This is a genomic window from Microvirga flavescens (assembly GCF_003290125.1).
In the GTDB taxonomy this organism is placed as follows: domain Bacteria; phylum Pseudomonadota; class Alphaproteobacteria; order Rhizobiales; family Beijerinckiaceae; genus Microvirga; species Microvirga flavescens.
Genome location: NZ_QMKH01000003.1, coordinates 340594 through 395925, shown reverse-complemented (window position 1 = coordinate 395925; position 55332 = coordinate 340594). Strand labels below are relative to the sequence as shown.

Sequence of the window (55332 nt, the reverse complement as noted above, 5' to 3'; positions counted from 1 at the left end):
TCATCATCGAACCGACGTTGAAATATATCGGCTCGCTGGTCTACCTCGCCATCGGCGCGTCGGTTCTCGCCTTTGCGAGCTATCTCACATTGCTGCGCCGCCTCGGCGCGGCGCGCGCGGGCTATGCGACGGTTCTGTTCCCGATCATCGCGCTTGCTGTCTCGACCGCGCTCGAAGGCTATGTCTGGACACTCGCCGCATTCGTGGGCGTCGTTCTGGCGCTGGCCGGAAACGTCCTCGTCCTGACGCGTCCCGCTAGAGCTTGATCAGAATAAGTGGAAACCGGTTGTTCGCCGGATCATGCAACAAATAAAGGAGAGTCTGATCGTGTTTCAAAGAGACACGATCAGACTCTAAGGCTTAAGCCTTCGCGCCAAGCTCATTCCGCGGCGGGCAGGTAGGCCGTGCGCGCGGAGCCGAGATTGTCGAGCGATTGCTTGATGTGGAAGCCGAGCGCATCGGCAAGCGGATTGGGCTCCGACCGCGCACGGATCAGGCCGATCTTGCACGAGGGCAGGGCGGGGAACCCGTCGGACGGGCCGAGAACGCGCATGCCCGGACGCACGGCGCTCTCCGGCAGAACGGAAACAGCGAGGCCCGCCTGCACCACCGCGCCGACGGCGGTGGAGTTCCAGCTCACGTAGAGAATGCGGAAGGCGCGATCCGCGCTTTCCAGCGCCTGCGTCGCCGAGTGCCGCCAGTCACAATTGGGCCGGCCTAATGCCAGCGGCAGCACCGCTTCCTCATGCACGGCGTGGCGGGAGGACGTGATCCAGAGGAGCTGCTCGATCCGCACGATCTCCGAAGGCCCGCGCCGGTCCACATGGGTGATGATCGCCATGTCGAGATCGCCGTTGTGCACCCGGTCGATCAGGTGATGCGTGGGCTCGCACATCACCGCTACCTCCGCGCGCGGGTTCGAGCGGGAGAAGCGGGCGAGAATCTCGGGCAGGTAGCGGTCGGCATAATCGTCCGGCAGGCCGAGGCGGACGCGGCCGACAAGCTCGTTGTCGTTGAAGGAGGCCATGCACTCGGTGTTGAGGCGCACGATCCGGCGGGCATAGTCGAGCAGCCGCTCGCCCTCGTCCGTCAGCTTGGAGAGGCGCCCGTCACGCTCGAAGAGTGCGCGCCCGACGCGGTCTTCCAGACGCTTCATCTGCATGGAAACCGCGCTCTGGGTCTTGTGCACGATTTCGGCCGCGCGGGTGAAGGAACCCGTGTCGGCAATGGCGACGAATGTCCGGAGCTGGTCGATATCGAGAAGGTGCATGGCGGGCCTCATCATCAATATCGTTGATGTAACACATGACAAACAATCGCTTCAAGTGATGAAAAAAATGAGGCTTAGTCTGTCCCAGATCCTTTGAAATTCAAGGATTCGGCAATGGCTGGACCCGCGCGGGGCATGTGTTTCGCGTGATGGACCTGTCATGCTTTTTTAGCAGCGAGCCCGAGAAGGTTACTTCCATGACCCATTCGTCCACTTCCCTTGTGTCCCCGGTCGGGTCGACGCTGGTCGGCCGTGTGATCCGGGTTTCCCTCGCGCAAGCCGCTGTGTTCCTGCGAGCCCTCAAGCATCGCCGTGAGGTTCGCGCTCTCGCCGAGTTCGATGAGCGCATGCTGAAAGACATCGGCCTGACCCGCAGCGATGTGGACAGCGCGCTCGACGAGTCGGTGTTCAACAACCCGTCCGTCCTTTTGGTTCGATCGGTCGAACGGCGCGCGCGGGTTCAGCGATCTCCTGTGGCAAAGAAGACTGAGCGACCCGTGGTTTCGCTGGTAAAGACCGCCGGCTGAAAACGCCCAGACTTTGATCGTTTCAAATGGCACGGCCATGCTGCGGCGTGGCCGTGCTCTTCAGCGCGTCTTCTTTTGCGGCGACCAGACATTTTCCATGATCGATTGGAGAGACGCGAAATATTGTTTTTGCATCTCCGCTCCCGCTCCGAGCATCTCGCCCCAAAGGTCGGCGGGCTGCGTGGGCTGAGCTTTCGGGGTGCCAAGTGAACCGCCCATAAAGGGCGCCATCACGGCCTCTAAAGGAGTGGTGGGAGGTTTCTGCTTTCCCGTCGATTTTCCTTGCAGCGAGCTTGTCCAGAAATCCATCCACGCCTGCATGGGGTTGGGCTCGGGCTCCGGCGCCTTGCGTGCGGGCATTGCGCCCATATGCTCCGAATGCGTCATCCAATGGCAGACGCTGCCCGCGAAAATTCCGGCCATCAGAGGCAGGATCTGCTGCATGACCTCGACCCCGACGCCGGTGACCGTGGCGGCCTGTTGCGCCACCTGGCGGGCGGCTTCATCGGAACCGAAAAGCTGGTCGAGGATCCTTTTGCCGACCTCGGCGGCCTGAGGCGTGAACGCCCTGGCCGTCGATTTCCACATGTCCGCAAAGGGGCTGTCGGCGATGCCGGGAAAAAGCCGTGAAGGGTCACCGGAATTCGCGAGGGCGTGCTGAAGCCCCAGGGCGAAAGCCGGCATGAGCGCGACCATTGCGCGCTGCGTCTGTGCTGATGAGACATTGAATTGCCTCATCATGCCATCAAAGCCCGCATTGCCTTGCGCTTGGCGCATCAGATCGAACCAGGTCTGCATCGCGGGCTCCTCGAAAGGGCGGCCATTCAGGCTCCCGCCAGATTATGGATCAGGCGGGCGATCTTGCCATAGCTTGCCGCTCAAGACGCCGGATTGTCCAGAAGGCCGTGAAAATCGCCGCAACGCCAAACGCCACGGAACCGCAGCCGACGCCGATCAAGGCTCCCTTCGGTCCGCCGATCACCGCGCCGTAATAGGCGAAGGGGATCATGCCGAGCGTGGTGCGGCCCCAGTTGAAAAAGGTCGAGAGCAGCGGAAAGCCAAGATTGTTGAACGAGGCGTTCGCTACGAAAATCAGGCCGATGAAGAGCCAGACAAGGCCGCTGATCTGGCAGAAGAACCGCACGAGTTCCTCCGTCAGTCCATGCGCGTTGAAGGCGTGGACGATAGGCCCCTGCAGCAGGAACAGGGCAAGCCAGACGACACCTACATAGATGATGGTGAAAGTAAGCGAATCCTTGATCGTCTGCCGCATGCGGTCGAACCGGTTCGCGCCCCAGTTCTGGCCGAGCACGGGGCCGACAGCACCGGCCAGGGCGAACAGGCCGGCAAACGAAACGGGCGTCAGCCGGTCAATGATGGCGGAGGCCGCGATGGCTTCGTCCCCGAAGCGGGACATGATGCTCGTGAAGAAGCCGTTGGCGACGGGCGCCGCGATGTTCGTGAGAATGGCCGGAATCGCGATGGCGAAGAACGGGCGCGCATAGCGTCTTAGATCCGCAAGGTTCACGCTTGCGAGAAGATTGTGGTGCCGCTTGAGATAAACATAGCTCACATAGACATAGGCCACGCGGGCGATGTCGATGGTGATTGCCGCGCCGTTCGATTTCAGGCCGAGGCCGAAGATGAAGAGCGGGTCGAGCACAACCGTCACGATGGCGACGGACAAGGTCGCGTACATGCTGCGCTTGGCGTCCCCCGCCGCGCGCAGGACGCTGGAAAAGGCCATGCCAAGGGCCATGAGCCCATGCGTGGGCAGCGCGATCCAAAGGAAGCTCTCCGCAACGCGGAATGCATCGCCGCTCGCGCCGAGAAGGCGCAGGATCTGCGGGATGAAGGGAAGGGCGATCACGCTCACGCCGGTTGCGAGAAGCGTCATCCAGAAACAGCCCGATGTCGCGAGCCGCTTCGCCTTGTCGAATTCACGCGCACCGAGCGCGCGCGAGACGAGCGCGGCGATGGGGATCATCAGGCCGACATTGATCGACACCGTGAAGAACATCACGACGGTCGCAAGGCCGACGCCTGCGGTGAGGCTCGGGTCCCTGAGCCATGAGATGTAGAGAAGGGAGATGAGATCGACGATGAAAATCGCGATCAGCCCCGCCGTCGCCGTTCCCGTCATCACGAGAACGTGGCGCATGGTGGAGCCGGTGACAAAGCGCGGCGTCTCGGCTCGCTGCGCGGCGAGCTCCGATGCGGGGGGCGTTTCCATCAAAGAGCCCCTTCGCCAAGAATGTCACGCGTCTCTGCGTTGAGGGCGCGCGCTTTTCCGCTCGGCGTCACGAGAGGTTCGGGCTCGATCTTCGCGCCCACCAGCAATTCCGCGCCGCCCATGAAGCCGCTCGTCTTCTGCAGCATCATGCGGGCGATGTCGCGTTTGCGCACGTCGTCCGCCGTGGCCGCCGCCGTATCCGGATCGACGCCAAGCTCTTCGAGGGCGGCGCGGGAGAGCGCGATGGCGGATTCGAAGCTTTCGCGGAGCTGATAATCGACGCCGAGATTCATGAGATTGATAGCCTGGATGCGGTCATAGGCGCGCACGAAGCTGAAGGCGTTGGGGAAGTTCTCATGCACGATCTCGACGATCTTGAGCGTCGCTTCGGGATTGTCGGTGCAGATGCAGATCATCTCCGCCTTTTCCGCGCCCGCCGCGCGCAGCACATCAAGGCGCGTGCCGTCGCCGTAATAGACCTGAAGGCCGAAGCGCGCCGCATCGCGAATGCGCTCCACGTCGCGGTCGATCACCGTCGCGTCGATGCCCTGCGCCAACAGCACCTGATTCACGATCTGGCCGAAACGCCCGAACCCGATGACGAGAACGCGGCTCGAGAGCTCTTCCGCATTGTTGATGTCGGCGTGCGTTTCCGGCTCCGCATCGTTGGGGCGGCGCTTCAGCCATTGCTCCAGCACCGTCGCCGCGATGGGGCCGAACAGCATCGTGATCGCAGCGAGTGCTGTCATCAATTGCGCGGTGGAGCCCGTCATCAGCTTGAGGCCCGTGGCGACGGGCAGCAGCACGAAGGCGAATTCGCCCGCCGGGCACAACAGCACGCCGGAGCGCAGGCCATCCTGCCACGTCGCGCCGAAGAGCTTTGACAGAACGGCGACGACAAATGTCTTGCCGATGATGACGACGGGCGTTGCCAGCGCGATGATGAGCCAGTTCTCACGCACCAGCGACACGTCGATGGACATGCCCACGCTGATGAAGAAAAGCCCGAGCAACATGCCGCGGAAAGGCTCGATATCGGCTTCGAGCTGATGGCGGAAGTTCGATTCCGCGAGCAGGAGGCCTGCGAGGAACGCGCCCATCGCCATCGAGAGGCCGACCTCGTTCATCAGCATCGCGGCGCCCAGCACCACGAGAAGGGCGCTCGCCGTCATCACCTCGCGCGCACCGCTGCGGGCGAGAATGCGGAAGAAGGGGTTGAGGCCATAGCGGCCGACGAGGATCACCGCGACGATGGCGGCGAGCGCCTTGCCGACAGTGAGAAGTTTGCCCACGTCCCATCCGCTGTCGGCCATGCCGGTGCCCGTCGCGAGCAGCGGCAGCAGCGCGAGGATCGGGACGATGGAGATGTCCTGGAACAGGAGGATCGCGAAGGAGCGCTGGCCGTACGGCGTCTGGAGATCGTTGCGCTCGTTCAGCATCTGCAGGGCGATGGCGGTGGCTGAAAGGGCAAGCGCGATTCCAATCACGACGGAGGTCGTGACGGAAAATCCGGCAGCAACCGCTCCGCCGCCGAGAACGACCCCGGTGATCGCAAGCTGCAGCGTGCCGAGCCCGAAAATGTCACGCTTCATGTCCCAAAGGTGGGAGATCTTCAATTCGAGCCCGATGATGAAGAGCAGCAGCACCACCCCGAGCTCGGCCACGGTCGCAATCGATTCCGGGTCCCCGATGAGGCCGAGGCCGGAAGGGCCGATGATGACGCCGGCGGCCAGATAGCCGAGAACGGCGCTGAGCCCGGCCAGGCGGAACAACGGCACCGCGACGACCGCCGCGCCGCAGAAGGTCAGGATGGGGGGCAAAAAGCTGACGTGGGAAGCGGCGTTCGCCATGCTCGTTCTGAATCGGAAGTTGAAGGGACCTTGTCGGTTCTAGAGGGTCTGGAGCGTGAGGGCGAGACTTTCTTGCGGCGGAATGACATCAAAGGCGTTCCGGAGCCCCCCAACCCGCGAATAAGCGTCGCCCCGGCTTGACATTGGGGGGCGGCTCTCGCCACATCGCCGCAATATGACCAAACCGCCTCTCGATATCCTGCTCTGTGCGCCGCGCGGCTTTTGCGCGGGCGTCGTCCGCGCCATCGATGCCGTCGAGCAGGCGCTCGCCCTGCATGGCGCGCCGGTTTATGTGCGCCACGAGATCGTTCACAACAAATACGTGGTGGAGGGCCTCAAGAAGAAAGGGGCGATCTTCGTCCGCGAGCTCGATGAGGTTCCCGACGGCACCGCCCCGGTGATCTTCTCCGCCCACGGAGTGCCGAAAGCGGTGCCTGAGGCCGCCGCCACGCGCAATCTTTTTGCCATCGACGCCACATGCCCGCTGGTGACCAAGGTGCACCGGGAGGCGCAGGTGCATCACAAGCGTGGCCGCCACATCGTCCTCATCGGCCATGAGGGCCATCCCGAGGTCGTCGGTACGATGGGGCAGTTGCCGGCTGGCGCTGTTACGCTGGTGGAGACCGTCGAGGACGTGGCGCACCTTGCGCCTGCCGATGTGGACAATCTCGCCTTCGTCACGCAGACCACGCTCTCCGTGGACGACACGCGCGAGGTGATCGAGGCGCTGCAGACGCGCTTCCCCTCGATTGTGAGTCCGCACAAGGAAGACATCTGCTACGCCACCACGAACCGCCAGGGCGCGGTCAAGCGCGTCGCGCCGCAGGTGGATGCGATGATCGTGGTGGGCTCGCCCAATTCGTCGAACTCCCAGCGCCTGCGCGAAGTCGCGGAGCGGGAAGGGTGCCCTCTCGTGCGCTTGATCCTGCGCGCCGAGGATATCGATTGGTCGCTGTTCGGTTCGATCCGGCGGCTGGGCATCACGGCGGGGGCCTCCGCGCCGGAGATTCTGGTGGAGGAAATCATCGACGCCTTCGCCGAGCGCTTCGAGGTCGATGTTGAGAATGTCTCGACGGCGGATGAGAGCGTGTTCTTTCCGCTCCCCCGCGAATTGCGCGGCGATCAGGCGGCGGAGTAATTTTCTTGGCGGTCTATACGGAAGTTTCTGACGAGGAACTGGCCTCTTTCCTCGCCACCTACGACATCGGCACGGTGCTCTCCTACAAGGGCATCGCGGAGGGCGTGGAGAACACCAACTATTTCCTCCACACCACGGCCGGCACCTACATCATGACGCTCTACGAGAAGCGCGTGAAGGAGAGCGATCTGCCGTTCTTCATCGCTCTCATGCAGCATCTCGCCGAGCGCGGCCTCAATTGCCCACTGCCGGTGAGCAACCGCCAGGGCGAGGCGCTGGGGTGGCTCGCCGGGCGGCCCGCCGCCATCTGCACCTTTCTCGACGGCATCGCCGTACGCCGTCCGAGCGCTTCGCATTGCGGCGCTCTGGGGCAGGCGCTCGCGAAGCTTCATCTGGCCGGGCAGGATTTCGCGATGGCGCGGCCGAACGCCCTGTCCCTCGATGGCTGGCCGCAGCTTTTCGCGCAGGCCGAGGCTCAGGCCGACAGCGTGTCTGCGGGCCTTGCCGAGCGCACCCGGCAGGAACTTGCCTTCCTGAAAGAAGCCTGGCCGAGCGGCCTGCCGACGGGCGTGATCCATGCGGATCTTTTCACGGACAACGTGTTCTTCATCGGCCCCGAGGTGTCGGGGCTCATCGACTTTTATTTCGCCTGCACGGATGCGCTCGCCTACGATGTCGCGATCTGCCTCAATGCCTGGTGCTTCGAGGCCGATGGCTCGTTCAACCTGACGAAGGGGCGCGCCCTGCTCGCGGGCTATCAGGCGCTTCGCCCGCTCTCGGCGGACGAGATCGAAGCCTTGCCGATCTTCTGCCGCGGCTCGGCCATGCGCTTCATGCTGACGCGCCTCGTCGATTGGCTGAACGTGCCTCCCGGTGCATTGGTGAAGCCGAAGGACCCGCTGGAATACGACCGCAAGCTTGGCTTTCACCGTCATGTCCGCCATGCGCGCGAATACGGGCTTGTCGCATGAGCGAGACCGAACGCGTCACGATCTATACGGACGGTGCCTGCTCGGGAAATCCCGGCCCAGGCGGCTGGGCGGCGATCCTGTCCTTCAAGGGCAAGGAGCGCGAATTGTCCGGCGGCGAGGCGCACACCACCAACAACCGCATGGAACTGCGCGGCGCCATCGAGGGCCTCAACGCCCTCACGCGTCCCTGCACGGTCGATCTCTATACGGACTCACAATATGTCCGGCAGGGCATCACGTCCTGGCTCGCCAACTGGAAACGGCGCGGCTGGCGCACGGCGGACAACAAGCCGGTGAAGAACGACGATCTCTGGCGCGAGCTCGATGAGGCGGCGTCCCGCCACAAGGTCAGCTGGCACTGGGTGAAGGGCCACGCGGACGACCCGATGAACATCCGGGTCGATGAGCTGGCGGTCGCGGCGCTCCAGCCCTTCAAAAACGGAAAGGCGCGGCCAGCTTCCGCGCCTTGATGGCCGAATTTTCTCCGACCTCATCCTGAAAGCCATTCCGTGAGGAATGGCGTCTCGAAGGATTTCCGAGACCTCCCGAGCATCCTTCGAGACGCCGCTTTCGCGGCTCCTCAGGATGAGGGCTGTTCCTCCGCAGGCGTCTCAGAGCGCCTTCAGCAGATTGTCGACGCCCGATGCATTGGCCTGGGAAGGCGTATCCTCGACGTTGAGCGTGGTCACGACGCCGTTGTCCACCACCATCGAATAACGCTTGGAGCGCGTGCCGAGGCCGAAACCCGTGCCGTCCATCGCAAGGCCGAGCGCCTTGGCGAAATCGCCGTTGCCGTCGGCGAGGAATTCCACGCCTTCGCCGTTGGAGGCCTTCGCCCACGCATCCATGACGAACACGTCGTTGACGGAGGTCACTGCAATCGCATCGACGCCTCTGGCCTTCACCTCAGCCGCCTTCTCCACATAGCCGGGGAGGTGGTTGCGATGGCAGGTCGGCGTGAAAGCGCCGGGAACGCCGATCAGCACGACCTTGCGGCCCTTGAAGATGTCGTCCGTCGTCTTCGCGGCGGGGCCTTCCGCCGTCATGATGCGGAACGTGACTTGAGGCAGTCGCTCGCCAACCTGGATCGTCATGAACTTCTCCGAATGCGGGATGTGATGATTCCACGCCACGGTCTAGCGTGGCCGCTCGCCGGCGTCGAGACGCAGTTCCGTTTCGATGGCGCGTCCATTCGCGGTCAATGTGAAGAGGAACGGCTGCACCGTAGGAGCGCCCTTCGGGCTTTCCTCGACCGTGACGAGGAAAGCGCCCGACGCATCCGCCTTCGCGGTCGAAAGATACCAGTTCTCCGGCCCTTCCGCGAAAAGCTGCGGCTGGGTATTTGCCGGGGCGCGGGTCTCGACGAGGAAGGCGGGGCGGTCGCCCTTATGGGGTGTGACCGCAAGGATGGAGAGGTCTCCCGGCGCTCCGAGCGGCTGGGACTTCGGCAGACCGGCAAGGGCGGCGGCAATGGCGGCCCGCTCGCCATCCCCCGCGAGATCGAGGTTCAATTCGGCGTGGGCCGGAATGCAGATATCCTTGCAGACGCCGTATTCGATCGAGAGTGAGAGATGCGAGGGTTTCGCCGGGTCGGCGGCGCGCAGCAAAATGGGCAGCACGACCCGGTGGGAATAGACGTATGTGACGCCCCCGGCATCCTCGAGCCTTGAAGGCGCGGGCCAGCGGATGTCGATGTCCGAGACGTTGCGGGAGCCGTTCCAGTCAAACCGCGGCGGCAGGCCGGAATCCCCCGGGGTGCGCCAGTAGGTCTTGAAGCCGTCGTCCAGCTCGACCTCGACGCCAGCCAGAAGCCGTTCGCCCTCGCGCCCGCCGGAGAGAAGGCGCACGCGCGAATGAAACCCCTGCGTCCACGGCGAGGCGCTCTCGGCCCAGGCGGGAGAGGAACAAAAAAGCAGCAACAAAGTAGTAATGGCGGCATGCCGCACAAATGACATGGAACCTAGGCCTTCTTGTCGTTCTTCCCTTTATGGGATTCCCTAGAGCATGATCAGAACAAGTGGAAACCGGTTGTTCGCCCGGATCATGCAACAAATAAAGGAATCTTGCGGGGCGCCTATCCACGTTCCCGTGATCGGGAATAGGATCATTCAAGCTGGATGCAAGTTATGGCCTTCGTGCGTAAGAGCAATATCGGAAACGATGCGGGCACCCTGGAGGGGCAGTTTCTCGTCGCCATGCCGAGCGTCGTCGGCGAGCCGTTTTCGCGCTCGGTCGTCTATGTCTGCGCGCATTCCGACGAGGGGGCGATGGGCATCGTGCTCAACCGGCCCGCGCCGAACATGAAGATTCCCGATCTTCTGGTCCAGCTCGAGATCATCCCCGAAGCCGAGCGGATACGCCTGCCCCGAAAGGTTACGCAGATCCCCGTTCTCATCGGCGGCCCGGTCGAGACGAGCCGCGGTTTCGTGCTGCATTCGCCGGATTTCTACATGGCGCAATCGACGCTTCCCATCGATGACAGCGTGTGCCTGACGGCGACGGTCGACATTCTGCGGGCCATCGCCAAGGGGGCGGGGCCTGAGCGCGCCGTACTCGCTCTGGGCTATGCGGGCTGGCAGCCGGGGCAGCTCGAATCCGAAATCCAGGCCAATGGGTGGCTCACGTGCGAGGCGGATGCCGAGCTGATTTTCAATACGCCGCTTGAGGCACGCTACGATCTCGCCCTGCGCCAGATCGGTATCGATCCTGCCATGCTCTCCTTGGAGCCGGGGCACGCCTGAGAGCGGTCTTATGCCGCCCGCGGCGCGGCTCCGACCAGTTGCCGTGCCTGGTGCATCGACATCGGCTCGCCGAAAACGGGGCCTTGCGCGTATTCGCAGCCGAGCTGGTAGAGTTCGATCGCCTCCGACTCCGACTCCGCGCCTTCCGCCACGATCTCCATGCCGAGCTCGTGCGCCATCTTGATAATGGAGCGCAGGATCACCGGCTTGCCGTGCGCCATTTGCCGCACGAAGGACTGATCGACCTTGATCGTGTCGAAGGGGAACCGCTCCAGATAGGAGAGGGCGGAATAGCCCGTTCCGAAATCGTCGAGCGAAAGACCCGCGCCGAGGTCGCGCAGCCGCGTCAGCATCTGCGCCGAATATTCCGGGTTCTCCATCACGAGGCTTTCGGTCATCTCGAGCTTGAGGGAGCCCGGAAGAACGCCGGTGCGGGCGATGACTGCCTTCACGTCCTGCAACAGGTCATGCCGCAGGAGGTGATGGCTCGACATGTTGATGCTGGCGAAGATCGGCGGATCGACTTCCAGCGCATCCTGCCACGCCGCCAGCTCGCGCCCGGTCTGCTCCAGAAGGAAGACGCTCAGGTTGACGATGATGCCGGTTTCCTCGGCGAGCGGCATGAAGTCCTCGGGCCCCAGGCGGCCGAGGCGGGAATGGTCCCACCGCAGCATGGATTCAAAGCCCGCGATGGTACGGTCTTCCAGCCGCACGATAGGCTTGAACAGCACCTTCATCTCGCCGCGCTCGATGGCTTGACGCAGGTCCGCTTCAAGCGTGAAACGGTCGCTACGGTCGGAGCGCATCGTCGGACGGAACGCCTCGATCCGGTCGCCGCCCTGACGTTTGGCGTGAGCCACGGCGATTTCCGCGTTGCGGATCACCTCTTCGCGGCGCGCGGCGATCTGCGGATCGTGCAGCACGAGGCCGATGGAGGCGGTGAGGAAGATCTCCCGCTCCGCATAGGTGATCGGCGTGGTGAGTGCGCGCCGGACCATGTCGGCAAAGGCGATGATGCGATCGGGCTCGCGCTCCGAGAGCAGGATGATCGCGAATTCGTCGCCGGAGACGCGTGCCAGCGTATCCTGCGGGCGCAACAGGCGGCCAAGGCGGCGTGAAAGCGTCAGCAGGATCGAGTCGCCCGCAGAATAACCGACGGATTCGTTGATCTGCTTGAACTTGTCGAGGTCGATGACGAGCACGGTCGGGCGCAGCGATCCGTCCTGGCTCGCGAAGATCAGCGCGGCCTCGAGGCGGTCGTAGAGCAATTGCCGGTTCGGCAGGCTCGTCAGGTTGTCGTGCACCGCATCGTACAACAGCCGCTCTTCGGCCGTGCGGGCGTCCGTGACGTCGGTCAGCGTGCCGACGATGCGGATGACCTCGCCGTCCGAGCCCACGATGGGGCGAGCCTTGAGGCGATACCAGATATGCGGGCCGGAGGACGAGCGCAGGCGGAAGTCCTGGCTCAGCCGTCCCCGGCGCTGCTCGATGAGGGCATCGAGCGCCGCGCGGTAGCGATCCCGGTCGAAGGGGTGGACGAGGTCGAGCCAGGCCGAAGCGGGGCCGTTGAGGGCGCCGCTCTTGAGGCCGAGCTGATGCTCCATCTCGGGGCTTACGAAGATCTTGTCGGAGACGACGTCCCAATCGAACACCACGTCGCCAGCGCCCGCGAGCGCCAGCGCCCGGCGCTCGGTGTCGTTCACCAGGCCGTGGGCGAAAGCGCCACCGGAAAAGGCGTGCTGCATCACCGTGAAGCCGATCAACATGACGATGAGCACGAGCCCGCCGATGAGGGCCGGGGGCACGAGATCCGCCGTCAGGGTACCCATGACGGTAAAGCCCGCCGCTGCCACCCAGGCGATCAGGAGAAGCCACGTCGGCACCAGCATGATGGCGCGGTCGTAGCCGTGGGTCGCGAGGTGGATGACGAGCACGAAGCCGATGCCCGCCACGGCCACGATGGAAATGCGCGCAACACCCGAGGCAACCGGCGGATCGAAGATCGCAAGGCCGATCAGCGCGCCGAGGAAGGTCAGCCAGAAGGCCGTGACGTGGCTGTAGCGCACATGCCAGCGATTGAGGTTGAGATAGGCGAAGAGGAACACGAGCAGGGTCGCGGCGAGCACGGCTTCCGCGCCTGCGCGATAGATCCGCTCCACGGATTCGGTGATCGGGAAAATGCGCTGGAAGAACCCGAAATCGATGCACGAATAGGCCAGAACCGCCCAGGCCAGCGCGGCGGCGGCGGGGAAGATCAGCGCGCCCTTGACGACGAAGACGATGGTCAGGAACAGAGCGAGAAGGCCGGCGATGCCGATGATGATGCCCTTGTAGAGCGTCAGGCCGTTGACCCGCTCCTTGTAGGCGTCGGCGTCCCAGAGCTGGAGCTGGGGCAATTCGTTGGTGTTGAGCTCGGCGACGAAGGTAACCGTGGTGCCGGGATCGAGGGTGATGAGGAACACGTCCGCATCCTTGCTCTCGTCCCGCTCCGGGCGAATGCCCTGGCTCGCGGTGATGGCGGCGATGCGGGTCGCGCCGAGGTCAGGCCAGATCACGCCCGAATTGGTGAGCCGGAAATGCGGCGCGACGAGGAGCCGGTCCAGCTGCTCGTCGGAATCGTTGGTGAGCGCGAAGACGATCCAGTCCGGCCGCGTGCCGGCCTCACGGGCCTTGACCGCGATGCGGCGGACGATGCCATCCCGCCCCGGAGCCGTCGAAATGCGGATTTCGTCGCCGTCCGAGCGATAGCGCTCGACCATCGGCGTAAGGTCGATAGCCTTGGCGTCCTGGTCCACCCGCACGGATTCCACCGCCCAGCCGGCGGAGGGCGCGAACAGGGACAGGAAGGTCGCCAGAAGGAGGGTTATGGCGAAAGAGGCGATCCGCAACGCTTCGGTCTTCCGTCCGTTTCGTACCAATGGAGCCAGGATTGGTATCGGCCTGAGGGCCTGAGGGCAAGGCGCGGGTGACATTTGAACCAACTTGTCCGCAGGACTCACAGGGGGATTTGAGGCGAGCTATGCCGCATGGGCCCTCTTTGCGGCGGGATTAGGGAAGGAGAGGCGTTTTCCCCTCAAGGCCGCGTTTCCCTTGTCACCAAAGGATATCGTCGAGCCAGCCGGGGGTGTTTCAACCCCTCAACCCCGCCTCGATCGCCTCCAGGGACGGCAGGCCCTTGATCGGGCCGATGGCCGAGAGGGTTGGCGTGCCTTGCAGCAGGCGGTGCCCCGCCTCGCGGACCTGATCGACGGTGATGGCGTCGACCTTGGTGATGATGTCGTTGCTGGGGATGATCCGCCCCCAGGAGAGCAACTGGCGCGCCACCCGCTCGATGCGCCCGCCGGGGCTTTCGAGCGCGGCCAAAAGCGCCACCTTCATCTGCGCCTTGGCGCGGGCAAGCTCCACCTCGTTGATCTCGCCGGCGGCCTCGCGGGTGCAGGCGAGCGTGACGTCGATGAGGTTAGCCACGTCCGATCCCCCCGTGCCGGCTCCGATGCCGAACAGGCCGCAATCGGAGAAGGGCCAGTGGAAGGCGTCGATGGAATAGGCAAGGCCCCGCGTCTCGCGTACTTCGTGCCAGAGGCGGGAGGTGAGCCCGCCGCCGAGGATGTGCGCGAAGAGGTGAGTGGCGTAGTAGCTCGGATCCCGGACCGAGAGGCCGGGCAGGCCGAGAACGATGTTGGCTTGTTCGAGCTTGCGCGCGATCCGCCGCTCGCCGCCGGTGTAGGAGCCTGCCTCCGGTCCACGGGTCTCGACGGCGGGCATGGAGCCGAAGAACTTTTGCGCCGCGTCCACGATCTGGGCGTGGTTCACGTCGCCCGCCGCCGCCAGCACCATCTTGCCAGGCGTGTATTCCCGCGCCAGGAAATCGCGGATCGTCGCCTCGTCGAAGCTCCTGATGGTGTCCGGCGTGCCGAGGATCGGGCGGCCCATCGGCTGGCGCGCGTAGGCCGTTTCCATAAAGGCGTCATAGACGAGATCGTCCGGCGTATCCTCGACGGCGGCGTGCTCCTGCAGGATCACACCCTTTTCGCGCGCGAGTTCCGCCGCATCGAACACGGACTGGCTGAGGATGTCGCCGATCACGTCGAGCGCGACATCGATGTTCTCGCCCAGCACGCGCGCGGTATAGCTCGTGTATTCGATACTGGTCGCGGCATTGATGTCGCCGCCGACATTCTCGATGTCCTCGGCGATCTGCCGCGCCGAGCGGCGCGCCGTGCCCTTGAAGGCCATGTGCTCGATGAAGTGCGACAGGCCGTGCTCGTGCGCCTGCTCGTGACGCGAGCCGGTGGCGACCCAGATGCCGAGCGTCGCAGTGGCGATCTCCGGCATCCGCTCGGTGGCGACGGTGAAGCCGTTATCGAGCCGCGTGATGTCGATCTGTTTTTCGCGTACGAAATGTTCGTTCATACGGCAGCGCCCCGCACGACGCGCGCGCGGTCCCGAATGAAACGCTCCACCGCGCCCTGGTCGTTGGGGAGAATGGAGAAGCGCTCGTCCCGTTCCATCAGGTCCGCAAGGTGCGGCGGCAGCGCAGGCCGCACGCCCGTCGCCCGCTCCACGGCCTCCGGGAACTTGGCCGGGTGAGCGGTGGAAAGCGCCACCACGGGCACGTCGGAACGCTCGCTCAACAAAGCCCGCGCCGCTCGGGTGCCGACGGCGGTGTGCGGATCGAGCACATAGCCCGTCTCGCGATAGGTCTTCGTCATCTCGTCCGCGACCGTCGGCTCGTTGACGGCGATAGCCGAGAATTCGCCTTGGATGCGCGCAAGCGCCTCGGGCGCGATGGTGAAGGAGCGGGACTGGGCGAGATTGGCCATGAGATGGCGGATCGTCACCGGATCGCGGCCATAAGCCTCGAACAGCAGGCGCTCGAAATTCGAGGAGATCTGAATGTCCATCGATGGGGATGCGGTGGGCTGCACGCCCTTGATCTCATATGTGCCGGAATGCAGCGCACGGGCCAGAATGTCGTTGGCGTTGGTGCCGATCATCAGCCGCTCGATGGGCAGGCCCATGTGCTTTGCGGCCCAGCCTGCGAGAATGTCGCCGAAGTTGCCTGTCGGCACGGAGAAGGACACCTTGCGGTGCGGCGAGCCGAGGCTCACGGCGGCGGTGAAGTAATACACCGCCTGCGCCGCCACGCGCGCCCAGTTGATGGAATTGACGCCAGAGAGCTGCAGCTCATTCCGGAAGCGGGCATTGCCGAACATGCCCTTCACCATGTTCTGGCAATCGTCGAAATTGCCTTCCACCGCGAGCGCATGAACGTTGGGCGAGTTCACCGTCGTCATCTGCCGGCGCTGCACGTCGGACACGCGGCCATGCGGATAGAGAATGAAGATGTCGACCTGATCGAGCCCCTTGAAGGCCTCGACCGCCGCGCTGCCCGTATCGCCCGAGGTCGCGCCGACGATGGTCGCGCGCGCGCCGCGCGCTTTCAGCACATGGTCCATCAGCCGCCCAAGAAGCTGCATCGCCACGTCCTTAAAGGCGAGGGTCGGGCCGTGGAAAAGTTCGAGCACGAAGAGATTGTCGCCAATCTGCGTCAGAGGGCACACGGCGGCATGGCGGAAGGAGGCATAGGCTCCCTCGATCATGGCGTTCAGGGCGCCCTGCGGAACCTCCCCATCGACCAGCGGGCTCAGGACCGCCTTCGCGACCTCGGCATAGGGTTTGCCGGAGAAGCCCTGGATCGTCTCGTGCGTCAGCCTCGGCCAGCTTTGCGGCACGTAGAGGCCGCCATCGTGGGCAAGCCCGGTGAGCAGGGCATCGGCAAAGCCAAGGGCAGGGGCTTCCCCGCGGGTCGAGATGTGGAGCAAGGTCGGTCTCCTGAGATCCATCGTTGCGAAAGGCTTTAGAGCATTTTCAGCAGAAGTGGATACCCGGTTCTGCGTCAGAACAGGCGAAAATAGGAGCGACCGGCCACGGCAAGCCGCAACCGGTCGCGGAATGTCGCCATCATGCGGCGAGCCGCGCCATCGCATGGGCATCGACATAGCGGCCGTCGCGGAAGGCAAAGCTCCGGTGCGTGCCTTCGACCTCGAACCCGTTATGCTTGTAGAGGGCGATGGCGGGGGCGTTGTCGGTGTAGACCGTCAGTTCGACCCGCCTCACCCCGAGCCAGTTGTCGGCGACGGTGAGCAGCTCCTTGAGCAGCTTCGAGCCGATGCCCTGACCAACATAATCGTCGTGCACGCCCATGCCGAGGGTGGCTACGTGGCCGCGTCGGCCCTGAAGCAGTCTCAGGCCGCCGGACGCGACGACGCGGCCTGCCTTGACGGCAACGAGGGCGAAGTCATCCGATGTGAAACCCTCGAGCCACTTACGGATCGCCTCCGGCGACCGATGCGGCAGGCGCAGAGTACCGAAGCGAAAGCCGGGCAGGTTGGAAAGCGCCGCGATGTCATCGCAATCGGCAGGGCGTGCCGCGCGCAAGATCACGTCATCGGAAGCGAGTATTTTCTGTGAAGGTGGTTCCATCGTGGTTCTCCGGATTGTGCGGAGGCGAACGGAACCGAAATAGCCCTGCTCGTCTCCGGCAGGGCTTTGGGGAAAATGTCGGTGCTTCTCTTAAGCCAACACGTCTCCGCCACGCCCTGCAAGGCGCGTCATGAGATGGGTCGCGGTCGTAAGAAGCTTCGACATGGGAAGCATGATAGAATGGTTGCGAGGCAAAGCCAAGCTTCCGGATCAAGAGGGGTCTATGCGGATGACCAGGATCGACTGGCTGCTCTTGCCGCTGCTCACCGGCGTGCTGTTCGGGGTCGTCTGCATCGTCTTCGCCCTCGTCGGTTATCTCGGTCTTGGTGTCCTCGGCCTTCTGATCGGTTTCGTGGCGCAACGGATCGAAATCGAGAAGGAAGGGGCGGTTGGTCATCCGATGGTGACGTCGCTCTACGCGCAACAGGCTGAGGCCCGGCAGCGGATGACCCGGGCGGAGCGGGCAGAACATCGGGCCGAGATGAAAAGCCTCGTGAAACCGCTCTTCGTGGCCAAGGTCGTCAGCGCCGGGCTGATTATCCTCGGCTTCGGCTTCTTCTTCCTGTTTCAGCTTCCCTGAGGACCGTTCACTCGCCGCCATGCGAACACACCGAAGACCCCGATCAGGGTCAGCGCGATGCCGAACCAGGTGAAGGCGTATTTCAGGTGGTCGTTCGGCAGGTTGAGCCGCGTTTGCCCGCCTTTGGGCCAGCCGCCGGGATTGGGCGTGGCATCGGCATCGATCAGGAACGGCGCGACGCGGGTGAGCCCGTGCGCCTTGGCGATGGCCTGCGGGTCGCGGGCATACCAGGCGTTCTTCGCCGGATCGTCGGCGGGCGTGAAGAAGTTGCGGGCCTCCGGCGCGCGTACGAGGCCGGTGACGGTGACCTCGCCTTGCAGCGGGCTCTCGGGACGGGTTTTCGGATCGCGCAGTTCCGTCGGCACGAAGCCGCGGTTGACCATGACGATGGCGCCATCGCCAAGGCGCAGCGGCGTCATCAGGTAGAACCCTTGCAGGGGCGAGCCGCGCTGCGCGGGAGCAAGGCCGTAGACCGGCGTTTCGAATTGGTTGAGGAACGTGCCGGTTAGGCGAACCTGCCGGAACTCGTCCTCTCTAGCCTGCCACGAATCCCACCGCGCCTCGGGGAGAATGGCTCCCGCGTCACCGTGGGAGCGCGCTTCGATCTGCGCGATGAGCCCTTCCTTCCAGCTTTTCCGCTGAAGCTGCCACGTCCCTAGAGTGACGAGGATCGCGAGCGCCACAAGCGTCGCGATCCCCGGCGCGATGAGGGAGCGCCAGCGTGGAAGGGCTGCGGCGGACGTCACTTCTGCAAACGCCCTTCTTCGGCCTTGTTGTGGTACTGCAGCGCCACGAGAACGCCCTTCAACGGACGCACGAGGGCGAGGCTCATGATGGCGGTGAGCGAGAACCAGAGCACGAGATGCAGCCATAGCGGGGGCTCGAACGCGAACTCGACCCACAGCGCCAGCGCCACCACCACGATGCCGACGATCGACATGACGAAAAAGGCGGGGCCATCCCCTGAATCGGCGAAGGCGAAGTCGAGACCGCAGGCTTCACATTTCGGCTGAATGGTCAGGAAGCCCTTGAACAGATGTCCCTTGCCGCAACGGGGACAAAGCCCTTTTAGCCCGGCGATGATCGGGGAGGGGACCTGGGAATGGTTCTGGGTCAAGATGGTTCTCCGGGAACACTGGAGCAGGATCGGGACAAGCTGTTCGTCCTGATCGTGCGGCAACCTCCAAGGGGTTGCGCGAGGTGTTTACGCGAGGTGCGTGACAGATGGAATGGAAGGTTGGAAAAACGAAGGGCGGCTTAAAGCCGCCCTTGTTGCAATCTCGCGATGAGCGGCGTCAGTGGCCGGCCCCGTGGCCCCACACGTAGATGGCCGCGAAAAGGAACAGCCATACCACGTCGACGAAGTGCCAGTACCAGGCGGCGAACTCGAAGCCGAGGTGCTGCTTGGGCGTGAAGTCGCCGCGATAGGTGCGCAGCAAGCAGACGGCCAGGAAGATCGTGCCGATGATGACGTGCGCGCCGTGGAAGCCGGTCGCCATGAAGAAGGTGGCGCCGTAGATGTTGCCCTTGAAGCCGAAATGGGCGTGCGTGTACTCGTAGGCCTGCAGCGTCGTGAAGATCAGGCCGAGGATGACGGTGAGCCAGAGGCCGGCCTTGAGGCCCGAACGGTCGTTCTGGAGCAGCGCGTAGTGCGCCCAGGTGACCGTGGTGCCGGAGGTCAAGAGGATCAGGGTGTTGAGCAGCGGCAGGTGCCAGGGATCGAAGGTCTCGATGCCCTTCGGGGGCCACACGCCGCCGAGCGCTTCGACGCGCAGATACTGCATCGGGTCGCCTGCATAGAGCGCCACGTCGAAGTAAGCCCAGAACCAGGCGACGAAGAACATCACCTCGGAGGCGATGAACATGATCATGCCGTAGCGGTGATGGAGCTGAACCACGCGGGTGTGGAACTTGCCGCTGTTGGCCTCGCGGATCACGTCCGACCACCAGCTCAGCATGGTGTAGAGAACGCCGATGATGCCCGCGCCGAACATGTAGGCGCCCGGATGCGTGCCGGCGATCTCGATGCTCTTCCACCAGGTCACGAAGCCGGAGGCCATGAGGAAGGCGCTGAGCGAGCCGATGAGCGGCCACGGGCTCGGGTCGACAAGGTGGTAATCGTGATGTTTGGCGTGAGCCTCGGCCATTCTTATCTCCGTGCCTCGAAGGTGCTCTGCTTTAAGCCGTTTCTGTTCAGCTTGTCACGTTCGTTATTGGACGATGGGTTTCGGGGTTGATTTCGCGGCTTCCGCCACCGGCTTACCCCCCTTGGAGGGGAAGTAGGTGTAGGAGAGCGTGATGGAACTCAGGTTATGGATGTCGCTGTCCGTGACGAGACGGGGGTCGACATAAAAAACGACAGCCGATTCAAGGGTTTCACCGGGCTTGATGGTCTGCTCGGTAAAGCAGAAGCATTCGAGCTTGGTGAAGTAGGTCCCCGCGAGATCCGGCTGGACGTTGTAAGTGGCAATGCCGGTCGTCGGTTTATCGCCGGTGTTCGTGACCTTGTAGAGAACGGTCGTGGTCTCGCCGAGCTTGACCTTCACCTCGGGCGTCTCCGGCGAGAATCGCCAGTTCAGCCCCGGCGCGACATTGGCGTCGAATCGCACGGCGATGGTCCGGTCCAGCGCCTTGGAGGCGTTGCTGGAGGCAACCGTCGGGGTGCCGTCGAAGCCGGTGACCTTGCAGAACAGGTCGTAGAGCGGAACGGAGGCGTAAGCGAGGCCGACCATGCCCGCGACAAGGGCCGCGCAGCCGATGACGGTGCGGCGGACATTGCGTTGAAGGCGGGGCGTTTCGCTCATCTTCACCTCACAGGGGTCGCTTCAGGACCTGGGGGCCGAGCTTTGCGAGCGTGACCACGAAGATCAGCAGGACGAACGCTCCGAGCGTCAGGGCAAGGGCGAGGGAACGCCGGCGGCGGCGCTTCATTTCCTCGGGGGTCAGTTGGGGCACCGGTGCTTGCATCGTTCACCCCAGAACCGGACGGAAGAAGCCGAAACCATGCTCCGCGAGAAGGGTCGCAAAGAGCAGGAAGAGATAGAGAATCGAAAAGCCGAAGAGCTGCTGCGCCACCCGCATGGCCGCCTCGCCCTCACGCAGGCGATAGACCTGAACGGCAAGGGCCAGCATGCCGAGGCCGCCGAGGGTGCCGATGACCGCATAGGCAAGGCCGCCGAAGCCGAAGGCGACGGGCGCGAGCCCGAGGGGCGCGAGAACCAGCGTGTAAAGCAGGATCTGACGGCGCGTTGAATCGGGGCCCGCCACGTTCGGCATCATCGGAATGCCCGCGCGGGCGTAATCGCCCGACTTCACGAGAGCCAGCGCCCAGAAATGAGGCGGCGTCCAGATGAAGATGATGGCGAAGAGAATGATGCTCTCGATACCCACATGCCCGCTCACCGCCGCCTGGGCCACGATGGGGGGAAGGGCGCCCGCCGCGCCGCCGATGACGATGTTCTGCGGCGTCGAGCGCTTGAGCCACATGGAATAGACGACGGCGTAGAAGAAGATCGTGAAGGCCAGAAGCCCCGCCGCGAGCCAGTTGCTCACGAGGCCGAGCATGAGGACCGAGCCGGTGGAGAGCGTCAGGCCGAAGGCCAGCGCCTCGCCGGGGGTGATCTTGCCTGCCGGGATCGGGCGCTTGGCGGTGCGCACCATCACGGCGTCGATATCCGCGTCCCACCACATGTTGAGGCAGCCGGACGCGCCGCCGCCGATGGCGATCATCAGGAGTGAGGCGAAGGCGATGACGGGATTCACATTGGGGTGGACGACGACCATGCCGACGAGCGCCGTGAACACGACAAGGAACATCACGCGCGGCTTCAGGAGCGCGAAGTAATCGGACACGTCGCCCTGCGAGAGCCCCGCGGTGACGAGGGTTTCGCTGCGATTGTCGGTCAGGCTGTTCGATGCGCTGGTCATGGCCTTGATCTTGCGGGGCGGGAGCTTTCGCTTAAGGCCCCTCGGTCTCAACCCCTCCCCGGAAAGCTCCAACGTGTGAGCTTTCGGGGGAAGAGTGGGCGGTCCGGTTAAGGACCGCCCTTCTCGATTAGTGGTGATCCGTGTCCGCGATGCGCGGCAGGGTCTCGAACTGGTGGAACGGCGGCGGGGAGGGAAGGGTCCATTCCAGCGTCGTCGCGCCTTCGCCCCACGGGTTGCCTTCAGCCTTCTGCTTGCGGACGAGCGCGTAGATCACGCCGAGGAAGAAGACGAGGACGCCGACGGCGAAGATGTAGGAGCCGATGGAGGACACCTTGTTCCAGCCCGCGAACGCATCCGGATAGTCCGCATAGCGGCGCGGCATGCCCTGGAGACCGAGGAAGTGCATCGGGAAGAACAGCAGGTTGGAGCCGATGAAGGCGATCCAGAAGTGCAGCTTGCCGATCCATTCCGGCATCATGTAGCCGGTGATCTTCGGGAACCAGTAGTAAATGCCCGCGAAGATCACGAACACCGCGCCGAGCGACAGCACGTAGTGGAAGTGAGCCACCACGTAGTAGGTGTCGTGCATGTAGCGGTCGACGCCCGCATTCGCGAGAACGACGCCGGTGACGCCGCCCACCGTGAACAGGAACACGAAGCCGACGGCCCAGTGCATGGCGGCGGTGAAGCGGATCGAGCCGCCCCACATGGTCGCGATCCACGAGAAGATCTTCACGCCCGTCGGCACCGCGATCACCATCGTGGCGAACACGAAGTAGGCCTGCGTCTGGAGCGAGAGGCCGACCGTGTACATGTGGTGCGCCCACACGACGAAGCCGACGACGCCGATGGCCACCATCGCGTAAGCCATGCCGAGATAACCGAAGATCGGCTTTTTCGAGAAGGTCGAGATGATGTGGCTGACGATGCCGAAGGCCGGCAGGATCATGATGTACACTTCGGGGTGGCCGAAGAACCAGAACAGGTGCTGGTAGAGGACCGGATCGCCACCGCCCGACGGGTCGAAGAAGGTGGTGCCGAAGTTACGATCCGTCAGCAGCATGGTGATCGCGCCCGCGAGAACCGGCAGCGAGAGCAGCAGCAGGAACGCGGTGACGAGCATCGCCCAGGCAAACAGCGGCATCTTGTGCAGCGTCATGCCCGGAGCGCGCATGTTGAGGATCGTGGTGATGAAGTTGATCGCGCCGAGGATCGAGGCCGCACCGGCAAGATGCAGGGCCAGGATGCCGAAATCGAGCGCCGGGCCCGGATGGCCTGTCGTCGAGAGCGGCGGATAGACCGTCCAGCCGCCGCCGAAGCCGAGCGAGCCGGGTGCGCCTTCCACGAAGAGCGAGCAGACCAGCAGCGAGAAGGCTGAAACGGTGAGCCAGAACGAGATGTTGTTCATGCGCGGGAACGCCATGTCCGGCGCGCCGATCATGAGCGGAACGAACCAGTTGCCGAAGCCGCCGATGAGGGTCGGCATCACCATGAAGAACACCATGATGAGGCCGTGGCCGGTCACGAAAACGTTGAAAGCCTGCGGATTCGAGAAATACTGCAGCCCGGGCTCCTGAAGCTCGAGGCGCATGCCGATCGAAAGCGCGCCGCCGACGCAGCCGGCGATGAAGCCGAACAGCATGTAGAGCGTGCCGATGTCCTTGTGGTTCGTGGAATAGAACCAACGCCGCCAGAAGGTCGGATGGTCGTGGTGATCCGCGTGAGCGGCGTCAACTGCATTTGCCATGATGGAGACCTCTCAGGTCCTGTTCTCGAAATTACTGGGCGTTGGCGAGCTGGATCGGGCCATCGACGGAAGCGTACTTCTTCTTCGCGTCCTGGAGCCAGGCGGCATATTGCTGCTCGCTGACCACATGGATCTCGATCGGCATGTAGGGGTGCCCGTTACCGCAGAGCTCGGAGCACTGGCCGTAATAGACGCCTTCCTTCTCGGCCTTGAACCAGGATTCGTTCAGGCGGCCGGGGATCGCGTCGATCTTCACGCCGAAGGACGGCATGGCGAAGGAGTGGATCACGTCGGCGGCGGTCACCTGGACCTTCACGACCTTGTTGACCGGCACGTACATGGCGTTGTCGACGGACAACAGCCTCGTCTGGCCAGGCTTCAGATCCTTGGCCTCGAGCATGTTGGAGTCGAACTTGAAGCCGCCGCCCTGGTCGGCCGGGTACTCATAGCCCCAGTACCAGGCATAGCCCGTGACCTTCACCACCACATCGGCCGGAGGCGTGATGAGCTGGAGGCGCAGGAGGCGGAAGGAGGGGATGGCGATGGCCACCAGGATCAGCACCGGAACGACGGTCCAGACGACCTCGAGCAGGGTGTTGTGGGTGGTCTTGGAGGCGACCGGGTTCCGCTTCTCGCTGAAGCGGAAGACGATCGTCAGGATCAGGCCTAGGACGAACACGGACACCGCCGTGATGATCCACACGAGGTAGGTATGGAAGGTGGACAGGTTCTGCCCGACCTCCGTCACCATGCCCTGCATGCCGAGTTCCCACGGGGAAGGGCGCCCAGCTTCGGCAAATGCCTCACTTCCGCCCAACACAAGTGCGACCGCCGCTGCCGTCAGGGTGGTCGCCGATCGAAGTCCTGAGGTCTCGATCCGCATCGGTGTTCCAAAGCTCCTACTTAGAAGTGATGGCCACTTGTCCGCGACAGAAACCGGGCACGAAGATATCGAGCCCGGCCAGCGCCACCACCGAATGACCTGTGTCTATGACCACAGGATTGCCCCAAGCGCAACGGTGGAAGCGTCGCAATTTCGTGCGTCATAACGGCTAAAAGCGCCTTATTCGGTCACTATACCGCCTCTTCGCTTGACATTTAAGCCTCGGGCATGATCCCAACAGGTCCGATAACCAGAGCGAAGCGGTCGGTATTTCTGCCGTTTCGAAGGATTCAAAACGGAGATGCCGGTGAACCTGTCACGGTGGATTCGCTGCGGAGCGGCCGCGTCGTTCGGGCTGGCCCTGTTGTCCACAGCTGATGTGGCCAACGCGCAGGGTATGGTTAAAAACACCTACGGCGACTGGCAAATGCGTTGCGAAACGCCCGCCGGAGCGAGCGCCGAGCAATGCGCCCTCGTTCAGAACGTGGCGGCGGAAGACCGGCCCAACGTTTCGCTCGTCATCATCGTCCTCAAGACGGCGGACGGGAAGGGGCGCCTGCTACGGGTCGTATCCCAGCTCGGCGTGCTGCTGCCCTCGGGCCTCGGCCTCAAGATCGATCAGGCCGATATCGGCCGCGCCGGCTTCGTGCGCTGCCTCGCGACGGGTTGCGTTGCGGAGGTCGTGATGGAAGATAACCTCATTACACAGCTCAAATCCGGGCAGACGGCCACGTTCATCGTGTTCCAGACACCGGAGGAGGGGATCGGCATCCCCGTTTCCCTCAACGGATTCGCGGCTGGATACGACGCTCTGCCCTAGCGGCAGAGAGAGAAAAGAGACCTTGCGGGGGCAAGAAATGATGGGACTTGGCAGAAAAGCCTCGGTTGGCGCGGTGGCGCTTGCAATGGCGGCCCTTGGCGGCTGCGGCGCGCCGGGTGAGGGCGGTTCGACCCTCGGCAACATGGTGCTGTTCGCGGGAACGACCGTTCCCGAACCGTTGCCGCCGACGATCGAGGACGTCTATTGCCCGCCGGTCAGCGTGATCGAGGGCGGTTCCGCCCTCCAGGCCTACACCGGCGGCCGTGTGGGCGACGCCTCCGGCCTGCGCAGCCAGATCTCGCTCAGCCAGATGGCCCGTGAATGCGCCGGCCGTCCCGACGGCTCTACCGTGGTCAAGATCGGCGCCCAGGGCCGCGCACTTCTCGGCGCGGGCGGCGGATCGGGCGGGCGGTTCGACGTGCCGCTGCGCATCATCGTAAAGAGCGGCTCCAGCGTCTTCGCGGATCGCGTCGTGCGCGGCACGGCCACGATCCCGGCGGGCGACACCCTCGGAACCTTCACCATCATCGAGGACGGTATTGTCGTTCCCGCCGCAAGCGCGCACGACTTCACCATTGATATCGGCTTGGGCAGCGCCGGTTCTGCAAGGCCCGCCCGGCGCGGTTAAGCGCAAAGCCTATCAATCGATGACTGAATGAGAAGGCGCACCCGGCGGCGCGCCTTTTTTCATGCCGCAGGCAGTCCTTCGCCGGCCCTCTTCAGCAAGGACACAGCCAGCACCTTGTCGATCCGACGGCCGTCGAGGTCGACAACCTCGAAGCGCCAGTCGAAGGCATCCACATATTCGCCCGTGGCGGGCAGGTGCTGCAGGAACGAGATCACGAGCCCGCCCACCGTGTGGTAGCCGCGCCCTTCGGGCAGGGTCACGCCCAGCGTTTCCGCCATCTCGTCCACGGGCATGGAGCCGGCGAACAGCCAGGAGCCGTCATCGCGGCGCACGGCATCCGGCTCCTCCGTCTCCACATCGGAGCGGAAGGCGCCGGCGATGGCCTCCAGCGCGTCGGCCGGGGTCACGACGCCTTCGAAATGGCCGTACTCGTCATGGACGAGGGCCATCGGCACCTCCGAGTCGCGCAACAGCGTGAGCGCGTCGAGCGCATAGAGCGTGTCCGGGATCACGGGGGCGGTGCGCAGGTGCTTGCGCACGTCGAGCGCCTCTCCGGCGAGGAGTGCGGCCAGAAGCTCTCGGGATTGCACCACGCCGATCATGTTGTCGGAACTGCCCTCGCTCACCGGAAGGCGCGAATGCGAGGTCTCAATCAGGATCTGGCGGATCTTTTCCGGGTCGTCCTCATCGAGGTCGATCCAGTCCACGTCGGTGCGTGGGGTCATGAGGCCGCGCACCTGCCGGTCGCCGAGGCGCAGGACGCCGGAAATCATGCGCCGCTCCTCCTCCTCGATCACGCCTGCACTCTCGGCCTCGCCGACGAGCATCTTGAGTTCTTCTTCCGTTACCGTCGAATCGCTGTCCGAGGTGGCGCCGAACAGGCGGAAGATCAGCCGGGTCGAGGCGTTGAGCAGCCAGACCGCGGGGGCCGCGATCTTCGACAGGAACATCATGATCGGCGCGACGAGGCAGGCTACGGGCTCCGGGTCCCTCAGCGCGAATTGCTTGGGCACCAGCTCGCCGACGACGATGGAGAGATAGGTGATCAGGCCGATCACGATGCCGTAGCCCAGGGGCTCCGCGCCGCCGCGTGGCACGCCGGCATCGATGAGAATCAGCGTCAGCTTCTCGCCGAGGGCCGCGCCGGAAAACGCGCCCGCGAGAATGCCGACGAGAGTGATGCCGATTTGAACGGTGGAGAGAAAACGCCCGGAATCCTCAAGCACCGCGAGGGCGGTGGCGGCTCCGGAGCGGCCTTGCTCGGCCATGGCCTTCAGGCGCGGACGCCGGGAGGAGACGAGGGCGAGTTCGGAAAGGGCGAAGACGCCGTTGAGGGCGACGAGAACAAGAGCGATGGCCAGTTCGAGCAACGAAATTAGGAGCTATCGACCGGTCAGGCCGCATGTCTCCCCTTCTGTGAAAAGATACCCGTATAAATGGGGCTTTGCGGCGCTGCCGTCAATTAAGGCGTGAAGAGGGGGGTCGCGACCGCCTGTTTGATTGACAGGAAGGCGATTAATCGCCACAGGTTTCAGCAGCCGATGATCCCCGCGGAAGAGACCGGCCCGAAAGGGACCCGGCGCCGAAGGCGCAACCGCCCCGGAAACGCTCAGGCCAAAGGACCGCGTGGGAGCTGGCACTCTGGAAAGCGGCGACGTCGCAAGGCGTCGCCCACCGACGGGCGTAACCTTCGCCTCAAGGCGTTAAGGGAAATCTCTCAGGTCTCGGGACAGAGGGGGCGTGAAACGGGCCACAAGGCCCGATGAAACACGCGCTTTTGAGGGACCCGATGGCCGACCATGCCCACTCCGACGAGCCTCTTCTCGTCACTCCGCTTCATGCCGAACATGTGGCGCTCGGCGCCCGCATGGTGCCCTTCGCCGGCTACGACATGCCGGTGCAATACCCTGCCGGCATTCTTACCGAGCACAACTGGACCCGCGAACATGCGGGCCTGTTCGACGTCTCGCACATGGGGCAGGCGCTCCTCGTCGGCCCCAACCACGAGACCACGGCGAAGGCTCTGGAAGCCCTTATTCCTGCCGACATCGTCAATCTCAAGCCCGGTCAGCAGCGCTATTCGCAGCTCCTCAGCGACGAGGGCGGCATTCTCGACGATCTCATGGTCACCCGCCCGGTCGATCCGGCGAAGGACGGTACGCTGCTGCTCGTCGTCAACGCCTCCATGAAGGAGGCCGATTATGCCCACATGCAGGCGCGCCTGCCCGCCGACGTGAAGCTCGTTCGCGCGGACGACCGTGCGCTGCTCGCGATCCAAGGTCCCAAGGCTGCCGAAATCGTGGCGCGCCTTGCGCCCGACACCGCCGACATGGCCTTCATGGCCGCCAAGGCGACGAAGCTCGCGGGCCTCGACGTGCACCTCTCCCGCTCCGGCTACACCGGCGAGGATGGCTACGAGATTTCGGTCGCGGCCAAGGACGCGGTCGCGCTCTGGAAGGCGCTGCTCGCCGATCCGGAAGTGAAGCCCATTGGCCTCGGTGCGCGCGACTCGCTGCGCCTCGAGGCGGGCCTTTGCCTCTATGGCCACGACATCGACACTACGACTTCGCCCATCGAGGGCGGGCTGATCTGGTCGATCCAGAAGCGCCGCCGCGAGGAAGGGGGCTTCCCCGGTGCGGCGCGCATCCAGAGCGAGATCAAGGACGGCGCGAGGCGCGTTCGCGTTGGCCTCAAGCCCGAAGGGCGCGCCCCGGCGCGCGAGGGCACCATCATCACCACGCCCGATGGCCGCGAAGTCGGCATCGTGACCTCCGGCGGCTTCGGCCCCACGGTCAACGGCCCCGTGGCGATGGGCTATGTTTCAAAGGACGTTTCGGCAGTCGGAACGGACCTTCATCTCGTGGTTCGCGGCAAGCCGATTGCGGCCAAGGTCGCTGCCATGCCGTTTGCACCGCATCGCTACAAGCGTTGATCATCCAAGGGGGATATTAAAATGACCACGCGCTACACCAAGGATCACGAATACGTCCGCGTCGAAGGCGATGCCGGCATCGTCGGCATTTCCGACTACGCCCAGAGCCAGCTCGGCGACGTCGTGTTCGTCGAACTGCCTGCCCTCGGCAAGACCCTCGCCAAGGGCGCCGAAGCTGCCGTCGTCGAGAGCGTGAAGGCCGCGAGCGAAGTCTATGCGCCGGTCTCCGGCGAAGTGCTCGAGGTCAACAGCCTGCTCGAGGACGCTCCCGGCACGGTCAACGAGGACCCGGCGGGCCGCGGCTGGTTCCTCAAGCTGCGCATCACGAACCCGAGCGAGCTCGACGGCCTGTTGACCGAAGAGCAGTACAACGAGTTCGTGAAGTCGATCTCGTAAGGCACACGAAAGCATGTCGCACAAATACGAAGCAACGGTGGTCTGGACACGCGAGGGAAGAGTCTTCGCGGGCGGCGATTACAGCCGTGGCCATCATTGGCGTTTCGATTGCGGCATCGAAGTTCCGGCATCGGCATCACCCTCAGTGGTGCCGCTGCCGCTCTCGCGTGAAGACGCCATCGATCCGGAAGAGGCGTTCATCGCCGCCGTTTCGAGCTGCCATATGCTGACCTTCCTCGGCATCGCCGCAAAGAAACGCTACGTGATCGACCACTATGAGGATCGCGCTGTTGGCGTGATGACGCCGAACGCGAAGGGCAAGCTCTTCGTCTCCAAAGTCACCCTCGATCCGATCATCGAATTCTCCGGCGAGAAGCGCCCGACACCCGAGCAGATCGCCGAACTTCACCACCTCTCTCACCAGGAATGCTTCATCGCGAATTCCGTTCTCACGGAAGTCGTGGTCGCGGGCATTGAACACTAACGCAGAAGGTTATTGCTGATGCGCTATCTTCCCCTCTCCGAAACCGATCGCGGCGAGATGCTCGCGCGGGTCGGGGTCAAGTCGGTGGACGATCTGTTCGCCGACATCCCGAAGGACAAGCTCCTCAAGGCGCCTGTCGATCTGCCGCGCCGCAAGGGCGAACTGGAAGTCGAGCGCATCCTGTCGCGCATGTCGTCGAAGAACATCTCCGCCTCGAGCGTGCCGTTCTTCGTCGGCGCGGGCGCTTACAAGCACCATGTTCCCGCGACCGTCGATCACCTGATCCAGCGTTCCGAGTTCCTGACGAGCTACACGCCCTACCAGCCGGAAATCGCGCAAGGAACGCTGCAATATCTCTTCGAGTTCCAGACTCAAGTTGCCGCGCTCACCGGCATGGAAGTGGCGAACGCCTCCATGTATGACGGCTCGACCGGCACGGGCGAAGCGGTGCTCATGGCGCACCGCGTCACCAAGCGCCGCAAGGCGGTCCTCTCCGGTGGCCTGCATCCGCATTATATCGATGTGGTGCAGACGCTGTCGAAGATGGCGAGCGACGAAGTCGCCGCGCTGAAGGCTGACGTTTCCGGCACCGAGGACATTCTCTCGCAGATCGACGACAGCGTATCGTGCGTCGTCGTGCAGTCGCCGGACGTGTTCGGCAACGTGCGCGATCTCAAGCCCATTGCCGAGAAGGCGCACAAGCACGGCGCGCTGCTGATTGCGGTGTTCACGGAAGTCGTGTCGCTCGGCCTGCTGCAATCCCCCGGCAGCCAGGATGCGGACATCGTCGTCGGCGAAGGCCAGTCCATCGGCAACGCGCTGAACTTCGGCGGACCCTATGTCGGCCTCTTCGCGGCGAAGTCGAAGTACATCCGCCAGATGCCGGGCCGCCTCTGCGGCGAGACGGTGGATGCCGACGGCAATCGCGGTTTCGTGCTCACGCTCTCTACCCGCGAGCAGCATATCCGCCGCGACAAGGCGACCTCGAACATCTGCACGAATTCGGGTCTGTGCTGCCTTGCCTTCACCATTCACATGACGCTGCTCGGCGAGACCGGCCTCAAGCGGCTCGCCCGCATCAATCATGCGAATGCGGTCAAGCTGGCGGATGCGCTCTCCGGCGTGAAGGGCGTCGAAGTGCTCAACAAGACGTTCTTCAACGAGTTCACCGTGAAGCTTGCAAAGCCCGCGGCGGAAGTCGTCGAGCGTCTTGCCGAGAAGGGCATTCTCGCGGGCGTGCCGGTGTCGCGTCTCCTGCCGAAGAGCGGGCTCGACAACCTGCTTCTCGTCGCCTCGACCGAAGTGAACACCGATGAAGACCGCGCGGCCTTTGTTGCCGCCTTGAAGGAGGTTCTGTGATGTTGAACCGTCAGGGACGCCCCACCGCCGCCGGTGACGCCGGCTCCAACGAGCATCCGACCTTCACCGGCAACAAGGCGCTGGCGCAGGTCGAGCCCTTGATCTTCGAAATCGGCCGCACGGACGTGACCGGCGTCGATCTCGACGAGCCCGCTTCCTTCACGCCGCGCCTCGGCGGGCAGGAGCGCAAGGACGCTATCAACCTTCCCGGTCTCTCCGAGCCGGAGGCCATGCGCCATTACGTGCGCCTGAGCCAGATGAACTACGGCATCGACACGGGTCTCTTCCCGCTCGGTTCCTGCACCATGAAGCACAATGCGCGTCTCAACGAGCGCATGGCCCGCCTGCCGGGCTTCTCCGACGCGCATCCGCTGCAGCCGGTTTCGACCGCGCAGGGCGCGCTGGAACTCATGAAGGAACTCGCGCACTACCTGATGACGCTTACCGGCACGAAGGCGGTTTCGCTGTCGCCGAAGGCGGGCGCGCATGGCGAGCTTTGCGGCATGATGGCAATCAAGGCCGCTATCGAAGCCAAGGGCGAGGGCAAGACCCGCAACGTCGTGCTCGTGCCCGAATCCGCGCACGGCACCAACCCGGCGACCGCCGCGCTCATCGGCTTCGTCGTGAAGCCGGTTCCCGCGCGCGATGACGGCTGGGTGCATGTGGACGACGTGAAGAAGCTCCTCGGCCCCGACGTTGCCGCCATCATGCTGACGAACCCGAACACCTGCGGCCTCTTCGAGCCGCAAGTGGTCGAGATCGCCAAGGCGCTGCACGATGCGGGCGCGTATTTCTACTGCGACGGCGCGAACTTCAACGCCATCGTCGGCAAGGCGAAGCCGGGCGATCTCGGCATCGACGCCATGCACATCAACCTGCACAAGACCTTCTCGACGCCGCACGGCGGTGGCGGCCCGGGTGCGGGTCCGGTGGTACTGTCCGAGCGTCTCTCGCCGTTCGCGCCCGTACCGTTCGTGCGTGAGAGCAAGAGCGGTCTCGAGCTCGTGGAGCACGAGAGCGACGCGGCGGAGAAGCCCTTTGGCCGCATGACAGCGTTCCACGGCCAGATGGGCATGTATGTGCGCGCTCTCGCCTACATGCTCTCGCACGGCGCGGACGGCATGAAGCAGGCATCCGAAGATGCGGTGCTGAACGCCAATTACATCCGCGCCGGTTTGTCGGATCTCCTTTCGCTGCCCTTCGGCGACAAGCCGTGCATGCACGAAGTGCTGTTCGATGATGCGTGGCTGAAGGATACGGGCGTCACCACGCTCGATTTCGCGAAGGCGATGATCGACGAGGGCTATCACCCGATGACCATGTACTTCCCGCTGGTGGTGCATGGCGCGATGCTGATCGAGCCGACGGAATCGGAATCGAAGTCGTCGCTCGACCTCTTCATCGCCACCCTGCGCGATCTCGCGTTGGCCGCGACTTCCAGCAGCAACGACAAGAGCCGCTTCACCGGCGCGCCCTATCATTCGCCGCGCCGACGTCTCGATGAAACCCGCGCCGCCCGCGCGCCGGTTCTCAAGTGGACGCCGCCCGCGCCGATTGCCGACGCGGCTGAGTAAGAGGCAAGTAAAATGCGAAATGGCCGGGCATGACCCGGCCATTTTCATTTTGGAGCACCATCCATCCGCTTCGTGATCCCGGACGCCGAAGGCGATCCGGGACCGCAAGACGAAACGAGCACATCACGCGGCGTCATTTTGGGTTCCGCCGAGCGCCCGTGATTTCTTACGTCCGCGAGGGTCTGCCCACCGCATCCGTCAAATCGCGCATGTGCCCGATGACGTCATGGGCGCCCGCGCCGAGAAGACGCTCCGCGTGTCCCTCTCCGCAATGGCCACCGCCGATGAAGCCGATGACGCGCATTCCTGCGGCAACGGCTCCCGTCACACCCGCAGGCGAATCTTCGACCACGATGCAATCGCGCGGATGCGCATTCATCCGCTCGGCGGCCAACAGAAAGAGATCCGGCGCGGGTTTGCCGCGTTGCACTTGCGTTGCGCTGAAAACATCGCCGAAAAGATCCTCGAGGCCTGTGACCTTGAGCGAGAGAGCGATCCGTTCAGGCGTTGAAGAGGATGCGACACAGCGCGGATGGGGCAGGGCGAGAATCGCCTCACGGATGCTTGGTATCGCTTGCAGATCCGTTTCGAAGCGCTGGAACAGGGCCTCATTGATCTGCGCGCCGAAATCGGCGGGCAGGGCGCGCCCGTGCTCCTCTTCGATGCGCGCGATCATGTCCTTCATGCTCTTGCCGACGAAATCACGCAGGATGTCGTTGAGCGTATAGGGAAAGCCGAGCGCGGTGAGAAAATCGGCATCGACTTCGCACGCAAGGAGTTCCGAATCGACGAGAACCCCGTCGCAGTCGAAGATGAGTAGCATGCCCCATCACTAGCTCATTGCTCAGGGCGTTTGAAGCGCTCTCGTGCTGGCCTGACTCCGCAAGCCACGGCTGTCGTGCCGGGATGAGGTTGAGCGTATGCGCAAGGGTAAAAACGAAAACGGCCGCCCGAAGGCGGCCGTTGTTCGATTGGTTTTTGCTCAGCTTACTGAAGCTTGGCGCGGACGTCCTTGAGGCTTTCCGACACCAGGGAGGCGGCGGAAGCGCCGGTCAGTTCGCTGCGCAGGACCGTCTCGGATGCCTTCACGGCGGCGTCCACGGCGGCAGCGCGGACCTCGGCCGAAGCCTGGGCCTCGGCTTGGGAGATCTTCGCCTCAGCGGATGCGGTGCGGCGCTTCACGAAATCGGCGAGCTTCTCTTCCGTCTCGCGGGCGAGGCGCTCGGCCTCTTCCTTCGCGGTGGAAACGATCTCGGCGGCTTCTCGCTCGGCGGCGACGCGCTTGGCTTCGAATTCCTTGAGCAGCTTCTGCGCGTCTTCACGCAGGCGCTTGGCCTCGGCCAGCTCGTCGGCAATGCGCTTGCCGCGGCTGTCGAGACCGCCGAGAAGTTTGCCCGGCACACCGTAGTAGAACAGGATGCCCCAGAAGATGAAGAAGGCGACGGCGACCCAGAAGGTAGGATTAGCCAGCATGGGATGTCTCCTTTAAGCCTTCGCGTTGTCGAGGGCAGCCTCGATGGCGGCAGGCGCTGGGGCCTTGCCCGTCAGCTTCTCGACGATGGAGGACGCCGTGTCAGCGGCGATGCCGCGCACGTTCGACATGGCCTTCGCCTTGGTGGCGGCGATAGCCGTCTCGGCATCGGCCAGACGCTTGGCGAGGTCTGCTTCCAGCGTCTTGCGCTTCGCGTCGGTCTCGGCGGAAAGCTTGGCGCGAGTTTCCTGGGCAAGCGCCTGGGCGCGGCCACGAGCCTCGGCGAGAGCCTTTTCATAAGCGGCGCCCGCTTCCTCGGCCTGGGTCTTCAACGCGGCGGCCTCGTCGAGATCGTTCGCGATGAGCGAACGGCGGTTCTCGATGATGCCCGTCAGCCGCGGAAGCACGACCTTCGAAAGCAGGGTGTAGAGAATCACGAACGTGATGGTGAGCCAGAGGAGCTGGCCCGGGAAGGTCTCCGTCGCGAAGGGCGGAAAGCCGACGTCGTGCGCGCCGCCGTGAGCTTCCGTACCAGCCTGGTGGGTCTGAGCCTGTGCCATCGGGAATGGTCCTGGAGTGACGGATAATCCTGAAATGCGGAAGTGACGGCGGCAAAGACCGCCGTCACCGATTAGACGCAAGGCGCGGAGAGCGCCTTGCTCTCCCGATCACCGAGTCGAAAGGATCAGGTGAACAGCAGAAGAAGAGCGACGACGAGGCAGAAGATGCCGAGGCCTTCCGCGAGCGCCGCGCCGATGAACGCGCGAGCGAACTGGCCGTCAGCAGCCGAAGGGTTGCGCAGGGCGCCCGAGAGGAAGTTGCCGAAGATGTTGCCGACGCCGAGAGCGGCGAGGCCCATTCCGAAGCAGGCAAGGCCCGCGCCGAGGTATTTGAAAGCGATAGGATCCATCGTGATCTCCTAGGGGGTGATGATCGGGAGAGGGAAAGGGACGACGCCGGGCCTTAGTGTCCCGGATGCACGGCGTCGTTGAGGTAGATGCAGGTCAAGACCGTGAAGACATAGGCCTGCAGACCGGCGACGAGGAACTCGAGCGCCGTAAGACCAACCGCCATGACAAGCGGAAGAGGGGAGAGAAGCGCGATGCCGATGCCGGCGGTGCCGAGCGAGACCACGAAGCCGCCGAAGACCTTCAGCGCGATGTGACCCGCGAGCATGTTCGCGAAAAGACGCAAGGAAAGCGAAATCGGGCGCGACAGGAACGAGATGATCTCGATCACCGTGATGAAGGGCAGAAGCCAGCCCGGCACGCCCGACGGCGCGAAGAGCCCGAGGAAATGGAAACCGTGCGCCACGAAACCGTAGACGATCACCGTGCCGATCACGAGGATGGCGAGAGCGAAGGTCACGACGATCTGGCTGGTGATGGTGAAGAAGCCCGGGATCATGCCGAGCAGGTTCGCCGTGAGCACGAACATGAAGAGGGAGAACACGAACGGGAAGAACTTCATTCCCTCGCGTCCCGTGGCGTCCGTCAGCGTGGAGGCCACGAAGTCGTGCAGCATTTCGGCGACGGACTGGGCGCGGCCCGGAACCAGGGCCCGCTTACGCGCGGCGAAGAGCAGGCCGACGACGATGACGGCGGCAGTGCCGAGCATGAAAAGGGAGGAATTCGTGAAGCCGATGGCGGGAATGATGGGCTTGACCTGGAATTGCTCGATCGGGCTAGCCATGATCCGTCACTCTCGGTGTTTCTCTGTCGTCGTCTTCAGTTGTCGTCCTTCGGGGCTTTCTGCCTTTGCTCGTATCGGGCCGGCTTCGCCAAGCCCGCCGCTCTGAGCAAATTGAGCATTCCCGCGCAGAAGCCGAGAATGATGCAGACAACCAACCCCCAAGGGGACGTCGCAAACAGCCGGTCGACGATGTAGCCGATAATCCCGCCCGCGATGACGCCGGAAACGAACTCAGCGGAAAGCCTGAAGGCCTGCCCCATAGCGCTCGCGTCCGAGGACGAACGGGTCCGCGATTCCTGAATTTCACCGTGCTGCGCGGACGCTTTTTCGATCCGCGCATCGAGCGATTTCAGTCTCGCTGAAAGATCGGCATCGCCGGAGCTGGTCGACTCGCGACCGTTTTCATCGTTCCGCTTGGTGGGATCCGCCATGGCGTTTTCCTCCTCAAAGCGGCGCGGGAAAAGGTCTTCAAGCCCGGCTCCGAAAGCCGCGCGCAACATATGGGGGAGGGTCCCCCCTGTCAAGGACTGCTCGACAAGTGTTAAGTCTTTGAAATTTAATAAATAAACGTGAATTGAGCGTGGCTTGACCGCCTCAGCGCCCACCTTTTTAAGGCTGAACTGTGGCGCGGCAGAAAGCCTTAGGCCACTTCAAGAATGCGCTCGGCGGCCTGAAGATCCACGGAGACGAGCTGCGAGACGCCCCGTTCTGCCATCGTGACGCCGAACAGGCGACTCATCCGCGCCATCGTGATCGGGTTGTGGGTAATCACGACGAAGCGGGTTTCTGTCTGCTTCGCCATGTCTTCCAACAGGTCGCAGTAGCGTTCGACGTTGGCGTCGTCGAGCGGCGCGTCCACCTCGTCCAGCACGCAGATCGGCGAGGGGTTGGTGAGGAATACCGCGAAGATCAGCGCGGTTGCCGTCAGGGCCTGCTCGCCACCCGAGAGCAGGGTCATGCTCTGCGGCTTCTTGCCCGGCGGGCGTGCGAGGATTTCGAGACCGGCTTCCAGCGGATCGTCCGAATCGACCAGGGTCAGTTCCGCCGTGCCACCGCCGAAGAGGGTGGTGAACAGGCGCTGGAAGTGGGCGTTCACCACGTCGAAGGCGGCGAGAAGGCGCTCACGGCCTTCCCGGTTGAGGCTGCCGATGGCTCCGCGCAGGCGCTTGATCGCCTCGACGAGATCGTCCCGCTCGGCGGCAAGGCTCGAATGCTTCGTTTCGAGCTCGACCAGCTCCTCGTCGGCGCGCAGATTCACCGCGCCGAGGCGCTCGCGATCGCCCTTAAGGGAGTGCAGACGGCTTTCGATCTCGCTCTGGTGGGGCAGGTCCGCCCCTTCCTTCAAGCCGGCGAGTTCGATCAGGCCTGCAGGCGTCGTCTCCAGGTTTTCCGCGATGGCACGGGTCACCTCGGCGAGACGCTGGACGGCCGCCTCGTGGCGGGCCTGCGAACCCGCGCGGGCCTCGCGGGCGGAGGACATGGTTTCCAGCGCTGCGCGGGCGGCGCGGTCGGCTTCGGCCAGGGCGGCCTCGCCGTCGGCGAGGCGGTCGGAGGCCTCTTTACGCTTTTCCTCCGCGGCTTCGATTTCCGAAAGCAGGGCGCGGCGGCGCGTCAGATAGGTGTCTGGGGCTTCGAGCAACGCCTCGAATTCGCCCTGGGCGCGCTCCAGGCGCTCGCCGAGATCGACGGAAGCGCGGGAAGCGCGCTCGGCGCGCTCGGCCCAGGAGCGGATGTCGGAGGCGATGGCCTCGCGCCGACGGCGGTGCATGTCCGCCTCATGGACGAGGGCCTGAAGGGCGGCGCGGGCTTCCGAGGCGGCGGCGCGCTGCTCGGCGACGCGGGTGCGCTCTTCCAGAAGCCGGCTTTCAAGATCCGGGCCGGGGGCGAGGTCTTCGAGGGCTTCTTGCGCGTCGCGAACGCGCTCCTGCGCCTCGCTCTCGCTGGCGGTCAGGCGGGTAAGGCCTTCCTGCAGGGCGGAACGGCGCTGGCCGAGCTCGGCTTCCCGACGCTCGGCGGTAGCGAGGCGCTGGCGCGTACCGTCAAGCGCCTGCCGGGCCTGCCGGGCAGCCTCGATGGCCTGCATTTCGTGGGAGGCGGCGGTGCGGACGGTGGCCAGAGCGTCCTCGGCCTGCAGGCGAAAATGCTCGGCGGCCTCGCGCGCCTCGGCGGCTTCGCGCTCAAGATCGCCCAAGCGATTCTTCTCCGCCAGACGGCGGGCGGCGGCGGAGGGCGCTTCGGCGGCGGTGGTGAACCCGTCCCACCGCCATAAGTCACCCTCGCGGGAGACGAGGCGCTGGCCCGGCTTCAACTCGCCGCGCAGGCGAAGGCCATCGATTCGCTCCGCCACGCCGATCTGCTTCAGGCGGCGCTGGAGAGCTGCCGGAGCCTTGGCGACATCGGCGAGGGATTGCACGCCGGCGGGCAGGGCCGGATCGCTCTCGCCCAGGCCCGTATTGGCCCAATGAGACGGTGCTGAGGGGTTCGTCGAGGCATCGAGATCCTCGCCGAGTGCTGCGCCGAGTGCCGCCTCGAAGCCCTTCTGGACGCTGATCTGGTCCAAGGCCGGGGGCCACATCTCGCTCGATTCGGTGGCGAAAAGCTTGGCGAGGGTCAGCGCCTCGGTTTCCAAACGCTGCGCGTTGCGCTCGGCCTCCTGCAAGGGCTGGCGCAGGCGGTTCTCGGTCTCGCGGGCGGAGGCAAGGGCCTCGCGCGCGGTGATGACCGATTCTTCCGCTTCCTGAGCAATTTCCTCGGCGATAGCGACTTCTTCGCGCAGGGATTCGGCGGAAGGCCCTTCATCGCCGGTGGAGGCCATGAGGGCCTCAATGTCGCGCTCGAGGCGCTCTCTTTCGGCGGCGAAGCGGCTTGCGCGCTCCATCTCCTCGCGCACGGCACGCTCGAGGGCGGCGCGGCGGGCGTTGAGGTCGGACACCTGGGACTGGAGGGCGGCAAGCGTATTTTCCGCCTCTGCCAGTTCCTCCTCGACGTTGCGCAGGCGCTCCTCGGCCTCGGCCCGGGCCTCGCCCGCGCCGTCGGTCGATTGGGTGAGTTCCGCTTCCTCCGCCCTCAGGCGCTCGATGGTCGCCTGCGCGTCTCCGTGCAGGGCAGCCTCGCGGGCGGTGTCGCGGTTGAGGTCGGCGATATGCCGCTCGAGTTCGGTCACGCGGTCCTTCGACCGGCGCTCCTCGTTGTCGAGGTCGTTGCGAGCGAGAGTCAGCCGCTGCAGGGCCGCTGCGGCGACGGCTTCCGCCTCGCGCAGCGCCGGGATCGCGTGGGCCGCGATGGCCTGTGCGGTGGCGGTGCGGGTCTGTTCCTCGGTCGCATCCGCGACGGCCTTGAGGTTGTCGCCCGCCTGCTGCTCGGAAAGCTGCGCCTGCTCGCGCGCATCGGCGAAGGCGATGGCGTATTGCAGCGCCTCGAGGCGACGGATTTCCGCCGAGAGGTTTTTATAGCGCGAGGCCTGCCGGCCCTGGCGCTTGAGGTTTTCGATCTGCGATTCAAGCTCGCGCAGCACGTCTTCCACGCGCACGAGGTTGTCTTCCGCCGCTTTGAGGCGCAGTTCCGCCTCGTGGCGGCGGGCATGGAGGCCCGCGATGCCGGCGGCGTCTTCCAGAATGCGGCGGCGGGCCTGGGGCTTTGCCGAAATGATCTCGCTGATCTGGCCCTGCCGCACGAGGGCGGGCGAGCGCGCGCCGGTGGCGGCGTCCGCGAACAGGATCTGCACGTCTCGGGCGCGCACTTCCTTGGCGTTGATCTTGTAGGTCGAGCCTTCCTCGCGCTCGATCTTGCGCGAGATTTCCAGGATGTCCGTATCGTTGAAGGCGGCGGGCGCGGTGCGCTCGGCATTGTCGATGGTGAGCGTCACTTCCGCCGAATTGCGCGCGGGGCGGGAGCCCGAACCGGAAAAGATGACATCATCCATTCCGGTGGCGCGCATATTCTTGTGGGAATTCTCGCCCATGACCCAGCGCAGCGCCTCGACGAGGTTCGATTTGCCGCAACCGTTCGGCCCGACCACGCCGGTCAAACCCGGCTCGATCAGGAACTCCATCGGCTCGACGAAGGTCTTGAAACCCGCGATGCGGAGGCGCGTCAGTTTCATGGGCGCGCCTCACCGTTCCGCCTCAAAAGGGCGGTTCTCGGGGAGTTACTCTCCCAAAAGCGGCTTGATGATCTTCTCAAGCTCATCGATCGACATGCTTCCGGCTTGACGCTGGCCATTGATGAAGAAGGTCGGGGTGGAGTCGACCTTGAAGGTCTCGATACCCCGGTTCTTCACCGCGTTCACCGCGTCATAAAGTTTTTGGTCCCGCAAGCAAGCGTCGAATTTCTCTTGTGAAAAACCTGCCTGCCGCAGCAATTGCCGCAGGGCGTCGAGGGGCTTGTCCGTGAAAGCCCAGTTTTTCTGCTGGTCGAACAGCATGTCGCTGACCGGGTAATATTTCGCGTCGCCGTCGCAGCGGGCGAGCATGAAACCGGCCGTGGCCAAGGGATCGAGCGGGAATTCACGCAAGACGAAGCGCACCTTGCCGGTGTCGATATAGCGCTTCTTCAACTCGGGGTAGGTCGTGGCGTGGAAGTTCGCGCAGTGGGAGCAGGTCAGCGAGGCGTACTCGATGATGGTCACCTTCGCGTTTTCCGGGCCGAGCACCACGTCGCCGAGCGGGCCCTGAACCGCAAGGTCCGCCACGGACGCGTTTTGCGCGAGGGCCGGAAGGCTGGAGACGAGAGCGGCCGAGCCGGCCACGGTTCCGAGAAGGTGAAGCGCTTGGCGCCGGGTGATCATCTGAAAAAGGCTCCGTAAGAAGTCATCCATGCGGTAGAACGGGACGAGGCCCGAGGCAAGCGCCTCACTCCTCACGCTTTCGTGGGCGGGCGGCCTTTGCCGTTCCGACGACCGCGGTGCCGAGGCGCTCCAGCGCGGCCTTCAGGCCCTCCTCCTCGATGGGACCGACGGCATTGCCGATGCGTTGGCGATCCTCATCACCGACGACGGGCATGGGGGGCTTCTGCGGTTTGACCCGCCGCACCGGCCCTTGTTTCAGGACGATCTTGCCGATGCAGCGCCAGCCGTAATGGGCGTTGACGCGCTCGATGACGATCGGGCTCAGGTGCTGGAGTTCGAGGGCGAAAGCGCTTTCCACACGCACGATGAGGGTCGCAGGCTCCGGGCGCGCCTCGGGATCGGCGTTCGGCCCCTTCCGCTTCCACTCGATCTTCAGGGGCTGCGTGAATTCCGCCAGGCGCTCACCCACGATCTCGGGCCACGCCACGAGCACGTCCGACGTGGCAAAGCCCTGCGCGGCAAGGCTCGGGCCGAGGCACACGTCGATGAAATCGGCGAGCGGTTTCGAGAAGGGTTTTCGCCGGGGGCTCGGCTTTCGCATTGTGGCTATCTGAAACTGCGCCAAAAGCGGCGCTGGAATATTCCGTCAGGATCGGTATTGCAGATCGCATGTCAACGCCCGCGGCGCGAGTCGCCAAGCCCCGCGCATCCGATCTTCTCGACTGGTACGACCGTCACCGGCGCGACCTACCCTGGCGCGCGAAGCCGGGCGAGACGGCCGATCCCTATCGCGTCTGGCTGTCGGAGATCATGCTGCAGCAGACCACGGTGGTCGCGGTCAAACCCTTCTATCTCAAGTTTCTCGAACGCTTCCCAACGGTTCAGGCGCTGGCTCAGGCTCAGGAAGAGGCGGTGATGCAGGCCTGGGCCGGGCTCGGCTATTATTCCCGCGCCCGCAATCTCCACGCCTGTGCCAAGGTGGTGGTGGCGCGCTATGGCGGGCGCTTTCCCGCGACCGAATCGGAATTGCTCAACCTGCCCGGCATCGGGGCCTACACGGCGGCGGCGGTGGCGGCGATCGCGTTCGATGAGCCCGCCGCGGCAGTGGACGGCAACGTGGAGCGGGTTCTCTCCCGCATCCATATGCTCGATGAGTCGTTGCCGAAGGCAAAGCCCGCCATCAAGGCGCTGACGGAAGAGCTGGTGCCGGCGAGCCGCCCGGGTGATTTCGCACAAGCCCTGATGGATCTCGGTGCGACCATCTGCACACCGAAGCGCCCGGCCTGCGCGCTCTGCCCCTGGATGGCGCCCTGTCAGGCGCGGGAGCAGGGCTTGCAGGAAACCTATCCCCGCAAGGAAAAGAAGGTGGAGGGCCAGCTCAGACGCGGCGCGGCCTTCGTCGTGCTACGGGCCGACGACACCATTCTCCTGCGCACCCGCCCGCCCAAGGGTCTTCTCGGCAGCATGGCCGAGCCGCCGACCAGTGAATGGGACCCCACCTACGAACCCTCTCGCGCCGTGCTCGATGCTCCCATCGAGGCCCGCTGGCAGCGCCTGCCCGGCTCGGTGCGCCACGTCTTCACCCATTTCCCGCTGGAGCTGACGGTGCTCTTCGCGAAGGTGCCGCGCGGAACGCCCGCCCCGCACGACATGCGCTGGACACCCCGGCTGAAGCTTTACGAGGAAGCGCTCCCCGGCGTGATGAAGAAAGCCCTCGTCCACGCCCTCGGCGACCTGCCGGGAGAGCTCGCGAAGGTGAAGAAGGTTTAGAGACTCCGATCCGAGGATAGCGTCTCCGATGCTTGCTGGATCCTCCTTCGAGACGCCGTGTTTGACGGCTCCTCAGGATGAGGTTCAGTGGGTGACGCCGGAGCAGCGGGCGGTCCGCACTCTCCCCGTAAGCCTCGTCCTGAGGAGGTGCGTTGGCACCGTCTCGAAGGACGAGACGTCTCCAGCGCGCTGGAAGCGCGTCACGCCGAGGCCAGCGCCATACTGCCTCTTTCCCCGCTCAGCACCGCCGCCTCACTCCTGAACAGTGCCGCGATGGCATTGCTCACGCGCTTCACGTTGGCGCGGTTGCGGCTGCGCTGGTGGGTGAGGAGAAACACGTCCTCGATCAGGTCCTCGCGCGGTTCGGCGACGCGCACGAGCCCGGGATCGGCATCGCCGAGCCAGCACGGCAGCATCGCCGCACCAAGGCCCGCCTTCGCCGCCTGATAGCGGATCGGCATGTCGCCGATGCGGGCGGCGATGGGAATGTGGCGCTCCTCAGCAAAATCGGTGGTGAAGGCCGCCTGCCGGGAAAGCGACGGATCCTCCGTCGGCGCGATCACGGCCTGCGGCTGAGGGGAGGAGGCGTAGATCGCAAAAGCGATGACGCCGACCTTGCGGACGAGAAGGTTGTCATCGGGCTCCGGCAGGCGGCGCATTCTGAGCGCGATGTCGGCCTCGCCCGCCGCAAGATCGAGGCGGCGGCGCGTCGGGATGTAGGTGATCTCGCAGGGCGCGGCGGCGCGCGCCAGTGCCGCGGCGTGGGAGGAGAGAAACATGGTGGCCGACGCTGTCGCGGTGACGCGCACCGGCGCGTCAGGGTCGGGGCGGTAGGCGGCGGCGGTCTTCGGCACGGCGCTCGCGGCTTCCGCCATCGGGGAGGCGGCCTCCAGCACCGCCTTGCCCGCCTCCGTCAGGTCGAGCCGGTTCGGGCCGCGCTGGAACAGCACGACGCCGAGCGCCTCTTCCAGCATGCGGATACGCCGGGCGATGGTCGGCTGGCTCTGGCCGAGCGCCTTGCCCGCGCCGTTCATCGATCCATGAGCCACCACGGCCAGAAAGATCTTGAGGTCATCCCAGGAGGGCTCGGCGGCGCTGAGCCAGGATGCGTCGATAACAGAAGAAGCCATGAGACGATGCTAAAGCGCTTCGGGCGGTTCGGCATAGGGGTAACTTTTGCATGAGGGGCCGATGATGAGTCCGATCCTCATGCAATGTGCCGACCGGCACAGCCTGCCAGTCTCGCGCGGCTACCCCACGCCGATGTGGGTGTTCCGGATTGTTGCCACGGCGTTGGCGGCCCGTTCACGTTGCTTACGTTACGTCATATGTCGGGTCGGGCCGCCCCTCTGATACAAAAACGGCCGCGACGGGTGCGTCGCGGCCGGAAATTAGCGCTTGAGAAAGCGGGCGATCAGGCCGCCATCTCCGCACGGACCTTCGCCCGGAAATCGTCGATGCAGACGAGTTTGCCGTCGCGCTTTACATGCCAGAAGGTCCAGCCGTTGCAGGCGGGAAGGCCCTGCACCAGCGAGCCGATCTTGTGGATGGAGCCGACGATGCTATCGAGGGCAAGCGTTCCGTCCGCGCGGACAGTAGCCGTGTAGCGGCGGCGCTCGTCCACCAGCGTTTCGCCGGGCTTCACATGCCCCCCTTCGATGAGGGCGAGGAAGGGCACGCGCACTTCCGCGCGCTTTTCCGGCGGCGCGGCGATGGAGACGCCGGAGAGCTGTTCGGCGGCATCGATGCGCGCCCGCGCCGCCTTGGCATAGGCCGGATCGCGCTCGAGGCCGATGAAGTGGCGGCCGAGTTTCTTGGCCACCGCACCCGTGGTGCCGCTGCCGAAGAACGGGTCGAGCACCACGTCGCCGGGATTGGAGGAGGAGAGGAGAATGCGCGCGAGCAGGGCTTCCGGCTTCTGGGTCGGATGGACCTTGCGGCCATCTTCGCCCTTCAGGCGTTCTTCGCCCGTGCAGATCGGCAAGTGCCAATCGGAGCGCATCTGAACGTCGTCGTTGCCGGCCTTCAGCGCTTCGTAATGGAAGGTGTAATTCTTGGCGTCCGCGCTCTTCGAGGCCCAGATCATGGTCTCGTGCGCGTTGGTGAAGCGGCGGCCCCGGAAGTTCGGCATCGGGTTGGCCTTGCGCCACACGATGTCGTTGAGCAGCCAGAAATTCAGATCCTGCAACGCCGCACCGACGCGGAAGATGTTGTGGTAGGAGCCGATGACCCACAACGTCGCGTTCTTCTTCATCACGCGGCGCACGCCGAGCAACCAGGCGCGGGTAAAGGCATCGTAATCGGCAAAGCTCGCGAACTTGTCCCAATCGTCATCGACCGCATCCACAAGGCTGTGGTCCGGGCGCGTCAGGGATTGTTCGAGCTGGAGATTGTAGGGCGGGTCGGCAAAGACCACGTCCACGCTCTCGGCCGGAAGCTTCTCCAGATTGGCGATGCAGTCGCCCAGGAGAATCTGGTCGAGGGGAAGGGAGGGCGAGACGGAAGGGGGGCTCTTGAGCCCCGTCCGAGGCGCCGGCGCGGTCCGCCCGGTACGCGAGACACTGATCCGGGAGGCGGCGCCGGCAGCCCCGGTACGCGAGGTACCCATGGGTGATCACCGGTTACGCAACTGACAATCCGGATCATGGCTCGTTAGGGTAAAGACGAAGTTTCCAAGTGAGAAAAAATACATCTTATTTTGGGTCGGCAAATCTTTCCTACCCATTGTTTTTATTGAGTTTTTCTCTTAACGGGCGTTAAGGTCGGTTACAGATCCAGTAACCCTTGGCGCAAAGGCGAGAAACTTAGGCGATGGAACGGGCACGGACCCTCGCTCGCAATCGCCGAAAGATGCGCCTTGGTGCTGTAGCCCGCATTGGTGGCGAATCCGTAGACCGGATAAATCGCGCCGAGGCGCACCATCAGCCGGTCACGCACCACTTTCGCGATGATGGAGGCGGCGGCGATGGAGGCGATCAGCGCGTCCCCGCCGATGAAGGTTTCGACCTTGCAGGGGAGCTTCGGCGGATCGTTGCCGTCCACAAGGGCGAGATCCGGCTTGCAGGGCAGGGCCGCTAAGGCCCGGCGCATGGCGAGCAGGGACGCCTGCCGGATATTGATGGTGTCGATCTCGCCGTGGGAAATCGAGGCGATGCCGACTTCCGCCGTCGCCACGATCTCCTCGAAAAGCTCTTCCCGCCGGGCCGCCGTCAGCACCTTCGAATCATCGAGCCCCTTCGGCACGGCCTTGGGGTCGAGCACCACGGCGGCTGAAACCACCGGCCCCGCCAGCGGCCCGCGCCCGACCTCGTCGAGCCCCGCGATGCAGCGATAGCCCGCCGCATGGAACGAGCGCTCGTGCTTGAAGCGCAGGCCGGGCTTCTGACTTTGGCGAATCGGGGCGGTCATGTCCCAACAGAAACGCCAAAGCGGGACACTTGTCACCTCCGCGCCATCGTCGCGGATGGGTGCCCACACAGCCTCACCCTGTAGGAGCGGAGCGTCTCGAAGGGCGAGGCGTTTCCAGTACGCGCTGGATCCTCCTTCGAGACGCGGCTTTCGCCGCTCCTCAGGGTGAGGGTGGGGGTCGGAACAAGATCCTCAAAACAGCGACAGCTGCCCCGCATCCTTCGACGGCGCGCGGAAGAGGTCCGTGCGCAGTCGCGAGCGGCTCTTGTTGAAGCCGAGGCGCTCGGTCGCGGCCTCGAAGCGGCGGCCGACGATCCAGGCGAAGGGGCCGACGCCCTTTTGCCGCACGCTCCACTCGGCATCGTAATCCTTGCCGCCGCGCGCGTCCTGCAGAAGCGAAAAGACGTGCTTCAGCTTGTCGGGATAGTGCTCCACGAGCCAGTCGCGCATCAGGTCCTTGAGGTCATAAGGCAGGCGCAGCAGCACATAGCCCGCCTCCCGCGCCCCGGCCTGCCAGGCGGCCTTGAGGATCGCTTCGATCTCGTGATCGTTGATCGCCGGAATGATCGGCGCGACGAGCACGCCCACCGGAATGCCCGCCTCAGCGAGCTTGCGCACTGTCTCGAGGCGCTTGGCGGGCGAGGCGGCGCGGGGCTCCATCTTGCGGGCGAGCGTCGGATCGAGCGTCGTGATCGAGACCGCGACCTTGACGAGCTGCCGGTCCGCCATCCGGCTCAGGATGTCGATGTCGCGGGTTACGAGCGCTGATTTCGTGACGATGCCGACGGGGTGGTTGGCCTTGTCGAGCACCTCCAGAATGCCGCGTGTAATGCGAAGCTTGCGTTCCAGCGGTTGGTAAGGATCGGTGTTCGCGCCCATCGCGATGACTTTGGGCACGTAGTTCCTGGCGCAAAGCTCCTTCTGCAGAAGATCGGGCGCGGTGGGCTTGGCGAAGATCTTGGTCTCGAAGTCGAGCCCCGAAGACAGGCCCTGGAACGCGTGGGTCGGCCGCGCATAGCAATAGACGCAGCCATGCTCGCAGCCGCGATAGGGATTGATCGACTGGTCGAAGCCGATATCCGGCGAATCGTTCCTCGCGATGATGGTGCGCGGCTTCTCGACGATGACTTCCGTCGCAATCGAGGAAATCTCCTCCTTGAGATCCCAGCCGTCCTCGAAAGTTTCGCGTTCCGCCGTCTCGTAACGGCCAGTCGGGTTCGCGGTTGCGCCGCGCCCGCGCCGCTTTTCGTTGTCGACCCGGTAGGCCGGGTCCACGGCCCGCCGGTGCGCGGCCTCCACGGCTTCCGTCTTGTCACGGGTGCGGATGCGATCGAGGGCCGCTTCGTTCTTGTAGCCGGGGCGGAAGCGTCCGGGTTTGTCCGGTTTCGGAGCCGGCTTGGAAACCGCCTTGGGCTCGACCTCCAATCGGAAGCCCGAAGGAACGATGGGCCGAGGGGCCGGAACGGGCGCAGCCATGAGAGCCTCCTGTGAACTTGGTTCTGGATTAAGGGTATGAATTGAGAACAAATCAAGAACAAAATCAAGACGGCTTCAAGGCGGCGAAATGAAGCGCTATGGTGAAACTCATGATTACTGTTCTTGTCCGGGTGAAGCATGGGCCCGAGGCCCTGGCCGTCACCCTGAGCGCGCTCGTTCCGGCCGTCGCGGCTGGGCTTGTGGGCGATGCTGTCATTCTTGCGGACCGGCCCGACGACAGGATCGCCCAGGTGGCGGACGCGGCGGGGGCGGAACTCGTCGTCACGGCCGTGGAGCCGTGGCGTGAAGGCGCGCGCCTCGCTCGGCGGGATTGGCTGCTCTGCCTCGATGACGGCGACATTCTGGCCGATGGCTGGATCCAGATACTCGAACGCTTCGCCACGTTCTCGGGACCGGACCGTTCGGGCAAGCTCAAGCGCCGCTCATCCGGCGTGTTCGGCAGCGTCAGGGGCTTCGTGCGGACGCTGATCGGCAGCGGCGACAGCCGCGCGGGCGACCTCGTTCACAAGAAGGTCGTGACCGGGCAGATGAAGGCTCGTTCCACGGTGAGCCTCGCAGCCTTCATCGAGCGCGATCCGCTTTTCTCGAAACGCGCCGCTGCGGTGTCCTAATCGCGCGCTTTCGTGCGCTTCAGGTGCTCATCGAGGCGCGGCATGATCTCGACGAAATTGCACGGGCGATGCCGATAATCGAGCTGGCCTGAGAGAATGCCATCCCACGCATCCTTGCACGCGCCGGGGGAGCCCGGCAGCACAAAGATGAAGGTCGTTCCGGCCAGCCCCGCCGTCGCGCGCGACTGGATCGTCGAGGTGCCGATCTTGTCGTAGGAAATGCGATGGAACAGCACCGAGAAACCATCCATGCGCTTGTCGAACAGCGGCTCGATGGCCTCCGGCGTCACATCGCGCCCGGTGAAGCCTGTGCCGCCGGTGGTGATGACGACGTCGATGGAAGGATCGGCGACCCACGCCTTCACTTGTCCGCGGATCGCCTCCAGATCGTCGGTGACGATGGCGCGGTCGCCGAGCCTGTGCCCGGCTTGCGTCAAACGCTCGGCGAGAAGATTGCCGGACCGGTCATCCTCCATGCGTCGCGTATCGGAGACGGTGAGCACGGCGATGGAAAGCGAGACGAATGGGAGGGTGTCAGTGCTCGGCATAGTCATCTCATGGGGGAGTAAGAACGGTTCAGGTTTCAACGAGCTCGACGCTCGATGGCGCGGTCTGGCACCTCTGCCAGAGATTGATGAAACGCCCACCAAAGGCTCCAGCCACAAGACCTGTCGTTCCGACATCGACGATCACGAACCAAACGTCCACCGCTGTCTTTGGTTGAATGACAGCGAGAACTGTAAGAACATACTTGAGGCTAAAAACACCTAGTATCGATAAGAGGGACAGCGGACTTCCCGGCAGCTCGAGCAACTTCTTTTTCTTGTCGACGCGAACTTCGATGCGTGAGGCTAACAAGGCTCCTGACACAAGGCCTAAACCGATGCTCGCTATCCAGATAGCGATGCTTAGACTACTAGCGTGGTACCGCTCAAATACGCCCCAGATCCCCCAGATAGCAAATGCCATCGGAACGATTGAGAGGCGCCATAACGAAGCGACACCCCTGCGCATTGCACGAACGCCGCGAAATATAAGATAGGCTAAGAGTAACCAGGTCCACAAAGGTGTGTTCTTGACGACCGCAAGAAGAAAATACCAAGCTTCAATCATATGTTGCCCTGCCACCGGATCAGCCCGACAATAACGCAGAGAAGGAAGATAGTCTAAATACTGGCTTGCCTGAAATTTGCGACTACAGCTTGCTCGCCCGGAACGTGTCGCAGGCTTGAACCTGCCCCGTTTTCAGCCCCGTCATCAGCCAACGCGTGCGCTGCTCCGATGTGCCATGGGTGAAGGAATCCGGAATGACGGTGCCTTGCGTCTGGCGTTGCAGGCGATCGTCGCCGATGGCCTGTGCGGCGGCGATGGCTTTCTCCACGTCGCCTTCCTCAAGCGCGTTCCAGCGCTGCTGCGAATGGTGCGCCCACACGCCTGCAAGGCAATCCGCCATCAGTTCGATGCGCACCGAGATCTGGTTGGCTTCAGGTTGCCCGACTTCGCGCTGGCGCGCCTGGGCGCGGGAGAGAATGCCGAGCTGGTTTTCGACATGGTGGCCGATCTCGTGCGCGATCACGTAGGCATAAGCGAAATCGCCGCCCGCGCGAAAGCGCGTCTGCATGTCCTGAAAGAAGGAGAGGTCGAGATAGACCGTCTGGTCGTTGGGGCAATAGAACGGTCCCATCGCCGATTGCGCATAGCCGCAGGCGGAGCGCGTCGCACCTGAGAAGATGACGAGGCGAGGGGCCTGATACTGGCGGTTCGTTTGCTGCGGCAGCGTCTCCTTCCACACATCCTCGGTATTGCCGAGAATGGCGGAGGCGAAGCGGCCCATCTGATCCTGCGGCGCGCCGGTCTTGCCCTGTTGCTGCTCATAGCCGCCGCTCTGCTGCTGGAACATTTCCGCCCCGCCGATCAGGAGGCGAGGGTCGATGCCGAGAGCCCAGCCGATGAGGCCCAGAATGATGATCGTACCGATGCCGAGCCCCCGCGCGCCGCCGGGGACCGGCAATCCGCGCCGATCTTCCACATTGTCGGAGGTTCGGAAGTCATCCCAGCGCATGATCGTTTCCAGTTCGAACGGGCATGTTATTCAAATCCGCGAAGGCCGGCACGGTTCCTGCCGTGCTGGCGGCTATTCGCCAGTCCCGGTTTCACCGTCCAGCGCACGGCGCAGGGCCAGAAAGTCCCGCCAGGCGAGGCGCTTCTGCAAGGGCTGGCGCAGGAGATAGGCCGGGTGAAGCGTCGCCAGGGCGCGGATCTCCCGGCCCTCGTCAGTGCGGTAAGAGAACCAGCGCCCGCGCGTGCGCAAGATTCCCTCCTTGAGATTCAGAAGGTTCTGCGCGGCGGGGCCGCCGAGGCAGATAAGGAAGTCGGGCTTCGCCAGTTCGATCTGGCGGGCGATGAACGGCTTGCAGATCGCCACTTCCTGCGGCGTCGGCGTGCGGTTTCCCGGCGGGCGCCAGGGCACCACGTTGGCGATGTAGACCTCGGCGCGGTCGAGGCCGATGGCGGCGAGCATGCGGTCGAGCAGCTGCCCGGAGCGGCCGACAAAGGGCTTGCCGATCCTGTCCTCGTCCGCCCCCGGCGCTTCGCCCACCAGCATCACCCGACTCTGCGGCGTGCCGTCGGCGAAAACGAGGTTCTTGGCGCTGGACTTCAGGGAGCAACCCTCGAAGGCGGCGAGAATGGTCTCCAGTTCCTCGAGGGATCGCGCGTGGCGGGCGAGTTCCCGCGCCTGAACGGCAGCCTCTTCCGGAGCCACCGCCGCCTGTGGCAGGGCGCGGGGCGGGGGAGCGTCGGCGGGCTCGCGGGGAGCGATCTCTTCTCGCCGAACGATCGGGGCAGGGGGCGGCAGGGCCGTTTCCACGAACCGGTCATGCGGCTCCTCGTCGAGGGCAAGGTCCACCCCCGCCTCGACGTAATAGTCGAGGATCGCCTCCAGGCCGGCCTTGTCGGGGACGAGATCTGACATGATTTTCCCACTCTACGCGGGTTGGGGAGCGTGGACAACGTGGAGGGCCTCTTGCCGCACAAGGCAATTTCCTGAATGAAACAGTTCCAAAGTTGACCTAACGGTCGCTTGAGCGGATCGTCCGGATGGTTCATGTATGAACTATCCGCTTTGTGTGCCACGCGCACCAGGAGAAAACCTATGGCCGAATTGCCTGCCCGCGAATCCATGGAGTTCGATGTCGTGATCGTCGGCGGCGGGCCGGCGGGCCTGGCGACGGCCATCAGGCTGAAGCAGGTGGCCGCCCAGAGCGGGGCCGATCTGTCCATCGTGGTGGTGGAAAAAGGCTCCGAGGTCGGCGCGCACATTCTCTCCGGCGCGGTGATCGACCCCATTGGGCTCGATGCGCTCCTGCCGGACTGGCGGGAGGACCCCGAGCGGCCCCTGCACACGCAGGTCAATAAGGACGAGTTTCTCTATCTCGGCCCCGCCGGCGGCATGCGGGTGCCGAACCTGTTCATGCCCAAGCTCATGAACAATCACGGCAACTTCATCGGCTCGCTTGGCAATGTCGCCCGCTATCTCGGCCGCAAGGCGGAAGAGTTGGGCGTCGAGATCTATCCGGGCTTTCCAGCGGCGGAAGTGCTGATCGAGAACGACAAGGTCGCCGGTATCGCCACCGGGGACATGGGTATCGGCAAGAACGGCGAGCCCAACGCCAATTTCACGCGCGGCATGGAGCTGCGCGCCAAGTACACGATCTTCGCCGAAGGCGCGCGAGGCTCGCTGACGAAGCGGATGGTCGACCACTATGCGCTGAACCGGCACAGCGACCACCAGAAATACGGCATCGGCATCAAGGAACTTTGGCAGGTGAAGCCGGAGAACCACCGGCCGGGTCTCGTGCGCCATTCCATGGGTTGGCCGCTGCCGAACGATACGGGCGGCGGTTCCTGGCTCTACCATTTCGACGATAATCTCGTGTCCGTCGGCTTCGTGGTTCACCTCAACTACAAGAACCCGACCCTCTCGCCATTCGACGAGTTCCAGCGCTTCAAGACGCACCCCATGATCCGGGACGTGTTCGAGGGCGCAAAGCGCATCGGTTACGGCGCGCGCGCCATCATGGAGGGCGGCTACCAGTCGGTGCCGCGGCTCACCTTCCCGGGCGGCTGCCTCGTGGGCGATGCCGCCGGTTTCGTGAATGTGCCGCGCATCAAGGGCAGCCACAACGCCATCCTCTCCGGCATGCTCTGCGCCGAGCACATCTTTGCGGCCCTGCAGGCCGGACGGGCGAATGACGAGGTTTCGGCCTATGAAGAGGCCTGGCGCTCCTCGGCCATTGGGGCGGACCTTTACCGCGTCCGCAATGTGAAGCCGCTCTGGTCGAAATTCGGCACTGCCATCGGCGTCGGCCTCGGCGGGCTCGACATGTGGCTGCACCAGATCGCCGGCTTCTCGCTCTTCGGAACCCTCAAGCACGGCAAGGCGGATTATGAGACCCTCAAGCCGCTCTCCGAGGTGAAGCCCATCGCCTATCCAAGGCCGGATGGCGTCCTGACCTTCGACAAGCTCTCCTCGGTGTTCCTCTCGAACACCAACCACGAGGAAGACCAGCCGCCACACCTTCAGGTGAGGGACATGGGGCTGCAGGTGCGCTCGGAACACGATGTGTTCGGCGGTCCCTCCCGGCTTTATTGCCCGGCGGGGGTCTATGAATGGGTCGGGGAGGGGGCGGACCTGCGCTACCAGATCAACGCGCAGAACTGCGTCCACTGCAAGACGTGCGATATCAAGGACCCGAACCAGAACATCAACTGGGTGACGCCCGAGGGCGGCGGCGGGCCGAATTACGTGAATATGTAACGAGAGCATTTTCAAGAAAAGTGGCCGCCACTTTTCGTGAAGAAAATGCGTTAAATCAGAAAGTTAGAGCAAAATTCCGATTTCGCATGATCGAATTTTGCTCGAGGCGCGAGAGCGCGGCGGTGACCGGAACGAGCTGAAAAAGCCGTTTCCGGTCACGATCCTGCCACTTCCGCAAAAGAATATCGCAGCGCGGCAAAGTCACCCTTGCCGACGCAACCTGGAACGGCCATTCTCCGGCCTGAATTGGCGCGCATCCGGAACGGGTGTCGCGATGATTGGAGCCACGCTTCGTGCCAAATGTGAAGTCGACCTCGGTCCGCCGGGGGCTGTCTGTTCTTGTGCTGTCGTTTGCGAGTCTTGCGGCCTTGCCCGCGCTCGCCGTGAGTACCGATCCGAAGGAAGCCGTTCATCCCGCCGCCTCGCTGGAGGGTAATTACCTCGCGGCCTATGTGGCCGGCATGGCGCGCGATACGGATGCGGCGACGATCTTTTACCGTCACGTTATCGAGGGCGACCCACGCAATCAGGAGCTGATGGAGCGTGCCTTCGTGGCGTTTCTCGCCAATGGCTCGATGCCCGATGCCTTCAAGTCTGCCGAGCGGTTGGTGGCGCGCAACCCCGCCAACGGCCTGGCTCAGTTCACCCTGGGCGTGCGCTCCCTCAAGGGAGGCAAATACGCACAGGCCCGCACCAGCCTGAATCAGGGCGGGCGTGGCCGGGCGGTCGATATCACCGCCACCCTGCTCTCGGCCTGGGCGCAGGCTGGCGCCGGCAACGGCAAGGCGGCCCTCGCCCTCGTGGACAAGCTCAAGAATGAGCAGGCCTTCAGCCAGTTTCGTGAATATCACGCGGCCCTGATCGCCCAGTACACCGGCAACACGGCGGAAGCGGAGAAGCGCTTCAAGAACGCCTATGAAAACGGACGCAACACGCTCCAGATCGTCGATGCCTATGCCCGGTTCGAGGCCGCACGCGGCCGCAAGGACGAGGCGCTCGCGATCTATCAGGCGTTCGAGGAGGCGCTGCCGCGCCATCCCATCGTTCGCGCTTCGGTGGATGCGATCAAGGCCGGCAAGCCGCTCAAGCCCATCGTCGCCTCCGCGCAGGACGGCGCGGCAGAAGTGCTCTACGGTCTCGGCGTCGTCGGCAGCGGGCAGGGCGACGAACTCACCGCGATCATCTATCTGCGCCTCGGCCTTTATCTTAACCCCGAGCATTCGCTCGCGCTCGTCACCCTTGGCGATCTCTATGAGAAGCTGAAGCAGTACGACCGCGCGAACGAAGCTTTCCTGGCCGTGCCGAAGAGCGAGCCGGTGCGCGCGAGCGCCGACATCGCGGTCGGCCAGAACCTCGAACTCATGGGACGCGGCGACGAGGCTGTCACCTATCTGCAGATGCAGATGAAGGAGCGTCCGGACGATGTCGAAGTCGTCATGGCGCTCGGCAACGTGCAGCGTTCGCGCAAGCAATTCGCCGAAGCGGCGGAGACTTACAGCAAGGCTATCGAACTCATCGGCACGCCCGATCGCGGCCACTGGATCCTGTTCTTCTATCGCGGCTCCTCCTACGAACGCTCGAAGCAGTGGGAGAAGGGCGAACCCGATATGAAGAAGGCGCTTGAACTCGTGCCCGACAGCCTTCCTTCCGCCAAGGCGCAGGTGCTGAACTATCTCGCCTATTCCTGGGTCGACCAGAACCAGAACATCGACGAAGCGTTCAAAATGCTGACGCGCGCTGTCGAGCTTGCACCGCGCGATGGAATGGTGATCGACTCTCTCGGCTGGGCCTATTATCGGCTCGGGAAGTATGATGACGCTGCGCGCGAACTCGAGAAGGCGGTCGAACTGAAGCCCGGCGATCCGGTCATCAACGATCACCTCGGCGATGCTTACTGGAAGGTCGGGCGCAAAAACGAGGCGCGGTTCCAGTGGAACCATGCCAAGGATTCGAACCCCGAGCCGGAGGATCTCGAAAAGATCCTCAAGAAGATCGCCAACGGCCTCGACGATGCGAAACCCGCTGCCGAGAACGCTCCCGCTCCCGCCGAGCAGAAGCCGAACGGCGGCTGACGGCGCAACACGATCCGGATCATGATTCAAAGTCATGGTCCGGAATTTCCCGATGACGTCATCGCTCACCACGCGCGCGCCCGCGAAGATCAATCTGACGCTCCATGTGCTGGGGCGGCGAGCGGATGGCTATCACGATCTCGAAAGCCTCGTTGCATTCGCGGGGCTGGGCGACACGCTGAGCTTTGAGCCCGGACACGAACTTGCGCTGCAGGTGTCGGGCCCGACGGCGATGCTAGCGGGAAACGATGCCGACAATCTCGTTCTGAAAGCGGCGCGCCTTCTTGCCGAGCGCATTCCGCATCTGCGCGTCGGCGCCTTTCATTTGACAAAGCGCCTTCCTGTCGCCGCCGGCATAGGCGGCGGTTCGTCCGATGCTGCTGCGGCTTTGCGCTTGTTGGCTCGGTTCAACGATCTGCCGTTGTCGCATGAAGCCGTTCGCGAGGCGGCGCGTCTCACCGGCGCGGACGTGCCCGTGTGCCTCGATCCGCGCGCGCGCGTGATGCGCGGGATCGGCACGGAATTGTCAGCGCCGATTTCATTGCCGCGCCTTCATGCGGTTCTGGTCAATCCACGCGTTCCAGTGGAGACGCCCGCCGTTTTCAAGGCACTGGGTCTGCAGCCGGGGCAGTCGCTTGGAGGAGAGGCGCATCCGTCTAT

General features: G+C 64.2%; 55 protein-coding genes and 1 riboswitch (2 of these 56 cut by a window edge). Of the genes, 19 read left to right on the top strand and 36 right to left on the bottom strand.

Going from position 1 to position 55332, the window contains the following annotated elements; translation table 11 throughout:
- On the top strand, nt 1-266 hold the 3' end of the coding sequence (locus tag DQW91_RS09215; protein ID WP_112663289.1) for a DMT family transporter. It extends 661 nt beyond the left edge of the window; 266 of the gene's 927 nt are visible here — the last part of the coding sequence; the start codon falls outside the window, past its left edge; it ends in the stop codon at nt 264-266.
- Between the two features lie 113 nt (nt 267-379).
- On the opposite strand, the gene DQW91_RS09210 is transcribed toward DQW91_RS09215, so the two are convergent.
- Complete coding sequence (locus tag DQW91_RS09210) at nt 380-1270, bottom strand: LysR substrate-binding domain-containing protein (protein ID WP_112663288.1); 891 nt, start codon at nt 1268-1270, stop codon at nt 380-382.
- Nucleotides 1271-1467: 197 nt separating this feature from the next.
- Here DQW91_RS09210 and DQW91_RS09205 point away from each other — a divergent pair, with 197 nt between their 5' ends.
- Nucleotides 1468-1797 carry a DUF1127 domain-containing protein gene (locus DQW91_RS09205; protein WP_157961387.1) on the top strand — a complete coding sequence of 110 codons (330 nt, stop codon included), beginning with the start codon at nt 1468-1470 and terminating at the stop codon, nt 1795-1797.
- Between the two features lie 60 nt (nt 1798-1857).
- Here the strand turns inward: DQW91_RS09205 and DQW91_RS09200 are convergent, their stop codons facing one another.
- Genes DQW91_RS09200 through DQW91_RS09190 form a run of 3 tightly spaced genes read right to left on the bottom strand, consistent with a single transcriptional unit; the run spans nt 1858 to nt 5880 of the window.
- Nucleotides 1858-2595, bottom strand: a complete 738-nt coding sequence (locus DQW91_RS09200) for a DUF937 domain-containing protein (RefSeq protein ID WP_112663286.1) — start codon at nt 2593-2595, stop codon at nt 1858-1860.
- Between the two features lie 49 nt (nt 2596-2644).
- Nucleotides 2645-4030 (bottom strand): MATE family efflux transporter, encoded by a 1386-nt coding sequence (locus DQW91_RS09195; RefSeq protein WP_112663285.1) that lies wholly within the window; start codon nt 4028-4030, stop codon nt 2645-2647.
- Nucleotides 4030-5880, bottom strand: a complete 1851-nt coding sequence (locus DQW91_RS09190; protein ID WP_112663284.1) for a monovalent cation:proton antiporter-2 (CPA2) family protein — start codon at nt 5878-5880, stop codon at nt 4030-4032. Before DQW91_RS09190 ends, DQW91_RS09195 begins: the two co-directional genes overlap by 1 nt.
- 175 nt (nt 5881-6055) lie before the next feature.
- On the opposite strand from DQW91_RS09190, the gene ispH reads away from it, so the two are divergent.
- Genes ispH through rnhA form a run of 3 tightly spaced genes read left to right on the top strand, consistent with a single transcriptional unit; the run spans nt 6056 to nt 8459 of the window.
- Nucleotides 6056-7018 carry a 4-hydroxy-3-methylbut-2-enyl diphosphate reductase gene (ispH, locus tag DQW91_RS09185; protein WP_112663283.1) on the top strand — a complete coding sequence of 321 codons (963 nt, stop codon included), beginning with the start codon at nt 6056-6058 and terminating at the stop codon, nt 7016-7018.
- A 5-nt stretch (nt 7019-7023) separates the two neighbouring features.
- Nucleotides 7024-7989, top strand: a complete 966-nt coding sequence (locus DQW91_RS09180) for a homoserine kinase (RefSeq protein ID WP_112663282.1) — start codon at nt 7024-7026, stop codon at nt 7987-7989.
- Nucleotides 7986-8459: a ribonuclease HI gene (gene rnhA / locus DQW91_RS09175; protein ID WP_112663281.1), complete on the top strand. Its 474-nt coding sequence runs from the start codon at nt 7986-7988 to the stop codon at nt 8457-8459. Before DQW91_RS09180 ends, rnhA begins: the two co-directional genes overlap by 4 nt.
- 141 nt (nt 8460-8600) lie before the next feature.
- Here rnhA and DQW91_RS09170 read toward each other — a convergent pair whose 3' ends face one another.
- Nucleotides 8601-9083, bottom strand: coding sequence for a peroxiredoxin (locus tag DQW91_RS09170; protein WP_112663280.1), 483 nt, complete (start codon nt 9081-9083; stop codon nt 8601-8603).
- A 42-nt stretch (nt 9084-9125) separates the two neighbouring features.
- Nucleotides 9126-9944, bottom strand: coding sequence for a protein-disulfide reductase DsbD domain-containing protein (locus DQW91_RS09165; protein WP_112663279.1), 819 nt, complete (start codon nt 9942-9944; stop codon nt 9126-9128).
- A 171-nt stretch (nt 9945-10115) separates the two neighbouring features.
- Here DQW91_RS09165 and DQW91_RS09160 point away from each other — a divergent pair, with 171 nt between their 5' ends.
- Nucleotides 10116-10730: a YqgE/AlgH family protein gene (locus DQW91_RS09160; RefSeq protein ID WP_425373385.1), complete on the top strand. Its 615-nt coding sequence runs from the start codon at nt 10116-10118 to the stop codon at nt 10728-10730.
- A gap of 8 nt (nt 10731-10738) precedes the next feature.
- Here the strand turns inward: DQW91_RS09160 and DQW91_RS09155 are convergent, their stop codons facing one another.
- The 4 genes from DQW91_RS09155 to DQW91_RS09140 form a co-directional block, all read right to left on the bottom strand.
- Nucleotides 10739-13618 carry an EAL domain-containing protein gene (locus DQW91_RS09155; RefSeq protein ID WP_245410966.1) on the bottom strand — a complete coding sequence of 960 codons (2880 nt, stop codon included), beginning with the start codon at nt 13616-13618 and terminating at the stop codon, nt 10739-10741.
- A gap of 241 nt (nt 13619-13859) precedes the next feature.
- A complete protein-coding gene (locus DQW91_RS09150; RefSeq protein WP_112663276.1) occupies nt 13860-15143 on the bottom strand; it encodes a M16 family metallopeptidase in 1284 nt (427 codons plus the stop codon).
- Nucleotides 15140-16555: a threonine synthase gene (gene thrC, locus DQW91_RS09145; RefSeq protein ID WP_112663349.1), complete on the bottom strand. Its 1416-nt coding sequence runs from the start codon at nt 16553-16555 to the stop codon at nt 15140-15142. Before thrC ends, DQW91_RS09150 begins: the two co-directional genes overlap by 4 nt.
- A 139-nt stretch (nt 16556-16694) precedes the next feature.
- On the bottom strand, nt 16695-17216 hold the full coding sequence (locus tag DQW91_RS09140) for a GNAT family N-acetyltransferase (protein ID WP_112663275.1): 522 nt from the start codon (nt 17214-17216) through the stop codon (nt 16695-16697).
- A gap of 229 nt (nt 17217-17445) precedes the next feature.
- Between DQW91_RS09140 and DQW91_RS09135 the strand changes: the two genes are divergently transcribed.
- Nucleotides 17446-17796 (top strand): hypothetical protein, encoded by a 351-nt coding sequence (locus DQW91_RS09135; protein WP_157961386.1) that lies wholly within the window; start codon nt 17446-17448, stop codon nt 17794-17796.
- Here the strand turns inward: DQW91_RS09135 and DQW91_RS09130 are convergent.
- From DQW91_RS09130 to coxB, 8 genes are all read right to left on the bottom strand, one after another.
- Entirely contained in the window at nt 17784-18542 is a 759-nt protein-coding gene (locus tag DQW91_RS09130) for an SURF1 family protein (RefSeq protein WP_112663273.1), read from the bottom strand. The two genes, DQW91_RS09135 and DQW91_RS09130, sit on opposite strands and share 13 nt — an antisense overlap.
- Nucleotides 18539-18913 carry a DUF983 domain-containing protein gene (locus tag DQW91_RS09125; protein ID WP_245410965.1) on the bottom strand — a complete coding sequence of 125 codons (375 nt, stop codon included), beginning with the start codon at nt 18911-18913 and terminating at the stop codon, nt 18539-18541. The genes DQW91_RS09130 and DQW91_RS09125 overlap by 4 nt, the downstream gene beginning before the upstream one ends.
- A 178-nt stretch (nt 18914-19091) precedes the next feature.
- Nucleotides 19092-19943: a cytochrome c oxidase subunit 3 gene (locus DQW91_RS09120; RefSeq protein ID WP_112663272.1), complete on the bottom strand. Its 852-nt coding sequence runs from the start codon at nt 19941-19943 to the stop codon at nt 19092-19094.
- A 63-nt stretch (nt 19944-20006) separates the two neighbouring features.
- Nucleotides 20007-20600, bottom strand: coding sequence for a cytochrome c oxidase assembly protein (locus DQW91_RS09115; RefSeq protein ID WP_112663347.1), 594 nt, complete (start codon nt 20598-20600; stop codon nt 20007-20009).
- A 7-nt stretch (nt 20601-20607) separates the two neighbouring features.
- The gene (locus tag DQW91_RS16855) at nt 20608-20763 is read right to left on the bottom strand and encodes a hypothetical protein (protein WP_198411819.1); all 156 of its coding nucleotides are present in this window, start codon (nt 20761-20763) and stop codon (nt 20608-20610) included.
- Nucleotides 20764-20766: 3 nt separating this feature from the next.
- A complete protein-coding gene (locus DQW91_RS09110) occupies nt 20767-21723 on the bottom strand; it encodes a heme o synthase (RefSeq protein WP_112663271.1) in 957 nt (318 codons plus the stop codon).
- Between the two features lie 127 nt (nt 21724-21850).
- Nucleotides 21851-23470: a cytochrome c oxidase subunit I gene (ctaD, locus tag DQW91_RS09105; protein WP_112663270.1), complete on the bottom strand. Its 1620-nt coding sequence runs from the start codon at nt 23468-23470 to the stop codon at nt 21851-21853.
- 31 nt (nt 23471-23501) lie between these two features.
- Nucleotides 23502-24353, bottom strand: a complete 852-nt coding sequence (gene coxB, locus DQW91_RS09100; RefSeq protein WP_112663269.1) for a cytochrome c oxidase subunit II — start codon at nt 24351-24353, stop codon at nt 23502-23504.
- A 301-nt stretch (nt 24354-24654) separates the two neighbouring features.
- On the opposite strand from coxB, the gene DQW91_RS09095 reads away from it, so the two are divergent.
- Entirely contained in the window at nt 24655-25173 is a 519-nt protein-coding gene (locus tag DQW91_RS09095) for an invasion associated locus B family protein (RefSeq protein ID WP_112663268.1), read from the top strand.
- Between the two features lie 37 nt (nt 25174-25210).
- Nucleotides 25211-25801 carry a hypothetical protein gene (locus tag DQW91_RS09090; RefSeq protein ID WP_157961385.1) on the top strand — a complete coding sequence of 197 codons (591 nt, stop codon included), beginning with the start codon at nt 25211-25213 and terminating at the stop codon, nt 25799-25801.
- A 59-nt stretch (nt 25802-25860) separates the two neighbouring features.
- Here the strand turns inward: DQW91_RS09090 and DQW91_RS09085 are convergent, their stop codons facing one another.
- The gene (locus DQW91_RS09085) at nt 25861-27171 is read right to left on the bottom strand and encodes a hemolysin family protein (protein ID WP_112663266.1); all 1311 of its coding nucleotides are present in this window, start codon (nt 27169-27171) and stop codon (nt 25861-25863) included.
- 171 nt (nt 27172-27342) lie between these two features.
- A riboswitch (glycine riboswitch) is annotated at nt 27343-27436 on the top strand.
- 154 nt (nt 27437-27590) lie between these two features.
- On the opposite strand from DQW91_RS09085, the gene gcvT reads away from it, so the two are divergent.
- From gcvT to gcvPB, 5 genes are read left to right on the top strand one after another with little or no spacing between them, the layout of a single operon-like run.
- Entirely contained in the window at nt 27591-28733 is a 1143-nt protein-coding gene (gcvT, locus tag DQW91_RS09080) for a glycine cleavage system aminomethyltransferase GcvT (protein ID WP_112663265.1), read from the top strand.
- Between the two features lie 21 nt (nt 28734-28754).
- Nucleotides 28755-29129 carry a glycine cleavage system protein GcvH gene (gene gcvH, locus DQW91_RS09075; RefSeq protein WP_112663264.1) on the top strand — a complete coding sequence of 125 codons (375 nt, stop codon included), beginning with the start codon at nt 28755-28757 and terminating at the stop codon, nt 29127-29129.
- A 13-nt stretch (nt 29130-29142) separates the two neighbouring features.
- Entirely contained in the window at nt 29143-29613 is a 471-nt protein-coding gene (locus DQW91_RS09070; protein WP_112663263.1) for an OsmC family protein, read from the top strand.
- Between the two features lie 18 nt (nt 29614-29631).
- Nucleotides 29632-30972, top strand: coding sequence for an aminomethyl-transferring glycine dehydrogenase subunit GcvPA (gcvPA, locus tag DQW91_RS09065; protein WP_112663262.1), 1341 nt, complete (start codon nt 29632-29634; stop codon nt 30970-30972).
- Entirely contained in the window at nt 30972-32546 is a 1575-nt protein-coding gene (gene gcvPB, locus DQW91_RS09060; protein ID WP_112663261.1) for an aminomethyl-transferring glycine dehydrogenase subunit GcvPB, read from the top strand. The genes gcvPA and gcvPB overlap by 1 nt, the downstream gene beginning before the upstream one ends.
- Before the next feature lie 166 nt (nt 32547-32712).
- On the opposite strand, the gene DQW91_RS09055 is transcribed toward gcvPB, so the two are convergent.
- From DQW91_RS09055 to DQW91_RS09015, 9 genes are all read right to left on the bottom strand, one after another.
- Nucleotides 32713-33369: an HAD family hydrolase gene (locus DQW91_RS09055; RefSeq protein ID WP_112663260.1), complete on the bottom strand. Its 657-nt coding sequence runs from the start codon at nt 33367-33369 to the stop codon at nt 32713-32715.
- Between the two features lie 164 nt (nt 33370-33533).
- Nucleotides 33534-34016 carry a F0F1 ATP synthase subunit B family protein gene (locus DQW91_RS09050; protein WP_198411829.1) on the bottom strand — a complete coding sequence of 161 codons (483 nt, stop codon included), beginning with the start codon at nt 34014-34016 and terminating at the stop codon, nt 33534-33536.
- Between the two features lie 15 nt (nt 34017-34031).
- Nucleotides 34032-34577 carry a F0F1 ATP synthase subunit B family protein gene (locus DQW91_RS09045; RefSeq protein WP_112663258.1) on the bottom strand — a complete coding sequence of 182 codons (546 nt, stop codon included), beginning with the start codon at nt 34575-34577 and terminating at the stop codon, nt 34032-34034.
- A gap of 125 nt (nt 34578-34702) precedes the next feature.
- Nucleotides 34703-34927: a F0F1 ATP synthase subunit C gene (locus tag DQW91_RS09040; RefSeq protein WP_027315246.1), complete on the bottom strand. Its 225-nt coding sequence runs from the start codon at nt 34925-34927 to the stop codon at nt 34703-34705.
- A gap of 53 nt (nt 34928-34980) precedes the next feature.
- Nucleotides 34981-35709: a F0F1 ATP synthase subunit A gene (locus DQW91_RS09035; RefSeq protein WP_112663257.1), complete on the bottom strand. Its 729-nt coding sequence runs from the start codon at nt 35707-35709 to the stop codon at nt 34981-34983.
- 35 nt (nt 35710-35744) lie between these two features.
- Nucleotides 35745-36314, bottom strand: coding sequence for an AtpZ/AtpI family protein (locus tag DQW91_RS09030; protein WP_245410964.1), 570 nt, complete (start codon nt 36312-36314; stop codon nt 35745-35747).
- Nucleotides 36315-36349: 35 nt separating this feature from the next.
- Nucleotides 36350-39811 (bottom strand): chromosome segregation protein SMC, encoded by a 3462-nt coding sequence (smc, locus tag DQW91_RS09025; RefSeq protein ID WP_112663256.1) that lies wholly within the window; start codon nt 39809-39811, stop codon nt 36350-36352.
- A gap of 45 nt (nt 39812-39856) precedes the next feature.
- Nucleotides 39857-40495, bottom strand: a complete 639-nt coding sequence (locus DQW91_RS09020) for a DsbA family protein (protein WP_112663345.1) — start codon at nt 40493-40495, stop codon at nt 39857-39859.
- Nucleotides 40496-40559: 64 nt separating this feature from the next.
- Nucleotides 40560-41096 carry a DUF721 domain-containing protein gene (locus DQW91_RS09015; RefSeq protein ID WP_112663255.1) on the bottom strand — a complete coding sequence of 179 codons (537 nt, stop codon included), beginning with the start codon at nt 41094-41096 and terminating at the stop codon, nt 40560-40562.
- Between the two features lie 68 nt (nt 41097-41164).
- Between DQW91_RS09015 and mutY the strand changes: the two genes are divergently transcribed.
- On the top strand, nt 41165-42265 hold the full coding sequence (gene mutY, locus DQW91_RS09010) for an A/G-specific adenine glycosylase (RefSeq protein WP_112663254.1): 1101 nt from the start codon (nt 41165-41167) through the stop codon (nt 42263-42265).
- 200 nt (nt 42266-42465) lie between these two features.
- Here the strand turns inward: mutY and DQW91_RS09005 are convergent, their stop codons facing one another.
- The 4 genes from DQW91_RS09005 to DQW91_RS08990 form a co-directional block, all read right to left on the bottom strand.
- Nucleotides 42466-43395 carry a LysR family transcriptional regulator gene (locus DQW91_RS09005; protein WP_112663253.1) on the bottom strand — a complete coding sequence of 310 codons (930 nt, stop codon included), beginning with the start codon at nt 43393-43395 and terminating at the stop codon, nt 42466-42468.
- Nucleotides 43396-43679: 284 nt separating this feature from the next.
- On the bottom strand, nt 43680-44873 hold the full coding sequence (locus tag DQW91_RS09000) for a site-specific DNA-methyltransferase (RefSeq protein WP_112663252.1): 1194 nt from the start codon (nt 44871-44873) through the stop codon (nt 43680-43682).
- A gap of 158 nt (nt 44874-45031) precedes the next feature.
- Entirely contained in the window at nt 45032-45673 is a 642-nt protein-coding gene (locus DQW91_RS08995; protein ID WP_112663344.1) for a ribonuclease HII, read from the bottom strand.
- Nucleotides 45674-45865: 192 nt separating this feature from the next.
- Nucleotides 45866-47149 carry a PA0069 family radical SAM protein gene (locus DQW91_RS08990; protein WP_112663251.1) on the bottom strand — a complete coding sequence of 428 codons (1284 nt, stop codon included), beginning with the start codon at nt 47147-47149 and terminating at the stop codon, nt 45866-45868.
- A 110-nt stretch (nt 47150-47259) separates the two neighbouring features.
- Here DQW91_RS08990 and DQW91_RS08985 point away from each other — a divergent pair, with 110 nt between their 5' ends.
- The gene (locus tag DQW91_RS08985; RefSeq protein ID WP_157961384.1) at nt 47260-47781 is read left to right on the top strand and encodes a glycosyltransferase family 2 protein; all 522 of its coding nucleotides are present in this window, start codon (nt 47260-47262) and stop codon (nt 47779-47781) included.
- Here the strand turns inward: DQW91_RS08985 and moaB are convergent.
- The 4 genes from moaB to DQW91_RS08965 form a co-directional block, all read right to left on the bottom strand.
- A complete protein-coding gene (gene moaB, locus DQW91_RS08980) occupies nt 47778-48329 on the bottom strand; it encodes a molybdenum cofactor biosynthesis protein B (protein ID WP_112663249.1) in 552 nt (183 codons plus the stop codon). The genes DQW91_RS08985 and moaB overlap by 4 nt on opposite strands.
- Before the next feature lie 28 nt (nt 48330-48357).
- The gene (locus DQW91_RS08975; protein ID WP_112663248.1) at nt 48358-48894 is read right to left on the bottom strand and encodes a DUF6622 family protein; all 537 of its coding nucleotides are present in this window, start codon (nt 48892-48894) and stop codon (nt 48358-48360) included.
- An 82-nt stretch (nt 48895-48976) separates the two neighbouring features.
- Entirely contained in the window at nt 48977-49843 is an 867-nt protein-coding gene (gene ypfJ, locus DQW91_RS08970) for a KPN_02809 family neutral zinc metallopeptidase (protein WP_112663247.1), read from the bottom strand.
- A 72-nt stretch (nt 49844-49915) separates the two neighbouring features.
- A complete protein-coding gene (locus tag DQW91_RS08965; RefSeq protein WP_112663246.1) occupies nt 49916-50755 on the bottom strand; it encodes a uracil-DNA glycosylase in 840 nt (279 codons plus the stop codon).
- Nucleotides 50756-50935: 180 nt separating this feature from the next.
- On the opposite strand from DQW91_RS08965, the gene DQW91_RS08960 reads away from it, so the two are divergent.
- From DQW91_RS08960 to DQW91_RS08950, 3 genes are all read left to right on the top strand, one after another.
- Nucleotides 50936-52600, top strand: a complete 1665-nt coding sequence (locus DQW91_RS08960) for an electron transfer flavoprotein-ubiquinone oxidoreductase (RefSeq protein ID WP_112663245.1) — start codon at nt 50936-50938, stop codon at nt 52598-52600.
- 293 nt (nt 52601-52893) lie between these two features.
- Complete coding sequence (locus DQW91_RS08955) at nt 52894-54672, top strand: tetratricopeptide repeat protein (RefSeq protein WP_245410963.1); 1779 nt, start codon at nt 52894-52896, stop codon at nt 54670-54672.
- 52 nt (nt 54673-54724) lie between these two features.
- On the top strand, nt 54725-55332 hold the 5' portion of the coding sequence (locus DQW91_RS08950) for a 4-(cytidine 5'-diphospho)-2-C-methyl-D-erythritol kinase (protein WP_112663342.1). It continues 265 nt past the right edge of the window; 608 of the gene's 873 nt are visible here — the first part of the coding sequence; it begins with the start codon at nt 54725-54727; its stop codon lies off the right edge, out of view.

What these genes read in the sequence shown, in the direction of transcription:
- DQW91_RS09210 (WP_112663288.1), bottom strand. Translation starts at nt 1,270, where the DNA reads ATGCACCTTCTCGATATCGACCAGCTCCGGACATTCGTCGCCATTGCC.
- DQW91_RS09205 (WP_157961387.1), top strand. Translation starts at nt 1,468, where the DNA reads ATGACCCATTCGTCCACTTCCCTTGTGTCCCCGGTCGGGTCGACGCTG.
- DQW91_RS09200 (WP_112663286.1), bottom strand. Translation starts at nt 2,595, where the DNA reads ATGCAGACCTGGTTCGATCTGATGCGCCAAGCGCAAGGCAATGCGGGC.
- DQW91_RS09195 (WP_112663285.1), bottom strand. Translation starts at nt 4,030, where the DNA reads ATGGAAACGCCCCCCGCATCGGAGCTCGCCGCGCAGCGAGCCGAGACG.
- DQW91_RS09190 (WP_112663284.1), bottom strand. Translation starts at nt 5,880, where the DNA reads ATGGCGAACGCCGCTTCCCACGTCAGCTTTTTGCCCCCCATCCTGACC.
- ispH (WP_112663283.1), top strand. Translation starts at nt 6,056, where the DNA reads ATGACCAAACCGCCTCTCGATATCCTGCTCTGTGCGCCGCGCGGCTTT.
- rnhA (WP_112663281.1), top strand. Translation starts at nt 7,986, where the DNA reads ATGAGCGAGACCGAACGCGTCACGATCTATACGGACGGTGCCTGCTCG.
- DQW91_RS09170 (WP_112663280.1), bottom strand. Translation starts at nt 9,083, where the DNA reads ATGACGATCCAGGTTGGCGAGCGACTGCCTCAAGTCACGTTCCGCATC.
- DQW91_RS09165 (WP_112663279.1), bottom strand. Translation starts at nt 9,944, where the DNA reads ATGTCATTTGTGCGGCATGCCGCCATTACTACTTTGTTGCTGCTTTTT.
- DQW91_RS09160 (WP_425373385.1), top strand. Translation starts at nt 10,116, where the DNA reads ATGGCCTTCGTGCGTAAGAGCAATATCGGAAACGATGCGGGCACCCTG.
- DQW91_RS09150 (WP_112663276.1), bottom strand. Translation starts at nt 15,143, where the DNA reads ATGAACGAACATTTCGTACGCGAAAAACAGATCGACATCACGCGGCTC.
- DQW91_RS09140 (WP_112663275.1), bottom strand. Translation starts at nt 17,216, where the DNA reads ATGGAACCACCTTCACAGAAAATACTCGCTTCCGATGACGTGATCTTG.
- DQW91_RS09135 (WP_157961386.1), top strand. Translation starts at nt 17,446, where the DNA reads ATGACCAGGATCGACTGGCTGCTCTTGCCGCTGCTCACCGGCGTGCTG.
- DQW91_RS09120 (WP_112663272.1), bottom strand. Translation starts at nt 19,943, where the DNA reads ATGGCCGAGGCTCACGCCAAACATCACGATTACCACCTTGTCGACCCG.
- DQW91_RS09115 (WP_112663347.1), bottom strand. Translation starts at nt 20,600, where the DNA reads ATGAGCGAAACGCCCCGCCTTCAACGCAATGTCCGCCGCACCGTCATC.
- DQW91_RS16855 (WP_198411819.1), bottom strand. Translation starts at nt 20,763, where the DNA reads ATGCAAGCACCGGTGCCCCAACTGACCCCCGAGGAAATGAAGCGCCGC.
- DQW91_RS09110 (WP_112663271.1), bottom strand. Translation starts at nt 21,723, where the DNA reads ATGACCAGCGCATCGAACAGCCTGACCGACAATCGCAGCGAAACCCTC.
- ctaD (WP_112663270.1), bottom strand. Translation starts at nt 23,470, where the DNA reads ATGGCAAATGCAGTTGACGCCGCTCACGCGGATCACCACGACCATCCG.
- coxB (WP_112663269.1), bottom strand. Translation starts at nt 24,353, where the DNA reads ATGCGGATCGAGACCTCAGGACTTCGATCGGCGACCACCCTGACGGCA.
- DQW91_RS09095 (WP_112663268.1), top strand. Translation starts at nt 24,655, where the DNA reads ATGCCGGTGAACCTGTCACGGTGGATTCGCTGCGGAGCGGCCGCGTCG.
- DQW91_RS09090 (WP_157961385.1), top strand. Translation starts at nt 25,211, where the DNA reads ATGATGGGACTTGGCAGAAAAGCCTCGGTTGGCGCGGTGGCGCTTGCA.
- gcvT (WP_112663265.1), top strand. Translation starts at nt 27,591, where the DNA reads ATGGCCGACCATGCCCACTCCGACGAGCCTCTTCTCGTCACTCCGCTT.
- gcvH (WP_112663264.1), top strand. Translation starts at nt 28,755, where the DNA reads ATGACCACGCGCTACACCAAGGATCACGAATACGTCCGCGTCGAAGGC.
- DQW91_RS09070 (WP_112663263.1), top strand. Translation starts at nt 29,143, where the DNA reads ATGTCGCACAAATACGAAGCAACGGTGGTCTGGACACGCGAGGGAAGA.
- gcvPA (WP_112663262.1), top strand. Translation starts at nt 29,632, where the DNA reads ATGCGCTATCTTCCCCTCTCCGAAACCGATCGCGGCGAGATGCTCGCG.
- gcvPB (WP_112663261.1), top strand. Translation starts at nt 30,972, where the DNA reads ATGTTGAACCGTCAGGGACGCCCCACCGCCGCCGGTGACGCCGGCTCC.
- DQW91_RS09055 (WP_112663260.1), bottom strand. Translation starts at nt 33,369, where the DNA reads ATGCTACTCATCTTCGACTGCGACGGGGTTCTCGTCGATTCGGAACTC.
- DQW91_RS09045 (WP_112663258.1), bottom strand. Translation starts at nt 34,577, where the DNA reads ATGGCACAGGCTCAGACCCACCAGGCTGGTACGGAAGCTCACGGCGGC.
- DQW91_RS09040 (WP_027315246.1), bottom strand. Translation starts at nt 34,927, where the DNA reads ATGGATCCTATCGCTTTCAAATACCTCGGCGCGGGCCTTGCCTGCTTC.
- DQW91_RS09035 (WP_112663257.1), bottom strand. Translation starts at nt 35,709, where the DNA reads ATGGCTAGCCCGATCGAGCAATTCCAGGTCAAGCCCATCATTCCCGCC.
- smc (WP_112663256.1), bottom strand. Translation starts at nt 39,811, where the DNA reads ATGAAACTGACGCGCCTCCGCATCGCGGGTTTCAAGACCTTCGTCGAG.
- DQW91_RS09020 (WP_112663345.1), bottom strand. Translation starts at nt 40,495, where the DNA reads ATGATCACCCGGCGCCAAGCGCTTCACCTTCTCGGAACCGTGGCCGGC.
- DQW91_RS09015 (WP_112663255.1), bottom strand. Translation starts at nt 41,096, where the DNA reads ATGCGAAAGCCGAGCCCCCGGCGAAAACCCTTCTCGAAACCGCTCGCC.
- mutY (WP_112663254.1), top strand. Translation starts at nt 41,165, where the DNA reads ATGTCAACGCCCGCGGCGCGAGTCGCCAAGCCCCGCGCATCCGATCTT.
- DQW91_RS09005 (WP_112663253.1), bottom strand. Translation starts at nt 43,395, where the DNA reads ATGGCTTCTTCTGTTATCGACGCATCCTGGCTCAGCGCCGCCGAGCCC.
- DQW91_RS09000 (WP_112663252.1), bottom strand. Translation starts at nt 44,873, where the DNA reads ATGGGTACCTCGCGTACCGGGGCTGCCGGCGCCGCCTCCCGGATCAGT.
- DQW91_RS08995 (WP_112663344.1), bottom strand. Translation starts at nt 45,673, where the DNA reads ATGACCGCCCCGATTCGCCAAAGTCAGAAGCCCGGCCTGCGCTTCAAG.
- DQW91_RS08990 (WP_112663251.1), bottom strand. Translation starts at nt 47,149, where the DNA reads ATGGCTGCGCCCGTTCCGGCCCCTCGGCCCATCGTTCCTTCGGGCTTC.
- DQW91_RS08985 (WP_157961384.1), top strand. Translation starts at nt 47,260, where the DNA reads ATGATTACTGTTCTTGTCCGGGTGAAGCATGGGCCCGAGGCCCTGGCC.
- moaB (WP_112663249.1), bottom strand. Translation starts at nt 48,329, where the DNA reads ATGCCGAGCACTGACACCCTCCCATTCGTCTCGCTTTCCATCGCCGTG.
- DQW91_RS08975 (WP_112663248.1), bottom strand. Translation starts at nt 48,894, where the DNA reads ATGATTGAAGCTTGGTATTTTCTTCTTGCGGTCGTCAAGAACACACCT.
- ypfJ (WP_112663247.1), bottom strand. Translation starts at nt 49,843, where the DNA reads ATGCGCTGGGATGACTTCCGAACCTCCGACAATGTGGAAGATCGGCGC.
- DQW91_RS08965 (WP_112663246.1), bottom strand. Translation starts at nt 50,755, where the DNA reads ATGTCAGATCTCGTCCCCGACAAGGCCGGCCTGGAGGCGATCCTCGAC.
- DQW91_RS08960 (WP_112663245.1), top strand. Translation starts at nt 50,936, where the DNA reads ATGGCCGAATTGCCTGCCCGCGAATCCATGGAGTTCGATGTCGTGATC.